Below are 57671 nucleotides of genomic sequence, written 5' to 3'. Positions count from 1 at the left end.
CACGGCTCCGGCGAGGATCGCCTCGGCGCTCGCTCCGGCATTCCGCGCGGCGGTGAGCACGGTGGGCAGGTCCGTGCCGGCCAGAGAGACCTCGACGAGGCGGCTCGCCCCGTCATCGAGGCTGACCGGAGGCAGGGGGACGAGATCCTTGGCGAGCACCGACCCGGGCTCGGCGATGACCTCGGCGAGTTTCCCGGTCTTGGCCACGCGGCCGTCGGCCAGCAGCGTCACGGAGTCGCAGATCTCGCGGATGACGGACATCTCGTGAGTGATGATGAGGACGGTGATGCCCAGTCGGTCACGCAGCGAGCGGATGAGACCGAGGATCTGCTCCGTCGTCGTCGAATCCAGCGCCGAGGTGGGCTCATCGCACAGCAGCACCTTCGGCTCGGCAGCCAGGGCGCGGGCGATGCCGACGCGCTGTTTCTGCCCGCCCGAGAGCTGAGAGGGATAGTTGTCGACGCGGTCGCCGAGGCCGACGAAATCGAGGAGTTCACGGGCCTTGGCCAGACGGTCGGCCTTCGGCACGCCAGCGATCTTGAGCGGGTGGGCGACGTTCTTCAGCGCCGTGCTCGAGTCGAGGAGGTTGACGTGCTGGAAGACCATGCCTATGCTGCGGCGCGCCTCGCGCAGACCGGCACCGGACTGGTTCGTGAGGTCGACGCCGTCGATCGACACCGTCCCGGAGGTGGGGGACTCGAGCCCGGTCAGGCAGCGGATGAGGGTGGACTTGCCGGCGCCGGAGCGGCCGACGATGCCGTGGATCTCCGCGGCAGGGACCGAGAGGTCGATCTCCTCCAGGGCGACGGTGCCTCCGAACACCTTTCGCAGTGCGCGCAGTTCGATCACAGGCGCCTCCTCGTGTGGTTGGTCAGTGCCGCGCACGGTGGTGGACGGCAGGAATTGGGGATGGGCCGGTCTACGGTCCAGTAGGGCCGACGATTCAGGATGACAAGCAATCAGATGATCCTCACAGGCGGATGTCATAAATCGACGTATAACCGGGCGATCGTGACTGAGAACATACTCGCCGAGGCGGCCACGTGGCGTAGGGCCCCGCCCACGGGATGAGGTGAGGCGGCCACGTGGCGTGGGAGCCACGATCGCGGGACGAGGTGCGGCGGCCACGTGGCGCAGGGGCCCCGCCCACGGGACGAGGTGAGGCGGCCATGCGGCCATGCAGCAGCGCGTTCGGAGGAGACGGTATCCGTCTTGTCGGTTCATGCCCAGGGAAAGGTGCATTGCTATTTCCCGGTCCGTAACCCGCAGTCCACGTCGGAGGCGTAGACCGGTGGAATCGACAGATCTGCGCACCGGGCCGGGCTTGCCGGTGCTCACGCGACGATGGGATGGGCATGTCCGAAGTATCGAGCAGGATCGCGGCGATCGTTCCCTGCCACAACGAGGAGATCACCGTCGCCAAGGTCGTCGGCGACCTCAAGGCCGCCGTCCCCGGCATCACGGTCTACGTCTACGACAACTGCTCGAGCGATCGCACCTCGCAGCGTGCCGCCGAGGCGGGAGCCATCGTCCGCAGGGAGAACGTGCCGGGCAAGGGCAACGTCGTCCGCCGCGCCTGCGCCGACATCGACGCCGACATCTACGTGATGATCGACGGCGACGACACCTACGAGGCGGCTCACCTGCCGGAGATGATCGACACCCTGATCTCCGGCCCGTACGACCATGTTCTCGGGGTGCGCCAGGACAATCAGGAGACCACGTCGTACCGTCCCGGCCACGAGGCCGGGAACCAGATGTTCAACCGGATGACCGGGTGGCTCTTCGGATCCGAGGTCTCCGACATGCTCTCGGGCTACCGCGTGTTCTCTCGCCGCTTCGTCAAATCGTTCCCGGCGATCAGTCGCCGGTTCGAGATCGAAACCGAGCTGACCGTGCACACGATGTCCCTGCGCCTGCCCATCACCGAGGTGGCCGTGGACTTCCGCGACCGACCCGACGGAAGCGAGTCGAAGCTTTCGACCTTCAAGTACGGGTTCCGCATCCTCGGTCTGATCTCTGCGCTCGTGAGGCACGAACGACCCCGCCTGTTCTACGGCAGCCTCACCGTGTTGCTCGCGGCCCTGTCGCTGGTCTTCGGCCTGCCCGTGATCTGGGAGTTCTGGCAGACCGGTCTCGTGCCCCGGTTCCCGACCGCGATCCTCGCCGCTGCGCTCATGGGACTGGCGTTCCTGCTCGGCAGTGTCGGCCTGACCTTGGACGGTCTGCGCCGAGCCAGGCGGGAAACCGCGCGTTTGGCCTATCTCAGCCTGCCCGCCGTCTGTGACTCGGCAACGGGCACCTCCTGGGTCGACTCCGTCCAGAAGCCGAACGGTGCGATGGCAGACAGCGGATTCGACTCGCTCCTGACGGACTCTGCGCGCGCAGACGACCGGACACGAACCCGAGTGAGGACCGAGCTCGCCTCAAGAGCCGTTCTGCACTCCGCGAATGGTTCGAATGGTTGAGGACACCTCTGGCATGGGACCTGCTGCTGGCTGCCCTCACCGGCGTCTGGTCGTTCGTCTTCATCCGTCTGTTTGCTCCCGGCCGGATGAACGTCGACATCGCCGATCAGTACCAGCAGGCGACCGGGACGATCCCGTTCACGGACTGGCACGCGCCGGTGATGAGCGTCGTCTGGGGCCTGCCCATCACCGTCACCGGCCGACCGGGCAGTCTACTCGTCCTCCAAGTGGTGATGCTCGCCGCCGCGGCTCTCATCATCGGGGTCATCATCAATCGCCGAGGTGCACCGCGGTGGATCTCCCTGCTGGGCCCCGTCACCATGGCGACGCCTTGGGTGCTTTCGCAGCTGACGACTCTGTGGAAGGACACACAGATGGCGGTGGCATTGGCGCTGGCCGTGGCGCTGCTGGCCGTCACCCGGATGGTGCCGAGGACCTGGGTGCTGTGGCTGCCGGCGCTGGTCCTGCTCGTCTACGCTCTCGGAGTGCGTAAGAACGCCGTCTTCGCTCTGGTCCCGATCGCCGTCTATGGGGCGTTCTGCCTGCGCGGACGGCTGCGGAGCGTCATGCGCGGCGGCCCTCGCGGCCGTGGGGGCGGCCGACTGCGCGGCGGACTGCGCGGCGGGCTGCGCACGGCCGTGGACCGAGCGCCGAGGTGGTGCTTCGCCGGCCTGTCCGTGCTCGTCATCTGCGTGGTCGGGTTCGGCAGCGTTGCCACCGAGAAGCTCATCGAGTCGCGCGTCGACGTCGAGCACAATGGTCAGATCTCGCAGATCTTCCTCGACGATGTGATGTTCTCTGTGCCGGAATCTCGACTGCAGTCGTCTGACGCACCGAGAGAGCTCAAAGACCACATCAGTTCGGCCCGGGACACATGCCTCGACAAGGGCGTGATCTGGGATGCGTATTGGAACTGCTACGGCCGAGGGGACACCGGACGGGCATTCAGCCCAGTGGAGTATCAGGACGATCTCAAGCACCTCTGGCTGAACGAAGTGATCACCCACCCGGTCAGCTACCTCGAGTATCGATCGGCAGTGTTCTCGTATTACTTCTTCTCCTCGAAACTCGAATACTGGGAAGCGGACTGGGACGGCGACGCCGAGAAGGTCGGCTACGAGGCGGGCAGCGTCAAAGCCGATTTCATCTTCCGCCCGTATGTCGAGGACTTCGCGTTGGGAACGTTCCCGATGCTCTTCAAGCCCTGGTTCTGGACCCTCGTCGCCGCTGTGCTGGTGGGGCTGGCCGTTCGCGCACTTCGGCGGGACGAGACAGTGCCCGGAATTAGATCGGCGACGGCATCGGGAATCGCATCGGGACCCTCCGTGAGCCCTTCAGCGGGGTCGAAACTGAGCCACACGCCGACGTTCTGGCCCGAGGTCACGGTCCTGGCCACCTCGGCGCTGTGCTACATCGTCGGGTATTTCCCGATCGTTCCGGCCAATCATTTCCGATACACATACTGGCCGGCGCTGGCCGTCACCGTCGCGTTCGTCCTCTGGCTCGCCCAGCTCCGCATCCAGCGAGTCCGAAACATCGGGCCATAGACTGAGTGCAGTTATGAAAGAGTCATTCTCGGTCCGTCTCCGGCGCCTGGCGGTGGAAGCCTTCAAGTTCCTCACCGTCGGCGGGCTCGGCTATATCGTCGACGTCGGCCTGTCGAACCTGCTGGCCTACGGACTCGGGCCGATCCCGGCCCTCCTCGAGGGCAGCCCGATCAAGTCGAAGATCGTCTCGACGATCCTCGCGATGGTCGTCGTGTGGCTCGGCAACAGGCTCTGGACCTACGGGGACCGGACCACGAGCTCGAACATGCGCGGCGTCGTCCTGTTCGTCGCGGTCAACCTCGCCGGCATGATCATCACCGTCATCCCGCTCGGCGTGACCTGGTATCTGCTCGATATGCGCGACCAGCTCACCTACAACATCTCGACGAACGTCATCGGCATCGGACTGGCGATGGTCTTCCGCTTCTACGCCTACCGCACGTGGGTGTTCAAGGACGAAAACCCCGATACCGAGGTGGTCGTGCCCATGGAGGAATCGAGCCGAGTCCCCGACGACCGCGGCTGAGCCGATTCCTCCTGTGGCACCTCTGAAATTCAGGTCACTATCGGATAGTTTTTGGGGGTCAGAAGTATCCGGTAGTGACCTATTCTCGGACCCGACTATCCGATAGAGACCAATTCTCGGGGAGCCGAGCGTCGGCGGTGGAGGTTTCTGCCGCGGCCGGCAGTCAGCGGGTGCGACGCAGCTTGCGGTAGGCGCTGACGACCGGGGCCGGGGTGATGGTGCGCAGCTCGGCACGGAGCAGCATCCGCTTCTGCTTGAGCAGTGCGGCCCGCCGATTCGGCAGCTGACCGGTCTGCGCGCGGGTCGCCAGCAGCCCGAGGTCGCGGCGCAGCTGTCCATCGACAGGGTGGAAGTAGTTCTCGGTCAGCCATTCCGGGTCAGGGAATCCGATTGACCCGGCAGCGACATCGGCCAATGTGCCGGTGGCGCCGGAGCCTTCGAAGACCTCATTGAGCAGTCCGGCATCGAAGCCGAAGTCCGAGATGAGCAGGGTCGGAACGCCCCGGTCGATGGATTCGAGTGCGGCCGTCGACGACACTGTGACCAGGGCCGAGTCGTCGGTGAGGAAGTCGCTGAGGGGACCGTAGCCCAACTCGATGCGTGCCGCACCGGGGACTTCGCGGGTGCGGAAGTCGTCGAGGATCTCGAAGTAGGAATGCTGCTCGTGATGGGTCTCGAACTCACCGGGTCGCGAGCGCATCTTGATCACTGCCGTCGACTCCGGGTGCCGGTCGGCGAAGTCGGCCACGGCGGCGATGATCGCCTCGCGGTCGGCACGCTCGGTCGGGACCTTCGCCTGCGGAGCGAAGACGAGGGTGCGCGGGAGCGCAGGAGTGCCGGTCTGCGGGCCACCGACCGGGGATGGCGGGGATGCCGGGGAGGGCGGGGAGCCGACCGATGGTGGGGCCGCCTCGGCGGTGGGGGATGCGGTCAGGTGCGGGATGCCCTCCGAGCGCAGCATCGGCAGGCGCGCCAACAGCACCTCGCAGGGCACCTGTGACCGCGCGCTCGCCTCGGTGTAGGCGGTCACCTCGGCGGAGGAATGGGCGATGAACGCATCCATCAGCCGACGATAATTCATCCCTTTGCCGCTGGCGGGCAGGCCCATTCCGGGCAGCCCCGAGACCAACGCCGGCCTGTCGGTGCGGGTATGCGCAGTGAGGAAGACCTGGGCGACGATCGGGCCGGTGGCAGCGCCGAGGACGATGTCGGGGGAGTGGTCGGCGATGACGCGGGCAAGGTCGGACCGGGCGATGACGGGCACCTCGCGGTGTTCCCAGTCGGTGCCGGCGACGGCGCTGGCGATCTGCTCGTCGGTCGGCAGGATCGGATTGTCGACGAGGAACACGCGCCCCTCGACATCCGGCAGGGACGACAGCAGCTGGGTCGCCCACTTGAGGTAGGACTCGCTGTCGGAGATCGAGAGAATGCGGATCGGGGCGAGCCCGGCCGATCGCCGAGGCGGCAACACCGGCCCGTCCGGGTGGGTCGACTGCGACGACTGACCGTCCGCGCGGGTGCGCTCGGTCAGATGCGAAGGCCGCGGCGGGACGTCGGAGAGCGACGGCGGAAAGATCGGCCCACTGTAGTGGGGGTCGCCTGATTCAGGAATCGTCATCTGCCTTGACCGACTGGGCGTTGAGGGACTGTCGCAGACTATCGGGTGAGGCTCCGGTCCACCACTTCGCGGGGATCTCGGTGACATCGATCGTCACGTCCGGATTGAGCACGGCCAGGGACACCGCCGCGGTCGACGGCAGGCTGCGGATCGTCGAATTCGGCGGCAGATTGATCAGGCGCAGCTCGATCGGCAGACCGAGGTTCTTGATCCGCACCCGCTCATCCTGGGCGAGGTCGGTGAGGAACTCCTCGGTCTCACGTCGATGCGGGTAATACGTGATCGATCCGTGAGCGTCGATGATCTCATCGACCCAGGCCCGGTAGGCGAAGGCGTCGATGAGTCCGTCGGCGGCCAGGGACGAACCGATGACCGGGTTGTCGCGCGGGTGGCTGCCGCCGGTGGGCAGGGTCTGGAGGTGTTCGAACCGGTGGCGGGTGATCTCGCCGCCGGATTTGAGGAACGCCTTGCGCAGCGATTTGGCCACCGGCAGGGCGGTGTGCCAGCGCAGTTTGCCCACCGTCGCCAGGCCTCGCAGCCGGTCGGCGACGTGCGCGGCCATGACCGTGCGTGAGGCCTTGAGCTTCTGCCGGGGCCGCACGAGGGGACCGCGCTTGGCCGTGAGGATCTCGATCGCCGAATACGTGGCCAGACCGTCGTCGAGGATGACGACCTCGGGCATGCGACGCTCGAGATACGCCAGCGCCAAGGCTCTGTGCACCTGACCGGAGCAGGCATCGCCGAGGTAGATCCGGTCGAAGGCCGTCTTGCGCAGCAGCCCCGGCTTCGCTCCGTCACGGTCGAGGCGGACATTCTTCGGCAGCCAGGCCGGGTCGAAGGCGTCGAGGAAGGACGTCATCCCCTTCGCGCTCGCCCGAGCCCGAATGAGCATCTCCTCCGTCGGCTCATGTGATTCGAGCGCCGAAAGGAACTGCAGTGGGGATTCGACGAAAGCGACGGCGCTCCGGCGCTTCTTCTTCGGTGTCACCGCTGTTGGATCCGTTTCATGATGCGTTGTTGTTTTCTTGCCACCGCTTTGATCACGAGCGTTCCCGATCGTTTGATTATCCGCTTCGGAGCAAACGCCTTCGACGTGCTGCCCGGCAGAGCGAGCGCGGTGAGGCGTCGGCGTTTGAAATAGCGACTGAATCGGTCAGCTGACTCGCCGCGGCCTGTGCTGACCTCGAAGACCTCTGTGAGGAAGTCTGTTGCCGCGTCACGCAGATCGTGCGACAGCGTCGGTGCCATGCAGTAGGTGACGGCTGCGAGCAGACGCCCCAGCTGCGGATGCGCGTCGGTCTTGTCCGGGGCGCTGCCGTCGCAGATCTCGGAGATGATCGTCAATGGGATGCGATTGCTGTTCTGATAAGGAGCGATGGCTTCGAGCAGCAGATCCGTACCCACAGCCAGGGCGGGCACCTGATAGATCTGGCGAGCAGTCATCAGTGCGGTGGAGAACCCGCCGACGATGAGGTCGGGAGCCAGCCGATCGATGATGACCTCGGCCATGACGGGCAGGTCGAACAGCTGCAGTGTGATGCCGAGTCGTTGTGCCGCCTCGAACAGCGGTCCCGTCTGCGACGGCGGAGCGGCCGGGTGGGGTTTGAACACCACGACCTCCATGCCGCGGGCGGCAGCGGCCTCGATCATGTCGATGTGCAGCTGCGTCTCCTCCTCGGAGGTGATGAGTCCCAGCGCCGACAGATACTGGCCGACGACCAGTGCCCACGGACGAGTACCCGACGGCTCGGTGCTGAGAATCTCTCCCAGCTCCGCATCGAGAGTTTCGGCCGAATGCTCACCGAGCTCGCGCACCACACCGGTGAATGACTCGACACCCAGCGGGCGGTGGGCGATGCCGAATTCGCGGAGCAGCTTCGGCGAGATTCCCGGCACCAGCGGCAGATAATGCAGCACGGACATGCGCTGACCGTTCGTCAGCGGAATCTGGTTGCGGGTCGGACCGAAGCTCATCAGCCCGTCGGCATGCACCCTGATCGTCGCCCGGGAGAACACTCGGCCGAGTGCAATGGCCGGGTTGACCTGGGGTGATTCGAGCACGAGTTCGATCTCGTCGGTGTCGCCGAGACCCCAGCGGCCGCGCAGATACGATTCCACAACGGGCAGATCCGCATGATCGGGTCGCCACGACGACGGATGGACGTGCAGAGGCGCGAGCGCTTCGTTGAGGTCGACGACCCGATCGAAACGGGCGATCAACGAGGCGGCTCCCGGCGAGTCGACGAATGACTCCGAGAGCTCCATGACGACGGCATTGTTGCTGACCAGAAGGATCCGCTCGGTCGGTGCCGGTGCGTCCTCGGGCGCGAGCCCTTCGGTTCCCATCAGCGTCGGAGCCGCCGGCCGGTCGTAGTCACCGCCGTCGATGCCGGCTGCCAGGCAGACGAGCTCGAACAGGGTCGAAGCGAGGAAGATCTGTTTCACTTCACCATCTCCAGCACTAACGAGGGTGCGTCATTGAGGTAGCTGCTGACGTTGAGCTGTCGTCCCTGTTTCTGCAGAACGAATTCCTCACGCAGATACTCTGGCGGAATCTTCGCCGAAATCGTTCGTGCACCCCTTCGCAACTGGTTTCGCAGGGACGCCGGCGACGCCGCGAAACGATTGATCTGATGGTCGAGGATTGCCAACCAGTTGCGGATCGCCTTCGGCCACAGTCGGTCGGCGTCCGGCTCGGCAGCGACGAGATCGAAGATCTGTCCGAATGCGCGGATGAAATCCAGCTGTCGAATGTCGACGATGCGCGACAGAGAGCCCGCCATCCCTCTTCGATAGAGGATCCCTGGAGCATCGACGACGGCGAAGGACTCGGCCTGCAGGTGCAGTCGCCAGATCCAGGACCGGTCTTCGGCAGTCATGAAGTTCTCCGGGAAATGGAGGATCCCCTGTTCGAGCACCCTGCGGTGGAAGATGCCGGCCCAGGCGAACGGATAGTCGACCATCGTCGATTCGTAGACGGGCAGGATCCCCACCTTGGGGTCCAACGCCACATCACGGACCGACATCGGCGCGAGTTTGCGCACCCGTTTGGTCCCCTCCACAGTCGTATGGTCGCAGCGGATGAAATCGACTCCGAGCCTGTGCGCCGCCGCCAGCATCGAAAACAGATGCCCCGGAGCCAGCCAATCGTCCCCATCGAGGAAGATGATGTGTTCGCCCCGAGCAGATGCCAGACCCTTGTTCCGGGCATTGGCGAGTCCCGTTGCCTCGGGGTTGGTGAGCACCTCGAAATGAGGGAACCACGTGCTGAATTCCTCCAGCAGCTCTGGCGTCTCATCGCTCGATCCGTCATTGACGAAGATCAGCTGAGTGCGGTCCCACACGGGGCCCTGCTGCCGCAGTGAGCGGAACAGTGTGCTCAGGTAGGGGGCACCATCTTTCGCGGGGATGATGATGCTCAAGTCGAAATCGGTCACGGTGCTTCTCCGGAAGGTGCGGTCACGGTCGGGTCACCCGACCGTCGGTGGGGCGGACAGGGAAGAGCCACCTCGGCGGGGGAAGAACCTCGCCGAGGTGGCTTCGCCGATTGCTCAGGCCGTGACCTTGCGCAGCGAATCGATCTTCGACTCCTCGCCCGGCATGACGCGCTTGACTCCGTCGCCGAACGCGGATTCGAGGACGCGGACGCCCTTGACGAGGGAGGCGAATTCGCGTGGTTCCATCGATGCGGACTGGTCGGATCCCCACATCGAGGAGTCCAGGGTGATGTGACGTTCGATGGTCACGGCGCCCAGAGCGGCGGCAGCGAACGAGATCTCGAGGCCGAGCTCGTGCCCGGAGTAGCCGACGGGAACTCCGTAGCGTTCGCGCATGGCCGGGATCGCCGTGAGGTTGACCTCTTCGGGAGGCAGTGGGTACGTGGAGGTGGCGTGCATGAGAACGAGCTTGTCACGGTCGAAGACCTCGACGGCCTTGTCCAGAGTCTCCCAGTCGGACATGCCCGAGGAGCACAGGACGGGCTTGCCGGTGGCGGCGATCGCGCGCAGCAGTTCGAAGTCCGTCAGCGAGGCCGAGGCGACCTTACAGGTCAGGGCATCGAATTCGGTCTCGAGGAAGTCGACGGAGTCGGTGTCCCACGGGGAGGCGAACCACTGGAGTCCGACTTCCTTGGCATAGCGGTCGATCTCGGTGTACTCGTCGATGCCGAACTCGACGCGGTGCTTGTAGTCGATGTAGGTCATCTCGCCCCACGGGGTCGAGCGCATCTTCGACTTCTGGTGTTCGGGGACGGCCACCTCGGGGTTGCGCTTCTGGAACTTCACTGCCTGCGCACCGGCGGTGACGGCGACATCCATGAGCTGCTTGGCGATGTCGACGTCGCCGTTGTGGTTGATGCCGATCTCACCGATCATGTACACGGGCTGGTTCGGGCCGACGAGGTGCTCTCCGATGGCCACGCGGGCGAGTTGATCAGTCATGAAACCTGCTTTCGGTTGGCACGCGAATTCTCCGCGCGGTGGGTGAACTGCGGCTGCTGCCGCAGTGAGGTCAGGGTCGGATTCGGAAGGGGGTCGGCCGCCTCGGCGGGGATGGGAATGAGGTCGCAGACCTCACGCACCGCACCCCGTCCGCCCGGTCGGTCGAGGATGACGCGGGCGGCGGCGAGGACCCGTGGATGAGCGTCGGCGACGGCGACGGGCCAGCCGACGACGTCGAAGGCCTCGAGGTCGTTGATGTCGTTGCCGACGTAGGCCACGCGAGCCGGGTCGAGGTCGTTGGCGGTGATCCACGCGGCGAGGACGCCGGCCTTGTCGTCGATGCCCTGGGCGACGTCGACGCGCAGCTTCTCCGCTCGGCGGGTGACGACCGGGTTGCGTTCCTTCGACAGGATCATCACGGGCACCCCGGACTTCACGAGGCGGGAGACGCCCATGCCGTCGCCGCGGTGGACGCGAACCTGTTCGTTTCCGTCCTCGTCGACATAGGCGCCGTCGTCGGTGTGGACGCCGTCGAAGTCGGTGACCAGAGCGTCGACGTCGATGACCTGGGCGGTCTCCTGAGTCGAGGCGATGGCGCGGACGAGGGTGAGGTCGGACATGTCGTCGATCTCGCGGGCGTGTTCGGGCGGGACCTCCTCGATGCCGATGCGGCCGAAGAAGCGGTGCTCGTGTTCGATGAGGCCGGAGGTGCGCATGACGTAGAACGCGCCGGTTTCGTTGAAGTGCTTGGCACGGTCCTGGCGGCGCGGACGGAAGCTGGCCTCGTGTCCGACGGCCACGGCCCGGGTGTCGTCGTCGAGGCGCCAGAGGAAGGAGTGGTCTTCGACGGCGGAGAAGACGACATCGGCGTGGTCGTCACGGACCGTGCGCACTGCGTTCTCGATCGAGGCGGAGTCGATGAACGGCGAGGTGCACTGCATGAACACGGTGATGTCGAAGTCCTCGTCGAGGGTCGACAGGGTGTGGATGAGCGCGGATTCGCTGGTGGCGGTGTCGCCGGCGATCTCGGCGGGACGGTGGGCCACCTCGGCGCCGGCGCGCAGGGCTTCGGCGGCGATTCCGTCGTGGTCGGTCGAGACGATCACGCGATCGATGCTCGGGCTGGCCTGGGCGGCGTTGATGGCGCGGGCGAGCAGCGAGATTCCGGCGACCTTCTGCAGGTTCTTCAGCGGAATGCCCTTGGACCCTCCGCGCGCGGGGATGATGGCGACTGTGCGGTGGGGAGTGGGGGAGGTGGTGGCTACCGGTGGGGTGGTGCTTTCTGCCGTCTGGTTCGCGGCCACGGTGGTGCGCGCAGCCGGCTTCATTTCTGACTGAAACTCGGCTGCGTTGGGCTCGTAGGTCGTCGAATGGTCATTCACAATAATCTGACGCTAACGACGGGGTGTTACCTCAAGGTGAACACGCCATGTCGCCGAGGCGACCCTGCGATGGCGAACCTGTGACGGATGTGCCGGCGGGCCGCGGGCGGTGGGTGCTGAGCGGACAGAGCCGGTGGGCGCCTCATCGACTTTTGTGCAGGTGCGCGAAAAGGTCTCATCGACTTTTGGACGGATAATCCGGTTCGAACATGAGTATCTGATCAAAAGTCGATGACGAGTGGAACAAAAGTCGATGACGCTCGGGACAAAAGCCGCTGACGCTCGGCGCGCAGCTGTCAGCGGCGTGGTGTGGCTGCGCCAGTGCGGGGGGCGCAGGTGCGCGCCGACGTCAGCGACTCAGCGCCAGGTGATGTTCCACATACGGTTGTTCCAGGCCGAGAACGGGATGACCTCGCCGGTGTAGATGGGCCAGAAGTAGGCGAATGCGAGGATCGCCGCGACGAGGAACAGGCCGACGCTCAGCCGCCTGGCAAACAGAGCCGCGGAGATCCGTGCGAATCGCTGCTTCGCCGCGGACCCTGCCGGCGTTCGGTCGGCCGCCGACGCCGCGGGCGCCGACGGCGTTCGGTCGGCCGCCGACGCCGCGGGCGCCGACGGCGTTCGGTCGGCCGCCGCCGATGCCGACGCCGACGGCCCACGGCCAGCAGGCGGCGGATCGCCTCGGTGCTCGGCCGCGTGCCCGGTCACGTTCGCTTGCCCGCCCCCGGGCGCTCGACCATGAGCGGGCGCTCGACCATTCACAGGCACCCGGCCCCACACCAGAGTCAGACAGTAGGTCACGGCCAACACGACGAAGGGCACCATGACGATGGTGTAGAAGGTGAAGATCGTCCGCTCCTGGTAGGCGAACCACGGCAGCCAGGTCGCGGCGAGGCCGGCGAGGATGACGGCCGGGCGGACGTCGCGGCGGATGATCCACACGACGAGGCAGACGAGCACAGCCAACGCGGCCAAGCCCCAGACCACAGGGTTGCCCACCGAGGTGATCGCCGACGAGCACTTCGCGACCGTGCACCCCATATCGCCCTTGTCGTAGGACTCGTAGTAGAACGACGTCGGCCGCCACTGCACGATCCAACCCCACGGGTTCGACATGTACGGATGTTCCGAGTCCAGCCCGACGTGGAACGAGTACGCCGTGTAGTGGTAGTGCGCCAACGACGGCAGCCAGTCCAACCACTTCGGCAGCGCACTCCACCAGCCGAAATTCTCCGCAGCCCACTGCCTGTCCCACGCGTCATCCGACCGGATCCACCCCGTCCAGCACGCCACATAGGTCACGAGCGCGATCGGCACGAGCTTGCAGAACGACGGGATGCTGTCGCGGATGAGCATCCCCAGCCACGGATGCACAACCCCGGCCCGAGACCGCGAATGCACATCCCACAGCACGAGCAGAATCCCGAACACCGCCAGCGCATACAGACCCGACCACTTCACTCCCGTAGCCAGGCCGAGGCTGATCCCTGCCGCGAAGATCCAGGGACGCGCGCCGAGGCGGGGCCCGAAGTTGATCACGTCCCTTGACCTGGTCCGACGCCGACGCCGACGTCGGGCGGCTGCGGTGGGCGGGGCCGCCTCGGTGACGGGGGCGGCGGAGATCGACTCACTGAGTTCGGGCGGGAAGGTTCGGGGAACCTTTGATGGGGAGGATGAGGTGGAGACGGCCGCCTCGGCGGTGGTCGGTGGGGGAGTGGCGGCCGCCTCGGCGAGGGGATCTGGATTCTGCTGTGGGAGGGCCGGTGCGAAGCTGTCGATCTCCGCGGTGCGCTGGGTCCAGCTGGCCAGGCGCTTCGTCACCTGCTCGCGGTCGAGGAGGATGAAGAAGAAGGCGAGGAGGACGAAGGCCATGAGCACGATGTCGAGCAGGCTCGTGCGGGAGTGGACGAAGTGCTCGCCGTCGATGGCGAGCAGGCCGGCCGCGACGCAGGCGAAGAATGCCGAACGGAAGAGCTTCCACGCGATGACGCCGAGGAAGAAGATCGTCAGGGTGCCGATGATCGCCACGGTGAAGCGCCAGCCGAATGAATCGTCGGCGCCGAAGACGTCGATGCCCCACCCGATGAGCCATTTGCCCAGGGGTGGGTGGACGACGTATTCGGGGGTGGGCTCGATGACGCTGGGGTCGCCGGCGTTGAAGGAATCGTCGGCGTTCTCGGGCCAGGAGCGTTCGTAGCCGAAGTTGAAGACCGAGTAGCCGTCCTTGACGTAGTAGGTCTCGTCGAAGATCAGGCGGTGCGGGAAGTCGAGGCGGAAGAAGCGCAGGGCCGCACCGATTCCGGTGATGACGAGCAGGGCGGGCCACATCCACAGCGGTGCGCGGGTGGCCCACATGCCGGCGTGGAAGGTTTCGCGGCGCATCGCAGCGGCGCCGGCACGCACCTTTTCGCGTTTCCTCGCCAGGCGCTCGCGGGCGATGCGCCGGGTGGGGGCCGGGGAGTCTGCGGTGTGTGTCATCGGAGTCCAGTTTAGAGATCTCGGCGGGCGGGGTTCTCATGCGACCCGCAGGAACGGCAGCGGTTGTTGACGGGCAGTCGGGCCGGGCATGAGGTTCGGCACCTTGAGCAGGATTCTTGGGCATTCGCCACTGCGCATCACTAGAGTAGTGGGAGACAGCCGGAGTCAGAGCGAATGGTGCACAACGTGTCGAACAACCCCAACTACCGCCCGAGCGACCCTCCCCAGGTCGGCTCGCAGCAGTTCAACAACAACTACGGATCCCAGCCGCAGTACGGTCAGGGACAGTCCGGTCAGTATGGATCCGGCGCGGGCCAGTACGGTTCGGGGCAGGCTGGATATAGTCAGCCGAGGGCCTACGGTCAATCGGGAACAAATAACCAGCTGGCTGGTTATAGCCAGCCCAACTCATACAATGGCTACGTTCAACAGGGCGGTTACAGCCAGCCGGTGACGTATGGTGCACCGCCGGTGATGGTTCGGTCCGCGTCGAATGGAATGGCCGTGTGGTCAATGTGGATGGGAATCATCGGTGTCGTCGGCGAATTAATCTGTATTCTGCTGGCTGTACTGACTTCTATCCTTCCTCTCATCGCGTTCATCTTCGTCGTATTGGCGATGATCATCGGGGTTGCCCCGATTCTTGCCGTAATTTTTGGACACATAGGGTTGTCTCAGATTAAACGCACGGGCCAAGAAGGCCGCGGACAGGGCATTGCCGGACTTGTGATCGGCTATGTGACTATCGGGCTCGCACTGGTGGTGCCTCTCGTCATCGTCGGAATCTTCGGAGTCAGCTTCTTCGCCATTTTAGGTGCGGTTGCGGGCAGCTGACCGGGTCGCCGTCAAGGGCGGAACTGTTGACCTTGACGTCGGGGGTGTTCTGCAACGCGTGGTGCAGGACTGCAACACGATTCGGCCACCGCGCTCGCCGCACGTGGGTAGCGTTGATCTCAGACATCGGGCCAACCGTTGAAGACGGCCCGGAACAGACCTGACGATCAACGACAGCCAGCGGAACGGAACGGACATGAACACTCGCGTACTGCCCCTCGGGAACACCTGCACCGGATCGAACGGTTCGGTCCACGCCCCCGTCGCGGTCCATTCGCCCGCACCGGTCCATTCGCCCGCACCGGTTCACTCGCCCGCACCGGTCCACGCGCCTGCCTTGGTTCAGGCGCCGGTGACCTACGGAAATCGGGCTCCGGTCGTCGTCTACCAACAGGTGGCGCCGACGAACTCCTCGTCGATCGTCGCGCTGGTGCTCGGCCTCATCTCGATCATCTCCACGTTCTTCCTCCTCGGCATCGTCGGCATCATCTTCGGCCATATAGCCCGCTCGCAGATCAAAGCTCGCGGTGAACGCGGCAACGGAATGGCCGTCGCCGGGCTGTGGTTGAGCTACCTGAGCGTGCTCTTCTGGGTTGCGTTCTGGCTGATCTACTTCGGCGTCATCGCCCTCATGATCGGCGCGGCGATCACCGCCGGAGGAGGAACCGTCAGCTGATGCCGCAACCCTTCGGGGGAGCCCGCCCCGGCAAGGCAGAACCGGCACCCCATCCCACGGCCCGCATCCCCAACTGTGATTGACCTGTAACCGCCCCACCTTTTGCCGCCACCGACGACTCTGTACCGTTGAAGGCAACCACAAGGAGACTTCGCTATGAGCAGCCAGAACAACTGGAACAATCCGGACATGTACTACCAGCAGCCCCAGTCGAACGCGGGCAGCTCATACAGTGCCCAGTCGTACAGCCAGAACAACGCCTACGCGGCCAATGCGCAGTACGCCGGCGGTCCCGGTTATGTGTACCAGCAGCTTCCGCCGACGAACGTGCTGGCTATCGTCGGCATGTGCGCCTCGATCTTCGGTGTCATCTCGTCGGTCTTCATCGGCGGCATCGCCGGCATCATCATGGGCCACATCGCCCGCAAGCAGATCAAGGAACGCGGTGAGCGCGGCGACGGCATGGCGATCGCGGCTCTGTGGGTCGGCTACATCGGCACCATCCTCTGGATCCTCTTCTGGGTCTTCATGATCCTCCTCTACCTCGGGATGTTCGCGCTGATCTTCGCTGCTGAAGGGGCTTCGTGACCGAGGATTCCTCGAATCCGAACTCTGAGTTCACCTCAGACGCGGATCCGGCCTCAGACGAGGACCCCACGGAGGCGGCCGGCCACGGAGCCGACGACAACCTCGCCGAGGCGGCGCCGTCCGACGACATCGACCTGACCGATGACGCGGGGCCAAGATTCGGTCCGAACCTCACCGGCGGCCGACTGATCCTGGTCGGGACTCCGATCGGCAACCTCGGCGATGCGAGCCCGCGGATGCGGGAGGCCATCGAAACTGCCGATGTCATCGCCGCCGAGGACACGCGTCGGTTCCTATCGCTCGCGCAGCGGCTCAACCTCACGCACACGAAGCGTGTCATCAGCGTCTTCGACCACAACGAGGGCCACCGCGCCCCCGAACTCGTCGACATCATCGCCGCTGGTGAGACCGTTGTTCTGCTCTCCGACGCGGGAATGCCCGCCGTATCCGACCCCGGCTACCGCGTGGTCAGGGCCTGCGCCGAGGCAGGACTTCCGATCACCTCGACACCGGGGCCGTCCGCGGTGCTCATGGCACTCGCGGTCTCGGGACTGCCGAGCGATCGGTTCAGCTTCGAAGGGTTCCTGCCGCGCAAGTCCGGGCAGCGCAAGACCCTGCTGACCGAGCTCAAGGCCGAGAAGCGGACGGTGGTCTTCTTCGAAAGTCCGCACCGCATCGCCGATGCGATGGACGACTTCGCCGAGATCATCGGCGCCGACCGGCCCATGGCCATCAGCCGTGAGCTGACGAAGACCTACGAGGAGACTCTGCGCGGAACCGTCGGTTCACTGCGCGATCGGGCCGCTGGAGGACTGCGCGGGGAGCTGACCCTTGTGCTCGCCGGCGCCACCGAGGTCGAAACGGCTCCGGAGGACCACCTCGGCGAGGTCAGCGCACTGGTCGACTCCGGAGTACGTGCCAAGGATGCGGCCGGGCAGGTGGCGAAGAAGTTCGGCCTGTCCAAGCGCGATGTCTACGAGGCCTGGCTCCACCGCGAGTGACGTGGGCGAGCGTGGCCGTGACTTGAACGTTTTCCGTTGTGGATTGCTGCGGCACACCTAGAGTCAGAAAGCACGGTTTCAAACAGGTGCTTTTCGACTCAAACCGGGCCGTCAGCGTCAATAGCCACCGATTCCGACGGTGAGGGGCAGTGGAACAGCGTTGCGACTCGTGCTCAGCGTGCTGTTGATCCGACCTTCACTGAGCCACCCTGCGCATGTGGACGTTCGGGTCGTATCCACAGTCTTCGAATCGGGTCTTGTCGCCGCTGACAGCATGTCGACATGGTGGCGACATGAAGAGCAATGTCGTTTACTTTCAGGACCTGCGGAACGTCGGAATCTCAACGACGGATATCAGAGGAGCGTTGGACTGCTGCCTGAAGAAGCTGTCTCGAGGCGTGTATTCGGTGATCCGACGGTGCAATGTCAGCTCACACCAGCGGTTCTCCGTTTTCGCGACGGACATCGCCTGGCTTGAGCAACACGAAGCGGGCCTGACCAGAGAACCTGATCAGGCGCGCAGGTATGAAGAACATCTGAAACGCCTGCAGATCATCCACTATCCGCACTTTCGCCCGGATGACATCGTATGCGGAGTCTCAGCTGCGCGATTACACCGGATCGGGATGTTCAACGAGCCGGATCAGCCAGTGTCGGTGTTCCATCCGGCGGCGAGCACGCGGACCAGTGAACTGGTGCGTCGGCGCAGGACGATCGCGGCGGAAGACATCTGCACTGTTGCCGGGCTGCGGGTGACGACCCCGGTTCGCACTGCGCTGGACCTTCGAAGCGAACTCGGAAACGCTGCCGGATTCGCAGCGATGGAACAAGTGCTCCGTCGCCGTATGCTCGGCGGCGACGAGGACCTCATTTTCAGACTCGGGTATCCGCCCACTCTGCTCGGCGATGTTCCCCAAATGCAGATCGACCTCTTTCTGGAGCCGATCATACGTCTGGCCAAAGGAAAGAAGGTTGCGTCCACGCTGGCAAGGCTTGCGTCGCCCCTTTCCGAAAGCTACGCGGAAAGCCGAGCGGCGTTCAATCTGCATCTGCTCGGACTGAGTGACTTTGCCCAACAGATCGAAATCCTCGACGGGGGTCGTCTGCTGACGAGACTCGATTTCCTTCTCCGTGAGGACCAGGTAGCTCTCTATGTGGACGGATCTCAGAAATATGTCGATGGAGGCTTCGACCTCATGAACAAGGAGAGCCGGCAGCACAATCGTCTGCTGGCGATGGGTTACAAAGTAGTGCGCTTCAAGTTCAATGAGGTCCAGTCGCCGAAGCAGTTCGGTGAGAAACTGTTCCACCAGGCTCCTGAGCTCCGTGGGCGGTGCCGCAATAGGCTTGTTCGCTGACTCCGTCTCTCGGTGTCTCCTCCTCCCGTCGTACGGAGCCGCGCAGTGCTGTCAGCGGAGTCGAGAGCGGCGGCTACACGGTTTGAGGCGCACAGCACGTGTTCAAACAGGGGCTATTCGACTCAAACGGTGCTTTCGCGGTCGAAGGTCCCGCACCCGCCCATGCGCGCCCGCCGCACCGCGTCCCTTAGACTGAGTTCCCTATGGGTTACTACTTGACGACAGCGATTGCCTACCCCAACGGGGCCATTCACATCGGGCATGCCTATGAGTACATTGCGGCCGACACGATCGCCCGGTTCAAGCGACTGGACAATCATGATGTCTTCTTCTGCACCGGCACGGACGAGCACGGACTGAAGATGCTGCAGGCGGCGAACAAGCTCGGTATCACCCCCAAGCAACTCGCTGACGACAACGCGAAGAACTTCCGCGACACCCAACTCGCCCTCGGCTCGACCTTCGACCGTTTCATCCGCACCACCGACGACGACCACTACACTGCGTCGCAGGCCATCTGGCGCAAGCTCGAAGAGGCCGGCGACATCTACCTCGACACGTACTCCGGCTGGTACTCCGTGCGCGACGAGGCCTTCTACACCGACGACGAAACCGAAGTCGTCGACGGCGTCCGCCTGTCCAAGGAAACCCGCACCGAGGTGACCTGGACCGAAGAGGAGTCCTACTTCTTCCGCCTCTCGAAGTACCAGGACAAGCTGCTCGAGCTGTATAAGAACCACCCCGAGTTCATCGGCCCGGACTCCCGCCGCAACGAGATCGCCTCGTTCGTCTCCTCCGGGCTCAAGGACCTCTCCGTCTCCCGCACCACCTTCGACTGGGGCGTGCCGGTGCCCGGCAACGACAAGCACGTGATGTACGTGTGGATCGACGCCCTGACGAACTACATCACCGCCGCCGGTTTCCCGGACGACGACGAGAAGTTCGCGAAGTGGTGGCCCGCAGACGTCCACATCATCGGCAAGGACATCATCCGCTTCCACTCGGTCTACTGGCCCGCGTTCCTCATGAGCGCCGGCATCGAGCTGCCGGGGCGCGTCCACGCCCACGGCTTCCTCTTCAACTCCGGTGAGAAGATGTCGAAGTCCGTCGGCAACGTCGTCGACCCCCTCGACCTCGTCGACGCCTTCGGCCTGGACACCCTGCGCTTCTTCCTCTTCCGTGAGTTCTCCTACGGCCACGACGGTTCGTACACGAAGGACTCGATCATCACCCGGAAGAACTCCGACCTCGCCAACGAATACGGCAACCTCGCCCAGCGTTCGCTGTCGATGATCCAGAAGAACTGCGACGCCCAGGTGCCGCAGCCAGGCGAACTCAGCGAGGCAGATGAAAAGCTCCTCGCCCTCGCCCGGGCCGTACCGGAGACCGCCCGACGTCACGTCGACACCCAGGCTCTCCACCTCTACGTCGAGGCCTGCTGGAAGGTGCTGTCCGAGGCCAACCGCTACTTCTCCGCGCAGGAGCCGTGGAAGCTGAAGAAGACCGAGCCTGATCGCATGGCCACCGTGCTGTGGGTGACGATCGAGGTCGTGCGCATCATCTCCATCCTCATCCAGCCGGTCATGCCCGATTCTGCGGGCAAGATCCTCGACCTCCTCGGTGTGCCCGAAGGCGTCGGTGAGGCCGGTGCGAAGGTCCTGCCGACCGCCGTCGATTCCGGATCCGGCGCCGAGGCGATGGGAGCCGTATCCGCGGGTGCGGGCATCGGTGTCGCCGCCGGTGCCGCCTACGCTTCGGCCGCCCTGGCGCCGAATGTCGCCGAGGCCGCTGCCGATGGCATCGCCGCCGCCGAGGCGGATCCCCGGTCGTTCGCGGCCGTCGGGTTCCCGCTCGAGCCGGGCACACCCCTGCCGAAGCCCGAACCCGTGTTCCCGAAGTTCGTGGAGGAGACCGAATAATGGCCTCGCGCGCCGCCGGAACCTATCCACCGGTGCCCGAACCGCTCGCTCATCCCATCGTCGACACCCACACCCACCTCGACATCTGCACGGGTGTGCGGCTGCCGTTGGGCGCCGGCGAACCCGAACCCGAGGTGACCCCGGAGACGGACGAAGAGTTCCCGACGCTGGATTTCTTCCATGACACCGCCGCCGAGGCTGGGGTCCGTCGCATCGTCCAGATCGGCTGCGACCTGCCGGCAGCCCGGTGGACGACAGCGCTCGTGGCGTCCCAATTCTCAGCCACCCCCGCCGAGGCGGTCACGCAGGTGGGTTCCCCCGCCGAGGCGGCCGACCCCCGTACAGTGCCCGCCCCTCCTGCTGAGGGGCGGACGTGGATGATCGGCGGAGCCGCCCTGCACCCCAACGAGGCACCGCGGCTGGCCGAACATGGCCTGCTAGACGACGCGCTCACCGAGATCGAATCGCTCGTGTCCTCGCACGAGCGCATGCGTGTGGTGGGGGAGACCGGTCTCGACTACTTCCGCACAGCTGAGGAGGGCGTCGCCGAACAGCAGCGCTCCTTCCGTGCCCATATCGAGATCGCCAAGCGCACGGGACGTGCACTGCAGATCCACGACCGGGAGGCACACGCCGATGTGCTGCGCATCCTCAAGGAGGAAGGCGCCCCCGAGGTCACGATCTTCCACTGCTACTCCGGTGACGAGGCAATGGCCCGCGAATGCGCCGCGGAAGGCTACTACATGTCCTTCGCCGGCAACCTCACGTTCAAGAACGCCGACGAACTGCGGCGGGCCGCGGCGGCTGCTCCACTGGAGCTGCTGCTGACGGAGACCGACGCACCCTTCCTCACCCCGCACCCGCACCGGGGGAAGCCGGGCGGTCCCTACCTCACGGCGATCACGGCGCGGAAACTCGCCGAGGTGCGCGGAATGAGCGAAGAGGATCTGTGCGCTGCCGTGTGGAGCAACGCCGAGCGGGCCCTCGGCAGCTGGGACTGAGCCGGACCCGGGGGAAGCGGGGACTGGACCTCGGCGCGCGAGGGGTCGGGACTGGGACCCAACCCGCGGCAAGCGTGAATCGGCACCCGGCCGGATGGCGCACAGCCGCACCTGGGCCGGACTCCGCCCCGTCGTTCTGTGAGCGAGGTAACGGGACGTGGTGCCGCCTCGGCGAGGAAATATCACGATCGGGAATGCCCCGGAACCACGGGGAACTCCAGGTCAGACACGCCCTCAGGAAACTCACACCGTTACATTTCCGTGATATTTTGCGAACCGTGTAACGAATCGGTTACAGTGAACGGGTCGATAAACTCTGCTCAGGGATATTTTTGTGATTGATTTTCTGAAGAACCGCAAGGTTCAGATCGCTGCACAGGCGGTCGTGATCACCGGACTCGTCGGTGGCACGGGCGCAGTTGTGACCATGAACAAGCCTGTGACCTTGGAGGTCAACGGGCAGGCCGAGGAGATCCGGACCTTCGGTGGAACGGTCGGGGACATCCTCGACAGCCATGAGATCGATGTCGGTAAGCGCGACCAGGTCAAGCCCGGTGTGGGCACCGAGGTCGACCGTGACATGACGATCACCGTCAACACGGCGAAGAAGGTGGCGCTGTCCGTCGATGGCAAGGAATCCGACGAATGGACCAATGCGAACACCGTGGGTCAGGCTCTGGCCGACCTCGGCGTCGACGCGAAGGGCGCCGACCTCAACGCGAAGGCCGGCCAGCGGCTGAAGGACGAGGGCAACGATATCGAGGTGACCACGTCGAAGAACCTCACCGTCGTCGCCGACGGCAAGGACCACAAGGTCTCGGCCGCGGTGGGCACCGCCAAGGAGGCGCTTAAGGACACGGGCGTCAAGCTGGATGAGGACGACTTCCTGTCCGTGCCGATGTCCGCCGAGGTCTCCGACGGCCAGGTGCTCACCGTCAACCGCGTGAAGAACGACACCGTCAAAGACAAGCAGACCATCAAGGCCAAGGTCGAGACCAAGAAATCCGACTCCCTGTATGAGGGTGAGACCAAGGTCGAGACCGAAGGCAAGGACGGCGAGAAGCAGGTCACCTACAAGGTCAAGACGATCAACGGCGAAGAGGTCAAGAAAGAGAAGAAGGACGAGAAGGTCCTCTCCGAACCCAAGGCCAAGGTCGTCATCCAGGGCACCAAGAAGAAGGAAGAACCGGCGGACACCGGCGGCTCCGACTCTGGTGACTCCGGCGATTCCGGTTCGGGCGACTCCGGCGATTCCGGTTCGGGCGACTCGAGCACCGGCGGCGACTCGAGCACCGGCGGCGACTCGAGCACCGGCGGCGACTCGAGCACCGGCGGCGGCTCCGGCTCCGGAGGCGGCGACATGAGCACCGCAGAGATCAAGGCCATGCTCGGTGGACCCGGATCCAAGTGGTACCAGGTCGCCAAGTGCGAATCGAACTTCAACCCTCGTGCGGTGAACCAGTCGAACCGCGCGCACTTCGGTCTGTTCCAGTTCAAGCTCGCCACCTGGCAGTCCATGGGCGGCAGCGGCAACCCGATCGATGCCAGCCCGCGGGAGCAGTTCGAGCGCGCCAAGAAGCTCCAGGCCGCAGCCGGCTGGGGACAGTGGGCCTGCGCCTGATCTGAGATCGGAGCCGGGGTGCCGACTGGGCACCTGACGGCATTGAACTCTGGCCGCCATTGACAACAGATATCGACAACTGAGCTGAGGCGGTCAGCAAGGAGCGTGGGCCCCGAGGGAGAATCCTCGGGGCCCACGCTCTTTCGTGCCCGTCGGGGCAGGGTAGAGGTGCGAGTTGCGGACGATCCGTGTTGGAAAGGCCCGCGCATTCCCGCACGGATCGACCGGAACTCGACACCGGTGCCAACGGAAGTCCACACCGGTGCCACCCCCCGCGCAGCCCCCGAACTGAACTTTCGCCCAGAGTATGACGAATTGCTGGCACTCAAGTTGACCGAGTGCTAAGAGCGTTCTAGAGTCAGAATTAGCACTAGCACTCATTGAGTGCCAGTTTCATGAGACGGTCGAATCGCTCGGCACCCGCGACGACGAGAGGTTCATGGCAGCAGCCGCCGTCTGACTCGATGAAATAGAACCCAGCGAAGGGAGAGGGCCCGATATGTCGGTCTCCATCAAGCCACTCGAAGATCGGATTGTCATCCGTCAGGTCGAAGCAGAACAGACTACCGCCAGTGGTCTGGTCATTCCCGAAACCGCCAAGGAGAAGCCTCAGGAAGGCGAAGTTGTCGCAGTGGGCCCGGGCCGCGTTGCTGACAACGGCAACCGCGTGCCGGTCGACGTCGCCGTCGGCGACAAGGTCATCTACTCCAAGTTCGGAGGCACCGAAGTCAAGTACGCAGGCGAAGAGTTCCTCGTGCTCTCGGCTCGCGACGTGCTCGCCGTCATCGGCTGAATCCCCTGAACAACCACTTCACTGACAGGAGGACGAATGCCTAAATCATTGGAATTCAACGACGAAGCCCGTCGTGCACTCGAAAAGGGTGTCAACACCCTGGCCGACACCGTCAAGGTGACGCTGGGACCCAAGGGCCGCAACGTCGTGCTCGACAAGAAGTGGGGCGCTCCCACGATCACGAACGATGGTGTGACCATCGCCCGTGAGGTCGAGGTCGACGATGCGTACGAGAACCTCGGCGCACAGCTGGCCAAGGAAGTCGCCACCAAGACCAACGACATCGCCGGCGACGGAACCACCACCGCGACCGTTCTCGCTCAGGCCTTCGTCAACGAAGGACTGCGCAACGTTGCCGCAGGTGCCGCACCCGGACAGCTCAAGCGCGGCATCGAGACTGCCGTCGAGGCCGTCTCGCAGCAGCTGGGCACGATCGCCCGCGACGTCGCCGACTCCTCGGAGATCGCACACGTCGCCGGTCTGTCGGCTCAGTCGCCCGAGATCGGCAAGCTCATCGCCGATGCCTTCGACAAGGTCGGCAAGGACGGCGTCATCACGATCGACGAATCGCAGGCCGCGTCCGTCGAACTCGAGATCACCGAAGGAATGCAGTTCGACAAGGGCTTCCTGTCGCCGCACTTCGTGACCGATGCCGATCGCCAGGAGGCTGTGCTCTCCGACGCGCTCATCCTCATCAACCAGGGCAAGATCTCCAACATCCAGGAGCTCCTGCCCGTCCTCGAGAAGGTGCAGCAGGCCGGCAAGCCGCTGTTCATCATCGCCGAGGACATCGAGGGTGAAGCTCTGTCGACCCTGGTCGTCAACAAGCTGCGGGGTATCATCAACGTCGCCGCCGTCAAGGCTCCCGGCTTCGGTGACCGTCGAAAGGCCATCCTCGAGGACCTCGCCGTCCTCACCGGTGGCCAGGTCGTCACCCCGGACATGGGCATGAAGCTCGACCAGGTCACCCTGGAAGAGCTCGGCAACGCCCGCACCATCACCGTCACCAAGGACAACACCACCATCATCGATGGTGCTGGTTCCGACGATGCTGTTGCCGGTCGTGTCGCTCAGATCCGCGCCGAGGTCGAGAACACCGATTCCGACTGGGACCGCGAGAAGCTGCAGGAGCGCTTGGCCAAGCTCTCCGGCGGAGTCGCTGTCATCAAGGTCGGCGCCGCCACCGAGGTGGAGCTCAAGGAGCGCAAGCACCGCGTCGAAGACGCCGTGTCCGCTACTCGTGCCGCCATCGAAGAGGGCGTCGTCGCCGGCGGTGGATCGGCTCTGATCCACGCTGCGAAGGTCCTCGACGGCAACGACCTGGGACTGTCCGGTGACGCGCTCACCGGTGTCGAGATCGTCAAGCGCGGAGTCGTCCAGCCGCTGCGCTGGATCGCCGCCAACGCCGGCCAGGACGGCTACGTCGTCGTCGCCAAGGTGACCGACCTCGAGTCCGGCCAGGGCTACAACGCCGCCATCGGTGACTACGGCGACCTGATCGGCGCCGGAATCATCGACCCCGTCAAGGTCACCCGTTCGGCGCTGCGCAACGCCGCTTCGATCGCCGCCTTGGTTCTCACCACCGAGACCCTGGTCGTCGAGAAGAAGGACGAGGAGGACGAGGACTGAGCCATTCGCTCGGACTGAGTCATCTCTGACCACGACAGTGGCCCGGAACATCACGTTCCGGGCCACTGTCGCATTCACTCTCGCACGCATCGGCGTATGCACCCTCGCCGAGGCGGCCGCCGCTTTTTCGACGCATTCTGAGTGGCTGTGTCCGAGCCTGACCTCGGCGTCGGCTTGAACGCGAACGTATTCACCTCGGAGACAGGCGCTGTTCACGAGCGAACGCATCGCTGTCGTTACAGTGATCGGAACATTCGATTGAACTTCTGCACTCCGTGAAGTGAACAAGGGACCCATGAAGAGAATTACGATGATCGGCGATGTCGGGTGGAGCCAGTTCTACCACCTCGGCGATGAGGCGATGACGGAACTGGCCATCGATGAGCTTCGTGCCCGAGCGGATATCGCCATCACGCTTATCGCCGGTGAACCCCAGCACGCGAGCGAAATGTACGGCGTCGACGCTGTCAGACGCATCGGGTTCAGGCGCGACCGACGTCCCAATACCTCTCGGATGAAGAAGATCCTCGACTACGTTGCCGGAGATCGGAATGCGCTGAAGGCAGATGACCCGGCGATCGACGTCGTCGATGCAGTCCGGAATTCCGCGGCCGTCCTCATCGCGGGCGGTGGCAACCTCAACTCGATGTTCGCCCATCACATCTACGAGCGTGCGACCCTGGCGAAGATCGCCCGTGCCCTCGGCAAACCGTATGCGTTGACCAACCAGACTCTCGGCCCGCTCATCTACGACGAGGATCGGGACATCGTCCACGACCTCCTCGCCGAGGCGGAGTTCGTCGGAACCCGCGAAAGCTACACGACCCAGCTCGTCGACGATCTCGGACGAGGTTCCGCGACGGTGCGCCGTCAGGTCGACGACGCGTTCTCATTGACAGCCCGCGACGAGGACCGGTCTGCCGTGTCGGATCTGACCGAGCGTCCATTCATCCTGGCCAGCTTCGCCGAGAAGGCCTCGACCCCGATGCTCAGTGATGACGAATACCATGCGCGACTGGCGGAACTCACTCGTCGGCTCGCCGAGGTTACCGGGCTGCGGGTGCTGCTTGTGCCGCACGGAGGGGCGCTGCCCCCGGCACCGGAGACGAGAGACCAGCTCACCGACCCGAAGATCGCTCAGGCCAGCGGGCATGCCGAGGTCGTTCCCACGCGGATGCTCACCGCACGAGAGCTCATCGCTCTGACGGAGCAGGCCCAACTGGTCGTCGGCACCCGTTACCACGCGGCGATCTTCGCCGGAGCCGCGGGCATTCCCTCCGTCTCATTGGCACCCAATCTCTATTCGTCCATCCGCATGAGGGGAGCTGCGGAGAACGTCGGCATGGAGGACTACGTGCTGCCGCTCGATTCGGTCGACGACATCGTGTCGACTGCCGTCGGAGCGGTGGGAAACCGAGACGAGCTCACGGGCCGACTGAGTGCACAGTCGCAGAAGCGCCGCGCTGAGCATCAGCAGTGGTGGGACTTCGTCGTCGCGAAGACGCTGGGCGACAGCCCCGGAGCGGCGGAGACCGAAGCACCCGGCTTCTTCCACGCCGAAGCGATCGACAGCCCATACGTCGACGCCATCGGCGTAGTCCGCGAACGTCTCAACGCCGTCCAGAACTACGGGCTGGTGATGGCGCTCAAGGACCGGAAGGCGGCACGGGCGAACGAAGAGGTGCAGGCGGTGAAGTCGCAGTTGCAGCGCCTACGCGCCGAACGCGACGAGGCCCGCCGACGTGATGAGCGGCGCGAGTCCGAACCTGCTGTCCGAGCAGTCCGGCGCGTGGAGAGCACAGGTCGCCGAACCACGGAGTTCGCCCGTCGCGCATATCGCCGGCTGCGTGCCGCTCGCAGGTAGGGTCTCAGCTTCGATCTCGAAGGTGGGAGAGCCAGAAGGTACGCTCCGTAGGCGGGCCGAAGCGGATCTTGCCCTCCCACAGCTCGCTCACACCTACTGGCCAGTCGCTTTTCATGTTTCTGAGCGCTGATCCTCGTTAGTCTGGAAATGACAGCGTGCACCGACGCATGAGGAATCTATGACCACCGGCCCGACGATGCCCATCGCCCGACTTCGCGACGTTTCGAAGGTCTTCGATCCGAAAGGGGCAGCGGTCACGGCTCTCAGCGGGGTCAGCCTCGACATCGCACCGGCCAAGCTGACCGCGGTGATGGGGCCCTCGGGATCCGGGAAGTCAACACTCATGCACGTCCTCGCCGGACTCGATCGTCCCACCTCGGGCACGGTCCACCTCGGCGAACAGGAGATCACGAAGCTGCGCGACGACGACCTCACCGCCCTGCGCCGCCGCCGGATCGGATTCGTCTTCCAAGCGTTCAACCTCGTGCCCACGCTCACCGTCAAAGAGAACATCCGCCTGCCCTTCGAACTCGACGACCGTCGGCCGGGTGCCGACGAGCGTGCCTGGATCACCACGATCGTTCACCGCCTGGGGTTGGAGGACCGGCTCAAACACCGACCCAACGAGCTCTCCGGCGGCCAGCAGCAGCGCACCGCCATCGCCCGGGCACTCGCGACCCGCCCGGACATCCTCTTCGCCGACGAACCGACCGGCAATCTTGATGCGAAGTCCGGTCGCGAGGTCATGGCGATCATGGTCGAGGCCGTCCGTGACTTCGGCCAGTCGATCGTGCTCGTCACCCACGACCCGATCGTCGCCGCCCATGCCGACCGCGTCATCTTCATCGCCGACGGCACCCCGGTGACCGAGCTGAACGACGCCATCACCGCCGAGGCGATCGCCTCGACCATGCTCGGCATCGACGAACGCGACGACACTGCGGTGAGCCGATGAACCCGCTGCGCGAAATCCGGACCAACCCGCGGCAGTTCTTCCCCAGCGTCCTCGTCGTTTTCATCGCCGCCCTCTTCGGCACCGCAATCATGCAGGGCATCGCGATCCTGACCGCGTGGCTGTCGTCAGAGAAGATCATCGCCGAGTCCGAGACAGCGCAGAACTTCCTCTCGATGATCGGTGTCACCTTCTTCCTCATCGCCCTCTTCGTCTCCGCGATCGTCATCGCGAATACGTTCTCGATCATCATCGCCGGTCGCAGCCGCCAGCTGGCCCTGCTGCGCCTCATCGGGGCGTCGTCGAAACGGCTGCGCAGGGCCGCCTCGGCGGAGGGACTGATCATCTCCGTCCCCGCCGCGGTGCTCGCCTTCGCGGCATCGACCGGGCTGGCGAAAGCGGCCCAGAATTATCTGGGCAGCGCCATCACCGAGGAGGTCGCCCTCCTCACCCCGACCATGGCCGTTCCCGCCCTCGCCACGATCATCGTGACTTGGGCTTCGGCGTACCTGGGGGCGCGCCGCATCACCGGGATCTCGCCGATCGAGGCGACCTCGCAGGCGGTGGAGGTCCGGCCCGAGGATGCCCGGGCCTCATTGGGCGGACTCACGGCCTCGCTGATTCTGCTGTCGATGGGGCTGACGTTCCTCGTCAACGCCGTGATCGGGGCTGCCGACCATCGGATCAGCCTGATCAGCGTGGTGCTCACCGCATTGGGGTCGAGCCTGACCTTCCTCGGTGTCATCATCGGCCATCCGTGGATCCTGCCGCCCCTGCAGGCGGCGATCGGCTGGCTGTGCGGGCGCACCGCGGTGTCCCGGTTGGCCGCCTCGACGATCGCCCGCCATCCCACCCGGAATGCCCGCACGGTCATCGGACTCGTCATCGGCATCACGCTCATCGTCATGTTCGCTACCGCCATGACGACCTTCCGCGATCAGCTGCTGCGGTACGCGCGGTCGCTCGGCGAGGAAGGGTGGGGCGGCCTCGAGGACGCGCTGGCCACCGTCATCGACAAGTCGATGCTGTTCGCGCTGACCCTCATCCTCTTCTCCGTGATCATCGCCATCATCGGCGTCGCGAACACACTCATGCTCTCCGTGCGTCAGCGCACTCAGGAGATCGGGCTGCTCATGGCGCTCGGCCAGACCCCGAAGCGCGTGCGTCGGATGATCACCGCCGAAGGCCTGCAGCTGAGCCTGACCGCCTGCGCGGTCGCCGTCCCGCTGGGCATCGTCTTCGGGTGGGTCGGCGCACTGACCCTGCTCTCGCCCCTGCTCGGCCTCTTCGCACCGAGCGTGCCCTGGGCGGTTGTCATCGCGGTCATCGCCGTCATCGTCTGCACCCTCATCGCCGTATTCGTCGCCAGCCGCGAACCCGCCCGCGCGGCCACCTCGATCAGTCCCGTCGAGGCACTCGAAGCCGTGTGAGGTAGGCGCCGGGAAGGACGCCTCACCGAGGCTGTGCCCGGAGTCGGGATCGCCCTGCCGACCGCCGGACTGCGGCTGTTCATGCAGACACAGACGGACGGGCCTCAGTCGGCGGCCACCTCGCTGCGCAGCTTGTGCTTGAGCAGCTTGCCTGAGGGGTTGCGCGGCAGTTCATCGACGGTCAGTACTTCGCGCGGCAGCTTGTAGCGGGCGAGCTTGTCGGCCAGGTGGTCGCGCAGCTCTTCGACACCGAAGTCCTCACCATCGGTGGTCGTGATGAAGGCGACGACCTGCTCGCCCCACTGCGGATCCGGCTTCGCCACCACCGCGACGTCGGCGACCCGTTCGTGGGTGATGATAACCTCCTCGACCTCGAGGGAGAATACATTCTCGCCGCCGACGATGATGACGTCCTTCGAGCGGTCGACGATATAGAGATACCCGTCCTCGTCGAGCCGTGCGAGATCACCGGTCTTGTACCACTCGCCCTCGAAGGCCGCCTCGGTGGCTTGGGGATTGCCGAGGTATTCGCGCATCCGGGTGTCACCGGCGAACCAGATCTCGCCGGTCTGACCGGGACCTGCCTCGGCACCGTCGGCCGTGACCACGCGCATGGCGTTGCCGACCATGGCATGCCTGCCGACGGATCCGGCCTTGCGGAGCTGGTCCTCAGGTCCGAGAAGGCAGCCGGTCGGCCCCATCTCGGACATGCCGAAGAGGTTGTAGAACTGGTTCGTCCCATAGGCCTCGATGAGCATGGCCGCCGTCGCGCGGTCGATCGGAGCGCCGCCGTAGTTCCACCGGCGAATGGACGAGAAGTCGTAGTCGGAGAAATCGAAGCCGAGCTTCTTCGCGGTCATGATCGGCGCGACATAGGCGACAGTGGGTCCGAAGAACGTCGTGATCTGCTCCGCTGCGATGATCTGCATCGACTCCACCGGGTGATACGCCCGCTGGAGGACGACGGTCCCACCCATCTGGATCGTCGGGATGAGGGCGATATTCAGCGGCGCCGAATGCCAGATCGGCATGCAGATGAGGTACCGGTCGTCGCTGCGGTAGCCCATATTGAGGTTGATGAGAGTGCCGACTTGGAAGATGTTGCGGTGCGAATGCACGCATCCCTTCGGTGAGCTCGTTGTGCCCGAGGTGTAGAGGATCTGCGCGACCTGCTCGTCGGTGAAGTCGCCGGGTTCGGCCTCTGCGGCGGCATCGAGCTGCACGTCGAAGCTGCCCGGGGTGTTGGGCTCGGTCTCCAGCCAGGTGATGTCCGGTGCCCCGGCCCGCGCGATCTCGGCGAGTTCGGTGCTGACGATGCCGAGCCTCGCTCCCGAGTGCTCGATCGTGTATTCGACCTCCGGAGCTTGGAACTTGTGATTGACCGGCACGACGGTCGCGCCGAGGTACCACGCACCGAAGGCGGCGAAGACGAACCCCGGGACGTTGAAGGTCATAATGGCCACGACATCGCCGGAGCCGACGCCGTTGTCGGCGAGCACCTGGGTTGCCTTGAGTGCTCGGTGCCGCAGCTCGGCGTAGGTGAAGCGCTGGTCCTCAAAGACCAGAGCCTCCTTGTCCGGGTGCCGCAGAACGGTGGTATCGAGCATGGTTCCGAGCTTCATTGCTTCTCCCTGTGACGAGTGCCATACTGAAAACAATTGAACCACGATTCATTTCTTTGGGGAAGTGAGCTCTTCGACGATCCGAGGTGAGGATGGCGTACCGCGCAACCCAGCGCACCCGGGCCAATGCCGAGGCGCGTCGGGCCGGCATCGAACGCGCCACTCGACATGTCATTGCCCGCGGAGGGTTCGCCTCGGCGAGTGTGGCCGCGGTCGCCGCCGAGGCCGACTGCAGCGCCGGATCGATCTACACGTACTTCAGCAGCCGTGATGAGCTGCTGCGGCTGGTCTTCGCCCAGGCCGCCGGCCACGAACTCGACGTCATCGCCGGCACCGTCGACGAAGCATCCACCGCCGCCGAGGTCGCGGAATCGACCGTCGAAGTCTTCGTCCGCCGCGCCGTGGCCGGCCGCAGGCTCGCCCACGCCCTGCTGCTCGAAGAGGTTCCCGAGCCTGTGCAGAGCGAACGTCTGCGGCTGCGCCGCGGATACGTCGCCGCCATCGGGGCAGCCCTTGACCGGGTGGGCGGCACGACGATCCCCGCCGAGGTGGTCGCCCGGTCGATCGTCGGAAGCGTCGGAGAGAACCTCGTCGACATCCTCGATCCGGCCACCCCGAATCCGAGCTCCGCAGAGATCGAGTCCCTCATCAAGGCACTGACCACCTACACCAGATCCGCATTAGGAGAACCATGACCACGACGCCCGACACCGCGTCAACGAAAGCGAACCCTGCAGCCGCACGCTCGGCAGACCCCGGGTCGGACCCCACCACCCCGCGGACGACGCATACGGTGTTCAACCAGGCGCCGCCTCGGCGAGATATCAACGAGTTCTCGCTGAATACGGCCCTGAAAGACGCGCTCGCCCACTATTCGCCGGGTGCCTCGCACGATGAGCTCGAGCGCATCGGGGCGCTCGTCGGCAGCGCCGATTTCATCAACGACGCACGCTTGGTCAACGTCCACGGGCCGGTGCTGCGGACCCACGACGACTGGGGCAATCGCGTCGACGAGATCGAATTCCACCCGGCTTACCACCGGATCATCGGCGATGCACTCGATGCGGAAGCCCACTCCTACGCCTGGACGCACCCCGGGCCGGGGGCGAACGTCGAACGCGCCGTGCGATTCATGCTCTTCTCCCAGATCGAACCCGGCCACGCCTGCCCGGTGTCGATGACGCACGCGGTCGTGCCGTCCCTGCTCGTCGACTCCGCTCTCGCCGATTTCTGGGTGCCGCGTGCCACCGCCGCCGGGTACGATCCGCGGAGGGTCGACCCGGCGACGAAGTCCGCAGTGACCTTCGGCATGGCGATGACGGAGAAACAGGGCGGATCGGACATCCGCGCGAACACCACCACTGCGGTCCCGGTCGGCGACCACTACCTCATCACCGGCCACAAATGGTTCTGTTCGGCTCCGCAGTCCGATGCCTTCCTCGTCATCGCCCAACTTGATGAGGGACCGAGCTGCTTCGTCGTGCCCCGAGTGCTGCCCGGCGGTGACCTCAACTCGGTGCGGATCCAGCGGCTCAAGGACAAGCTGGGGAACAGATCCAATGCCTCCTCGGAAGTCGAGTTCGACGCCACCCAGGGGTGGCTGCTGGGGCAGCCGGGCAGGGGAGTGCGCACGATCATCGAGATGGTCGCCCAGACCCGGCTCGACTGCGTCCTCGGCTCGGCCGCGGGGATGCGCCAAAGTGTGGCCGAGGCGGCCTGGCACGCCCGTGGGCGCGCGGCCTTCGGCACCAAGCTCATCGACCAGCCGCTCATGCGCGCGGTCATCGCCGACCTCCAGCTCGAAACCGAAGCGGCCACCTACACGGCGCTGCATCTTGCCGCCGCCTATGACGACGACAGCGCCGAGGCGGCCGACTTCCGGCGCCTTGCCACGGCTGTCGGGAAGTACTGGATCTGCAAACGCGGGCCCGAGCACGCGTACGAAGCACTCGAGTGCCTCGGCGGCAACGGCTACACCGAAGCGTTCCCCCTGGCCCGCCGCTACCGGGAGCAGCCGGTGATGGCGGTGTGGGAAGGATCCGGAAACGTCATCGTCCTCGACGTGCTGCGTGCCTTGGCCCGTGAACCGCGAAGTGCCAAGTCGTTCCTCGGCTTCCTCGAGACCGGATTGGGCCAGCACACGGACTTCGATGCAGCCTACGAATCGCTGGCGCGGTCGCTGCAGTCAGCGGTGCAGGATCTGGATTCCGGGGATGCGGCGGCGCGGGCGGCGCTGCAGGGGCGAGGCCGAGTTCTCGTGGAGAAGATGGCGCTGCTCATGCAGGTGGCGATCCTCTTCGAATCCGCGCCATTTGAGGTGGCATCGAGTTTTGCGGCGGCCCGCCTCGGTGCCGATCGGGGCCGCGAATACGGTGCCCTGCCCGACGGCGTCGACATCGACTTCCTCGTCGCCCGGGCGTGAGCGGGATGCCCTGTCGCTGAAAGCACAGTCTGAGTTGAACAGCACATGTTTGAAACTGGGCTATTCAACTCAAACTGTGCCGCGACGCGGGGCCTCCGGCGCGCAGCCGAGTGCGGTGGGGGCAGGGTGCAGCGGGGCGGTTGTTCAGCTGCGGCGGTGCGCGGAGACGCAGCGGCGGCGGTCGACGCGCATGACCCTCCCGCCGTAGCGCAGGCGACGCTGAACGCAGTCCGGCGGTCCGTCGAAATCCGGTCGCGGTGTGCGGGAGACGACAGCCGGCTTCTGTTCGAGATTGAACGAATCGGCTTCCCACTCCGAAGTGCGACGTGCCCCGAACTCGGATCTGTCGATGAACGCCCGGAACTCTGCGACCAGTCGCTCCTGCATGTCGTAGAGGCTCTCCTCGTTTCCGGGGAAGTCGAGGAGGACTTCAATGGCCTCCCCGGCGACGACGATCCGCGCAATGAGCCGACGCTCATCCTCGGTGTCTCGGAGCATCGCGATGCTGTCCCATTCGTAGTTCGCGAACATTCCGAGAACGATCGGGGTGACGACCTTCTCGCAGAGGACATCCTGCGTGAGTTCGATGCGGTCCATGTGTCCCACCATAGGTGCTCGGCCGGCGGGAATTCGAAGGCGTCTCGGAGTTTTGCGGAAACCGCGGCCGATCTGCGGTATCCGGCAGATTCTGTGCGGTTCCAGAGCTTCCGCGCCGGTGCTTTCGCGACCGTGCTTCCGCGACGGTGCTTTCGCGACCGTGCTTCCGCGACGGTGCTTTCGCGACCGTGCCTCCGTGCCAGTGCTTTCGCGACCGTGCTTTCGCGCGAAAGCTTCCGCGACCGCGCCGATGGTGGCGCCGCATCGGCTGGGGACGAAGGCGGCACCGCATAGACTTGGCCCCATGCCCCGCAGTCCGCTTCCGCCCCGAGAGGGAATCTCGGCGACCGCTCTGCGGGCCCCCGGTGGCAAGGCCACCCATGCGAAGAACCACCTGCCCGTTCCCGACTCGATCGGCGACTGGCTGGAGACCGAATTCCCCGAGGCGGCCCCCGAGTCCCGACAGGCGCTGCTGACCGATGGGGACATGTGCGACGAGGCGGGGCGCCCGGTGACCTGGGACGATCCGGTCATTCCCGGCGGGTTCTACTTCTTCCATCGCCCGGTCCCGGCCGAAGAGCGGATCCCCTTCGACGTCGGGATCGTGTTCGAGGACGAGGATCTGATCGTCGTCGACAAACCTCATTTCCTCGCCAGCACTCCGAACGGGCGCTTCGTGCGCGAATGCGTCGTCACCCGGGTGCGTGTCGATCTCGACCAGCCCGACCTCGTCGCCATCCACCGACTCGACCGGATCACCGCCGGTCTGCTGGTTCTGTCGAAACGGCCCGAGACGCGCGGCCGCTACCAGCGTCTGTTCCAAGACCGCAGGGTTCACAAGACCTACCGAGCTCTGGCGCCGGCCCCGCCGCCGGAGCTCGAATTCCCGATTGTCCGGGAATCGCGCCTGGTCAAGCCTGTCGGCGGACGCCAGGTGCTCGAAGTCGCAGGGGAGCCGAACGCGGTCAGTCGGATCCGACTCGTGCGCACGATCGGAGCACAGGGACTCAGCCCCAGCGGGACTCGAGTGGATACGGATGCAGTTGGGCCGCCTCGGCGAGGGGGAGGTGACCATGCACCGTCCGAATGGGCGGGAGACGAGGACGAAGGTCCGCCTCGGGGAGGGATTGCCGAGTACGAACTTGCGCCGGTCACGGGCAAGACCCACCAGCTGCGGGTGCACATGAACGGGCTCGGGCTGCCCATCCTCGGTGATCCGGTCTATCCGGTCGATCTCGCCCCGGATCCGTACGACTTCACGTCACCACTGCAGCTGTTGGCCGCGGAGATCGCATTCGACGATCCGCTGACGGGGTGCCCGCGCCATTTCAGCTCGCATCTGAGCCTCGACCCGGGTGCGGTCGCTGCGTCCTGAGCGGTCGGCTCAGGCAGAGTCGGCGGCGAAGTTCGCCCATGGTCGGCGGGGACACGGTAGCCTGGTGGTATGAGTCCACATTCCCCCGGCTGCACGTCAGAGGCGATCGTCGCCCTTGTCCGCACCCGCATCACCAGTGGTGAATACCCGGCGGGAAGCCCGGTCCGCGATGGTGCCTTGGCCAAGGAGTTCAACGTTTCGCGCAACACCGCCCGCGAATCGCTGAGCCTGCTGCGCCACGCCGGGCTGCTCACCCAGGAGCCCAACCGGGGTTTCTTCGTCTCCACCTTCGGCATCGACGAGCTCAAGGACCTCTACCGTGCCCGCCGAGTCTTCGAGATCCGCGCCGTCCAGGAATCGCAGGATGCCACCGACGAGGCGATGGCCGCCGTCGAAGCCTCCGTGGTCCGGGCCGAAACCGCACCGAAGAACGAAACCTGGGCCGATGCGCAGGAACACTCGGCATCGTTCCACCGCGCGATCGTCGGCCTCCTCGGTTCACCGCTTCTCGACGAGTTCTACCTCAACCTCATGGCTCGGCTGTCGACGACGTTCTCGCGCTCGCCCGAACCCGGCAAATACCATTCGCACTGGGCGAATCCGCACCGGGATATCCTCGAGAAGATGAAGTCCGGGGACCGGCAGGGCGCCGAAGGGCTGCTGCGCATCCACCTCGACGACTCCGAAGCCTCGACCCTCGACCTCGCACGGTCCGTGGGGGAGGGGCGGTAGAGCTTCGGTGAGGATGGGGCGGCGGCCACCTGCTTCGGTGAGGGCTTGACGATGAGCCGCCTCGGTGAAGGTTTCCCGCACGAATCCGACAGCTTTTCCTGTGTAGCCAGTCTCACAGTGCTCGGTACTTGAACCCATAGCCGTCGGCTGTCGCGCTCCGATAGCATTGAGCCACCGTATCTTCGCGTCGAAAGGCTGTCTTCATGGGAAACCCTGAGCAGGAATCACAGGCCGCAAACGATCCGTTCTCGCTGACGGGACTCACGTATGACGATGTCCTCCTCCTGCCAGGCGACACCGATGTCATCCCTTCCGAAGCCTCCACGGCCTCCCGGCTGACCAAGGAGATCGAACTCAACATTCCGCTCGTCTCCGCGGCGATGGACACCGTGACCGAATCCCGGATGGCGATCGCCATGGCCCGCATCGGCGGACTGGGCATCATCCACCGCAACCTCTCCGCCGAGGATCAGGCGAACCAGGTCGATTACGTCAAGCGCTCCGAATCGGGCATGATCAACGACCCGCTGACGATCACCGCGGACAAGACGCTGGAAGAGCTCGACGAGATCTGCGGCAAGTACCGCATCTCCGGACTGCCCGTCGTTGACGAGAACAATGTGCTCGTCGGCATCGTGACCAACCGCGACCTGCGCTTCGTCACCCGCAGCGAATTCCCCACGCGCACCGTCGCCGAGACGATGACGAAGATGCCGCTGGTCACCGCCCCCGTCGGCGTGGCCGCCGAGAAGGCCTTCGAGCTGCTCGCCGAACACAAGGTCGAGAAGCTGCCCCTCGTCGATGACAATAACGTCATCCAGGGCCTCATCACCGTCAAGGACTTCGTCAAGACCGAGGAATACCCGCTGGCGACTAAGGACGACGAGGGTCGCCTGCGTGTCGGTGCCGCCGTCGGATTCTACGGCGACGCCTACGAGCGTGCAGGACTGCTCGCCGAGGCGGGAGCCGACGTCCTCGTCGTCGACACCGCCAACGGTCACGCCCGCGGAGTCACCGACATGATCAAGAAGGTCAAGTCCGATCCGGCGTTCTCCGGCGTGCAGATCATCGGCGGAAACGTCGCCACGAAGGAAGGCGCGCAGGCGCTCGTCGAGGCCGGAGTCGACGCCGTCAAGGTCGGCGTGGGACCCGGATCGATCTGCACCACCCGCGTCGTCGCCGGTGTCGGCGTCCCGCAGGTCACCGCCGTCCACCTCGCCGCTCAGGCCGCCCGAGCCGCCGGCGTCCCGGTCATCGCCGACGGCGGACTCCAGTACTCCGGTGACATCGGCAAGGCGCTGGTCGCCGGTGCCGACACCGTCATGCTCGGATCCCTGCTGGCCGGGTGCAACGAGTCGCCGGGCGAACTCATCTTCGTCAACGGCAAGCAGTACAAGGCCTACCGTGGCATGGGCTCGCTGGGCGCGATGGCTCCGCGCAAGGGCAAGTCGTATTCGAAGGACCGCTACTTCCAGGCCGATATCGCCACCGACACCGACCTCATCCCCGAGGGCATCGAAGGTCGTGTCGCCTATCGCGGTCACCTCAAGCAGGTCGCCCACCAGCTCACCGGAGGTCTGCGCCAGACGATGTTCTACGTCGGCGCCCGCACCGTCGACGAGCTCAAGGCCAAGGGCAAGTTCGTCCGTCTGACCACGGCTGGGTTGAAGGAAAGTCACCCGCACGATATCCAGATGACCGTCGAGGCCCCGAACTACGTCGTGAAGTGAGGTAGGCAGGACCTCTGGCAGAGGGGACTCTGGTCGATGAGAAGCCGCAGTTTCCGCGTTTGCGCGGAGGCTGCGGCTTTTTCGTGCGTCTGCGAATGCGCGGGGGTTGCGGCTTTTTCGTGCGTTCGCGAGTGCGCGGCATTTCTAGGTCAGCTTCGGATACTGTCTGACCGAAAGTAGGTCAGCATCGGATACTTTTCCGGCGACAGAAGTATCCGATGGTGACCTAAGTTTGCTCAAGCGGAGGGGCGAAGGTGGAGTTCCGGACGATCCGTGCGGGATTCTGTGCTGAGACCCCGCACGGGGCGTCCGGAACTCAGCGAGCGTGGTGCCTCGCACTTGCCGTTCCTCTCTCCTTGCGCAGAGCTTCGGGTCGAGGCGCAGGCTCTTCTCCTTGCGCAGAGCAGCGGGTCGAGGCACAGACTCTCGTAGACTGACTAAATGTCGTTGAGCCGCAGCTTCCGAGTGCTGTGGGGAGCCAATGCACTCTCGAATCTCGCGGATGGCCTGGCCTTTGTCTCGATGCCTCTGCTCGCTGCGTCATTCACCGATGACCCGCGAATCATCGCTGGTTTGGCTACCCTCTATGCGGTCGTCCGCCTCTTCGTCGCATTGCCTATCGGTGTTGTCGTGGATCGACTTGAACGCCGGAAACTGATCGTCGTTGCCAATCTTCTGCGGGGACTCGCGCTGCTGGGATTCGCGCTCTCATTGCAGTTCGGGCTGTCGTCACTTGTCGCGCTCTACCTTGCCATGGCGGTGGTGGCCGCTTTGGAGAGCACTGCGGACAACGCTGCCGTCGCAATCCTGCCGTCGCTGGTCGACCGTGGAAGATTGGAGGCAGCAAATGGAAGAATCGCCGCTGCGCAACTCGTCGCCGATGAATTCGTAGGACCTCCGTTAGGAGGACTTCTCATTGCGGTCGCAGCGTCAGCGCCGGTCTTCGCAATGGGAGGACTGTGGTCAGCAGCGGGTCTGATCGCTTTGGCTCTGCCCGCCCGCCGGGCCCGACGCGAACACGACCTGTCGTCACAGCAGCGGATCGCCGGGAGCTTCCCCTCGCCCATGGAGATGTACCGCGAATCCATGGACGGCCTTGCGTGGCTGGCTCGTCACAAACTCGTCGGTGGGCTTGCTCTGATCGGTGCCCTAGCCAGTATCGGATACATGCTGGCGTTTTCGATCCTCGTGCTGATCGCCCGAGACCGGCTCGGACTCGGTGAGACAGCCTATGGTTTCCTCCTCGCGTTCTCCGCACTCGGCGGTCTCCTCGCAACCTTTGCAGCACCCGCACTGCGACGCCGACTGGGCGCGAAATGGACCATCGCCGCGAGTCTTCTGCTCGGAGCGCTATCGCTGGGTGGGCTCACATTCACAACAGACCCGCTGATCGCAGGAGCCTTATTGGCCGTCTACATCTTCCACGCGGTCGTATGGAACATCTGCTCGACTTCGCTCCGCCAGAGGCTCGTGCCCGATTCGCTGCTGGGAAAGGTCGGCGGCGCGACTCGCGTCATGGGGCTGTCCGGACTTGCCATCGGCTCCTTGGCGGGAGGCCTTCTGGGCACAATCAGCCTGATGATTCCTGTGGCCACAGCCTCTGGAGTCTTCGTGATCTGCACGGTCCTGGCGGCGGTGCTGATCGACGACGAATCGTTCTGTGAGGATTGATCCAGGCGCCCAACGAGCGGCAGATCTAGGTCAGCATCGGATACTTTCCGGCGACAAAAGTATCCGATAGCGACCCATATTTGCTGAGGCGAAGCGGTAAAGGCTGAGTTCCGGACGATTTGTGCGGAATTATGCCTCGGGACTCCGCACGGGGCGTCCGGAACTCGGGAGCCGGATCCGCCATGAACGTCTCACGATGTTGGACAACACACCTGCATGTGACGAAGGCCACTCAGCGCTTTTCTGCCCGATGCGCCCGTAGTGCGAACAGCCTCCTTGCCGCATGAGACCTGGGCGCGGGCACGGTCTTGCCCGACGGATGCGCGACGCCCGTAGTTGTCGGATCGGCGAAGACTCTCTTCGCCAACCCGGAAAGTTAGGGTAGGTTTCCCTAATGCGAGCCGCGCTTCGCGGTGCGCATCATCGAAGGAGGAAACCTCACAGTGACGACTTCTCTGCTCTATGACACCGAAGCGACACCCACCTCAGCACCCCTTCAGACCCCCGAAATCCCCCACCCGGATGCCGTTGGCACCGTCAGCGCGAGTCGATGCCGCTCGGCACGACGAGCTCCTCAAGCGACCGGATGCGGCCCAAGCCGAGATGGGAACCGGGCGAAACATGGGGCCGGGATGGATCAACGTGAGCGCAGAGTCTGTCCGTGATGACGAACAGTTGGCGTTCTGGATCAAGACCGCCATGGACTTCAACCGGGCAGTGACGAGCCTGCCGGACTGATCCCGGGGACCGTTGACGCGGCCGCTATCTGCCGACCGCTCACCTCAGCGACACTGCAGCGAGCTATGCGGCGCGCGGTCGGTGCGGACTTGAGCGGTCGATGCGATGCGACCGAGCCGATGTGTGCGGTCGGCGCTGAGTTGAGCGGTGGGTGAGGCGCCGAAGTCCGAACACCGCGATCGCCGAGGTGGGGCTTCGCAGCGGAGCCCCACCTCGGCGAGTGCGTTCATCCTTCACCTCAGCGGTTAGTATCATTCCAACGGTTGCCTGCGCGTCGCTGCGCAGAGTCACGAATCGGTCCTCAGACTCAAAGGTGCGCACATGGCGAAGCAGAACGATCGGCCGACCCTGGCCACGGTCGCTGCCCGCGCCGGTGTGAGCATCAAGACGGCCTCCCGCGTCCTCAACGGCGAAAAGCACGTTGCCGCCTCGACCGCGGAGAAGGTCGAAACCGCCGCAGAAGAACTCGGATTCCGACTCAATTCCACAGCCCGGCGCTTGCGTGCCGGAGGCCGCTCACCCTATATCGGCGTGGTCCTCTCCGATGCCGGGGACGCCTTTCAGGCTCGTGCCTTCGCCGCCGTGGAAGCCGAACTCGCAGCCGTCGACCTGCGCCCTGTAGTGACCGTCGTCGGTGACGATCCCGACCGGGAGGAAGCCTTCCTCGACGAATGCCTCGCCAACGATCTGACCGGGATCATCGTCATCCGCGCCCACCCCGAGGCGGCCGAGACCTACGCACGAGCCGCCTCGGCGCCAGGCACCAGAATCGTCTCCCTGGACCCGGCGGTCGACAGTCCCGGCATCGGCATCGTCGCAGGTGATGACCGTGAAGCGGGACGCCTCGCGGCCGAGCAGCTGCTCGCACACGGACACATGGCACTCGGCGTCATCGGAGATCAATCGCCCAGCCTCATCACCACCCGCCGCCTGCAGGGAATCCAGGATGCCGTCGCCGGCCGTCGCGGTGTCGGCTGGCGCGCGTATATGCGCGAAGACGCCCACGACGAAGCCAGCGCAAAGAACGTCGTCGCCGCCTGGCTCGGCTCCCGCAGCGCCCCCGGTGCCCTCATCACCCTCTCGGCCACGCTCACGCAGGGCGCCATCGATGCCTGCCGCCGCCTCGGCGAATGGCCGGCCCTGGTGGGCATCGACGATTTCCCCACGGCCGAACTCCTCGACGTCACCGTCGTCGATCGCAACGTCGAGTCCTTTGCCGCCGAGGCGGTCCGCAGGCTCCGGGCCGGTGCGGAACCCAGCGGTGCGGGGGTGGAACCCAGCGCTGCCGGGGCCGGCGGGGGCCGCCTCGGTGAGGGAAACGGCCCGATCGCGGCGGAGACGATGGGGCATTGTCGTGTCGACGACAGCGTGCCCGATTTCGACAACGCGCTGTGCGTCATCGCTCGTGGCAGCGGTGAAGAGCCGCCGGACACCCGCTGAAAACTTTTGTCGAAACAGTTGACAGCAGACGGCGTTGAGCGAATCATATTCAACAGCCTGACAACGTTGTCAGATTGATTGAAAGGTTCACAATGAGGCACAACCTTAAGTCCCACAAGAAGCTGGCGCTCTTCGGCGCCTCGGTCGCGATCGGTGCTCTTGCACTCAGCGGCTGCGGCAATCAGAAAGGGCAGGGAAACGACGAGGCGGACAGCGGATCCGGCGGCGACGGAGACGTCACGATCGCACTGCTGCTGCCCGAGTCGAAGACCACCAGATACGAGTCGCTCGACAAACCGAACTTCGAGAAGTACCTCAAAGAGGCCAATCCGGATGCGAAGGTCGAATACCGCAACGCCAATCAGGATGCGACCCAGCAGCAACAGCAGTTCGAAGCCGCAGTGACCGAAGGTGTCGATGCCATCGTGCTCGACCCAGTCGATGCCTCAGCGGTGGCATCGGCGCTGTCGAAGGCAGAAGCGAAGAAGATCCCGGTCATCTCCTACGACCGTTTCTTCGAGGGCGCGGACTACTACACCTCGTTCGATAACAAGAAGATCGGCAACCTCCAAGGCCAGGCCGTGCTCGACGGGCTCAAGGAGGCCGGAGTCGACCCGAAATCGGGCCCGGTGTGGATGGTCAACGGTGACCCGAAAGACCCGAACGCCGCGGACTTCAAGGCCGGTGCCGAAGAGACTCTCAAAGGTGCCGGCGTCGATATCGCCGCCAGCCATGACACCCTCGACTGGAACCCCGACGACGCCCGCCAGTGGGTCGAAGGCCAGCTGCAGGGCGACGGTGAGAAGCCGATCGCCATCTACGCGGCCAACGACGGCACCGCCGGCGGCGTCATCGCCGCGACGAAGAAGGCCAAGGTCGAAACCGTGGTGACCGGCCAGGACGCTGAGGTCGACGGTCTGCAGAACATCCTCAAGGGTGATCAGTTCGCCACGATCTACAAGTCGATCCCACCGCAGGCGGAGTTCGCCGCCAAGGCCGCTGTGGCTCTGGCTGCGGGCGAGGACGTCGAAGCGAGCACGACCTACAAAGACACCCCGACGGACTTCGTCGAGGCCAAGGTCGTGACCAAGGACAACATCAAGGACATCGTCGGCGACCAGATCAAGGCCTCTGATATCTGCACGAGCAAGGTGGAGAAGCTCTGTGCCGATGCCGGCGTGAAGTGAGCACGTGCGCGCTCACGATCTGATGCGACCGACCTCGAGCCGGCGACCATCACCGGTCGCCGGCTGCCGGGGTCAACGACTGCGACAAGTAGGAACAGATGACACCAGAGACACCTGACCAGGCATCTGCGGCGACGCGGACGCCGGGCAGCGACAGCGAGCCGGTGCTCGAACTGCGCGGAATCAACAAGCGATTCGGTGCCGTTCAGGCACTGACCGACATCAATCTCAGCGTCGGCCGCGGCGAGGTCGTCGGCCTTGTCGGCGACAACGGCGCCGGCAAATCGACGCTGATCAAGGTCATCGCCGGAGTCCATGCCGCCGATGAGGGCGAGCTCATCATGAACGGAACGGCGCAGAGGTTCTCCTCCCCGAAGGACGCGCAGAGGGCCGGAGTGGCCACCGTGTTCCAAGACTTGGCCCTGTGCGAGAACCTCGACGTCGTCGCCAACCTCTTCCTCGGACATGAGAAGACCCGCGGCGGAGTGCTCGACGAGGTGTCCATGGAGGCCAAATCCTGGGAGCTGCTGCGCAGTCTGTCAGCGAAGATCCCGAGCGTGCGAGTGCCGATCGCGGCCCTGTCCGGCGGTCAGCGTCAGACCGTCGCGATCGCTCGCTCGCTGCTGGGCGAACCCTCCCTGGTCATGCTCGACGAGCCGACGGCGGCGCTCGGTGTCGCCCAGACGGCCGAGGTGCTCAACCTCATCGAACGGCTGAAGGAACGTGACCTCGGGGTGCTGCTCGTCAGCCACAATATGGCTGACGTGCAGGCTGTGTGCGAGCGGGTGCACGTGCTGCGCTTGGGCAAGGACGCCGGTGACTTCCCTGGCGACGAACGCACGGACGTGCTCGTGGCCGCGATCACCGGGGCCAGCGACAACGTCGTGACCAAGCGTGCGGCACGGAGGGGTGAGCGTCGATGACCCGCAATTCCTTCATCACCGACGAACGGATCTCTCACGAAGGCGTCGTCGGAACGTTCCTGCGACGGGTCAAAGAGGGCCAGCTCGGATCGTTCCCGGTCATCTTCGCCCTCATCGTCATCGTCATCGTCTTCCAGACGGCCGACTCGAACTTCATCTCTCCGGCCAACCTCGTCAACCTCTCCACCCAGGTCGCATTCCTCGCGATACTTGCCCTGGGCATCAACCTCATCCTGCTCCTCGGCGAGATCGACCTCTCCCTGGCGCAGTTGGGCGGATTGGCCGCCTCGCTGCTCGGTGTTCTGGTGGTGAGGCAAGGTGTGCCGCCGGCCCTGGCGCTGGTCATCATGCTGCTGCTCGGCCTGGTCGTCGGTGCGATCCAGGGCTGGTTCTTCGCCGTCGTCGGCATCCCGGCGTTCGTGGTGACCCTGGCCGGCTTGCTCGCGTTCACCGGCCTGACGCTGACAACCCTGGGTACGCAGAAGAACCTGTCGATGTCGGACACCTTCGCCTTCGACTTCGCGAGCTTCTATTTCCCGGCGATCTGGGCCTATGTCTTCGGTGCGATCGCGATCATCGGATTCGGCGTCGGCATCATCTATTCGAAGTTGCGCCGCCACCGGGAGGGTCTCAGCGCTCCGAGCTGGACTTCGGTGATCGTGAGGATCGTCCTGCTGGCCGCGATCGTGTTCGGCTTCCTCATCCTCGTCAATCAGGACTTCGGTCTGGCGATGCCGTTCTTCCTCATGATCGTCATCGCGATCATCATCGACCTCGTGCTGCGCAAGACCCGTTATGGTCGTTCGATCTACGCCGTCGGCGGCAAGGTCGAAGCCGCCCGGCGTGCCGGCATCCGCGTGACCTGGGTGCGCATCAGCGTGTTCATGGCTGCCGGAGTGCTGGCCGCTCTGTTCGGATTCATCAAGACCGGAGTGACGACGAACGCGGGATCGACGCTGGTGAGCACGCAGGACCTGCTCAACGCGATCGCTGCGGCCGTCATCGGCGGCACCTCGCTGTTCGGTGGTCGCGGAACTGCCTGGGCGGCAGTGCTCGGCGCACTGGTCGTCGGCGCGATCAACAACGGTCTCTACCTCATCGGCTTCAACTCCGATGCACAGCAGATCATCACCGCGCTCGTCTTGCTCACCGCCGTCGTCATCGATGCGCTCAGCCGCCGAGGCCAGAGGTACGTCGGGCGCGGGTAGTGCCGGGTCGGCGGCACAGGGGCGTCCGCTCAGCGCTGAGCGCTCAAGTTGTCGTCGACCTCTCGGTTCCGCAAGAGCTCCCTCTGCCGACCGCTCGCCTGAGCGTCGAGCGCGCAATGCATTGCTTGATACAGCGACGTCAAGTCGAGCGGTCGGCACTGAGCATCCAAGGAGTCGCCGTGCCTCAGCCGGGCTGATACAGTCGAAGCCAATGACATGGGGTGCCTCACGAGGATCCGTTCGCACCAAGACGCTGCGCACGGAGGACACCGAGGCTGAGAGAACACCCATCGAACCTGATCTGGGCCATACTAGCGAAGGGATCGTCATGGTTGACTTCGACCTGCGTTCTGCGAATGCGCGACTGCGCGCAAGCAATCCACTCATCCAATGCATCACGAACACCGTCGTGCAGCAGTTCAGCGCGAACGTGCTCCTGGCTGTCGGCGCCTCCCCGGCGATGCTCGACCACGAAGCCGACGCCGGACAGTTCGCCGGAATCGCCAGCGGAGTCCTCGTCAACTTCGGCACCGCTTCGAACCATCAGCTGCTCGCCGCCGATGCCGCCATCGACGTCGCCAACGCCGCCGGCAAACCCTGGGTCCTCGACCCCGTGAGCGTCGGCGCCGTCGACTTCCGCACCTCCCGCATCCGCCGCGCCGCCGCCGATCACCCCACAACTATCCGCGGCAATGCCTCCGAGGTCGCGGCTCTCGCCGGAGTCGGACTCGGCGGTCGTGGAGTCGACTCCACCGATGAAGTCGATGCCGTCCTCCCCGCCGCCGCAAAGCTGGCCAGGGAAACCGGTGCGATCGTCGCCGTGTCCGGACCCACCGATGCCGTCGTCGCCCATATCGACGGCACCGTCCACGTCGCCCGCATCACCGGCGGACATGAGTTCATGCCGCTGGTCATCGGCACCGGGTGCTCTCTCGGTGCCGTCACCGTCGCCTACCTGGCTGCCGCCCGGGCAGGACTGGCCGACCCCGACGCCGATGCCTCGGCCGTCAACGCCACGGACGGGTCCGCGAACGGTGGGGCCGCCTCGGCGAGGTTCGAAGCCGTCGTCGCCGCCCACGCGCACTTCGCGGTCGCCGGTGAACTCGCCGCCGATGGTGCGAAGGGGCCGGGAAGCTACTCGGTGAACTTCCTCGACGCGCTCCACGCCGTCGACGGCGACCGACTCGCAGAGACGAGAATCAGCCTCGACACGCTCACCTCAGGCAGCGGTGCCGCCGGCGAAGGCGTCGAAGCATGACCGCCGGATCCGCCCACATCGCTGACAACCCGAACGGCGCCGCCGCTAACGGCGCCGCCGCGACCGATGGAGCCGCCGCGACCGACCGCGCTGCCGCGACCGACCGCTTCGCCGGAATCGACACTCGCCTCTACCTCGTCACCGACTCCGCGCAATGCGAAGCCGCCGGTCGCAGCGTCGCCGAGACCGTGCAGGCCGCCGTCGCCGGGGGAGTGGGCATCGTCCAGGTCCGCGACAAGGACATCGACGACGCAGGGTTCTACTCGCTCACCCGCCAGGTCATCGCCGCCGTCGACGCCGCCACCCGCGGCACCGACCGCACGGTTCCCGTCGTCCTCAACGACCGCGTCGAGGTGGCCCGCCGCCTCATCGACGAAGGCGAGACCGTGCACATCCACGTCGGCCAAACCGATGCCACCGTCGCCGAGGTGCGCGCCGCCCTGGGTGCGGCACCGCTCATCGGTCTCTCGGCCGCCAACAGCGACGAATTCGCCGCCGCCCGCAACTCCGGAGTCGTCGACCTCGTCGGCATCGGACCGGTCTATGACACCTCCACGAAAGCCGACGCCCCCGACGGCATCGGACCGGACCGCCTCGGCGAGCTGGCGGCAGAAGCCGGAATCCCCGCCGTCGCCATCGGCGGTATCACCGCCTACCGTGCCCCCGACCTGCACGGACGTGGACTGATCGGAATCTGCGTGGTCTCGGCGATCTGCCTGGCCGAGGATCCGAAGTCGGCGGCCGAAGAGCTGCTGGCCGCTTTCACCGGGAGCGACCAGTGACGACCCGCCCGCCGATCACCTTGTCCATCGCCGGCACCGACCCCTCAGGCGGCGCCGGGATTCACGCCGACCTCAAGACCTTCACCGCGCGGAAGACCATGGGCACGACCGTCATCACCGCCCTCGTCGCGCAGAACACGCACGGGGTGTCGCGCGTCTATCCGATCGACGTCGATTTCGTCGCCGATCAGTTCGAGTCCGTGCTCGGCGACCTGCCCGTCGATGCGACGAAATCGGGGATGCTCGGCAGCCGTGACCTCGTCGAACTCGTCGTCGCCCGCGCCGCCGAAGGCCGGCTCGGCTTCTTCACCGTCGACCCGGTGATGATCGCGACCTCCGGCCATCGCCTCCTCGAGGCCGATGCCGTCGACGCCGTGCGCACCCACCTGCTGCCCGTCGCCGACCTCATCACCCCCAACCTCCCCGAGGCGGCCCTGCTCATCAGCGATGACGAACCCGAAGCGCAGACGACCGAAGCCATGCGTGACCAGGCCGGGCGCCTGCTCGAGCGCGGGCCCGGAGCGGTCCTGCTCAAGGGCGGACACGGTAGCGATGACGAGGTCATCGACATCCTCGCCACGAGCGACGGTCAGGTCCGGGAGTTCACCCACCCCCGCGTGACGACGATGAACACGCACGGAACAGGGTGCACTCTCTCGGCTGCGATCACCGCCGAGGTGGCCGTCCTCGGCCGTGAACGCGCAGCTGCCGCCGGGGGACCTGCCGATCCGGCGGCCCCGACCGGGAAAGATCGGTCACGCGCGGCGATCGGGTCCGACCTCCTCGGCGAGGCTGTCGGCAATGCCCTCGATTTTCTCGCTCGCGCCCTGAACTCGGCTGCGGACTGGCAGCTGAGTCTGGATCCGGAGGGCGCCCACGGACCCGTCGACCACCAGGTCGACATCGTCCGCGATCGACCCGCCTGAGGTATCCATCCCGCCTGACCACCACCTCACCGGAAGCGCCAACTCACTCGAACCGCCACGTCATACGAATCACCACGTCACACGAGCACAAAGGAGTTCCCATGACCGTCACCTTTACCGCCGGCCCACTGACCACCCAGCTGTGGGACCGCGTTCGCCCCATCGTCGAGCAGATCGAAGCCCTGCCGTTCCTCGCCCAGCTCGCCGACGGCAGCCTCGGTCCGAAGGCGTTCGCCAATTACATCTCGCAGGACAGTCTCTATCTCAACGGGTATGCGAAGGCCATGTCGTTCCTGGCCGCGAAGACCGTCGACCGTGACGAATCCCGATTCTGGGCAGGCTCCGCCGCCGAGGCGATCACCGTCGAAGAGGAGATGCACGCAGAGCTGCTCGCCGACGCCCGACTCGCCTCGGCGCTGGAGGAGCTCACCGCGGAAGGCTCCCGTTTCAAGGCCTCCCCGACGACGCTGGGTTACGTGTCCTTCCTCGTCGCCAACGCCGCCAGCCGATCCTACGGCGAAGGCGTGGCCTCAGTGCTGCCCTGCTTCTGGGTGTACGCCCACATGGGCAAGGTGCTGATCGACCAGGCCGGTCAGATGTCCGATGACCACCCCTACCGCACCTGGGTGCAGACCTACGACTCACCGGAATTCGACGAATCGACCCGCCACGCTGTGCACATCCTCGAACAGGAACTCGCGAAGGCCCCGAGCGAGGAATCCGCCCGCATGCGAGCCGCCTTCGAACAGGCCTGCGTATACGAACTCCACTTCTGGGCGTCGGCCCACGCGATGCAGAACTGGGACGTCTCCGTGTTCTTGCCCCAAGAAGTCACCGTCTGACCCCGGGGAGCATCGGATCTCCCTCGCCGAGGCGGCCCTGACCTCTGGTCGGTCACCCCGGTGGGAGGGCGGGAGCGTTCCCACCCCTGCGGTCGGGATGGACCGCAGAGTCACCTCGGCGGGGTGGCCGTCGCCGACGACGCGGTCACCTCGGCGGGGTGAGTCTGCGGTAGAAGCGCCAGACGGCGAGTCCTGTGGCGACGAGGAAGACAGCCGTCGGCACGACGGTCAGCCATTCCGGCATCGTCGCCGAACGTGCTGTCTCCGCGATGATGACGAGGATGGCTGCGATGAGCAGTGCGGTGAGTCCGGCGGTGATGCGCAGGAGTTCCATGAGGCAGTCGACGAGGTAGGTCTTGTCGCCTCGCTCGATCCAATACTCCTTGTGTGGGGCATTGATGAGCGAGATCGGCAGCTTGGCAATCAACGGCCGGATCGACATGAGGGTGGGCAGGCCGAGCCCCACGGGCACGAAGATCCCCAGAAGTCCGGCCTTCGACGTCCAGTCATCGGGCTGACCACCGGAATCGAAATGGGTGGCCACGGTGTCCGGGGCCTGCACCCAGAACCAGACGCAGAACCCGAGGAAGACGAGGATCGAGAGACACACAAAGATGAGCGCGGCGGTTCCATTCGGTGGGTTCCGATGCGGTTGAGAAGGGGAAGGCATGTTGTCACTCTAACAACAGCTGTGCGCAACTGGCCTGCGGCGATCGTCCGGCAGGTTCGCTCCGACTGAGGCAACGGAGGTTCGCTCTGACTGAGGTGACGGAGGTTCGCCCCGACTGAGGAGGCAGAACCTCAGGCGCGGGATGCGCCCGAGGGATCCTCCGGGTAGGGAGTGAGCGGTCCGAAGGATCCGAGCACATGCCAACCGCGGCGCAGGGCGGTCCAGAGGAGCACATGATCGACCTCGATGAGGGGCACTCGGTCATGCTTCGGGCAGGCGTATCGTCCGATGACGAAGACGATCGTCGCGAACATCACTGCGATCATGAACAGAATCAATAGATCCATGGCGGCCCCCTCACACCCTGAGACGAATGCGTCTCTTTCAGTCTCGCCCCAAAGTACCGAGAAAGATAGGGGTATCCCACCTGGTGAGCGCGAAGGTGATCAAAAGCACGCCGGAGTGAGACGAAGCTCGCTTCAGCGGCCCCGAAAAGCCTCAGGCGAAGCTCGTGGCCAAGCTCCCGGCGGCGGCGATGACGGACTGCGCGGCAGCGCGTCCCTGCTCGCCGGTGATCGAGGACGGGAAGGTGAAGCGCACACTCGTCTGCGCGACCTCGGCGGCAATCCCCAATGCCGTGAGCACATGCGAGGGCTCGTCGGAGCCGACCGCGCAGGCCGAACCACTCGACGCCGTCACCCCGCGGCGTTCGAGCTCGAGCAGCACCGCCTCTCCGGAGGTGTGCGAGAAGCAGAACGACGCATGGTTCGGAGTCCGAGTCTCCCGACCGTCAGACCCGGCCGTGCCCGCCGCGCCTGTGAGGAACGCCCCGGGCACGCTGTCGACAACAGCGGCGATGAACTCATCGCGGACGGCCCGGACACGATCGGCGGCCTCACGCCGCTCCGCCTCGGCGAGTTCGAGGGCCGTGGCGAACGCGACGGCCAGGGCCACGTTCTCCGTGCCCGAACGGCGTCCGGACTCCTGCCCGCCGCCGTGGATGAGCGGTTCGACGGGGACGCGGGCGCGGATCGCGGCGACCCCGATGCCCTTCGGCGCACCGACCTTGTGCCCGGCCAAACTGAGCGCATCGACGCCCAACCCGGTCAGCGGCAGCCAGCCGGCCGCCTGCACCGCATCCGTGTGGAAGAGGGCGCCGGCGTCATGGGCGATGCCGGCCAAGCTCGGAATGTCGGCGACGGTGCCGATCTCATTGTTCGCATAGCCCACGGTCACGAGCACGGTGTCGGGGCGCACGGCCGCGGCCAGCGCCTGTTCGGTCATGGTCCCGTCGGAGGTCGGGGCCACCTCGGTGACGGTGAATCCGTGGACGCGGGCCAGGAACTCGACCGAGGCGAGCACCGCTTCGTGTTCGATGGGGGAGGTGACGATATGTCGCCGAGGCGGCACCGCGGTCCCGGCCCGACGCTGGGTCTGAGCCCGACCCTGGGTTTGGTGCCCGAGAGCCATGCCGATGATCGCGAGATTGTCCGCCTCGGTGCCGCCGCTGGTGAATGTGATGTCCGTGGCGCGCATTCCGAGCACCTTCGCTACCCGAGCCCGGGCGTCGGTGAGAGCGTCGGCGGGGCCGCGACCGAACTCGTGATGGCTCGACGGATTGCCGAACGCGCCGGCCAGATACGGCCACGCGGCTTCGAGGGCCTCCCGGCGTACGGGGGCCGCGGCCGCGGTGTCGAGGTAGAGGCGCCCGGTCATCTCAGGCCTCGAGGGTCAGGTCGAGACCGAGATCGATCGCACGGACACTGTGGGTCAGCGCGCCCGATGAGATGACGTCGACGCCGGTGGCAGCGATCTCCGGGATCGTCTCCAGGGTGACATTGCCGCTGGCCTCGACGACGGCACGACCATCGATGAGTGCGACGCCGTCGCGCAGCTGGGCCGGGGTGAAGTTGTCGAGCATGATGACATCGGCGCCGCCGTCGAGCACCGCGGGCACCTGGTCGAGCCGGTCGACCTCGGCCTCGATCGTCGTCGTATGCGGCAGACGGGCACGGGCGGTGCGGATCGCCTCGGCGACGCTGAATCCGGCACCGGTGAGAATGGCGAGGTGATTGTCCTTGGCCATGACCGCGTCGGAGAGTCCGAAACGGTGATTGTGCCCGCCGCCGCAGACCACGGCGTGCTTCTCGAACGCCCGCAGGCCCGGAGTGGTCTTGCGGGTGTCGACGATGCGTGCCCGCCCCGCGGCGGCCTCGACAAAGGCGTGAGTCTGAGTGGCGATTCCGCTCATCCGCTGGCAGAAGTTCAATGCGATCCGCTCGGCCTGCAGCACCGCCCGGGCGGGACCGGTGACCGTGGCAAGCACCTGACCCGCGGTGAAAGAGTCACCATCGGCGGCGGCGAGCTCGACCGTGATGTTCGGGTCGACGAGGGTGAAGGCGCGGGCGAAGACCTCGATCCCGGCGAGCACTCCGTCTTCGCGGGCACGCAGATCGGCCCTCGCCGAGGCGGTGGCAGGGATGAAGACCTCGCCGGTGATATCGCCCCAGGGCGCGTCTTCGTCGAGGGCTGTGCGCAGTGCGGAATCGATGGTTGAAGCGGTCAGCATGCGGGGGCCTCCTGAAGCAGAGCGGTGGGCGGAGTGGCGGTGGACGGTGCGGTCGTCGACGAGGTGAGTGTCGTGTCGGTGCGGGTATGCGCGCCGAGGCTGTGCTCGCGGCCCAAGGCATGCCGAGCCATGTGCCAGGCGATGAGGGCGAGATTCGCGGTCTCGAGTGCCTCGATTCGGGCCGCAGCCGGGGCGGTGGGGTGATCATCGGCGTTGCGGGCACCGTCGGTGGAGGTGCCGGCAATGCGGGCGCTGTTGGTGGTGGTGCCGGCTTTGCGGGCGCTGTTGGTGGTGGTGCCGGCTTTGCGGGCACCGTCGTTGAGGCGGTCGAGCAGGGTCCGCAGGCCCGCGGCCGTGCGCTCCACACCCAGATGAGCCCAGGTCAGGCCCTGCAACTCGGTTCGTGTCAGTGCCGTCTGGTGGAATGAACGGAACTGGGGGAGTGGGAGGTCATGACTCACTGGATTCGAATCCTCGACGGCGAGGTCTGCACGGTGTGCGGAGAGGCCGGCTGCGGATGTGTCGGCCGGCAGTGCGTCGATCGCCGCGGCGGCGCGGGCGGCGAAGACCGCGCCCTCGAGCAGAGAGTTCGAGGCCAGCCGATTGGCGCCGTGGACTCCGGTGCACGCGACCTCGCCGACAGCGAAGAGTCCCTCGATGCTCGTGCGACCGTCGCGATCCGTGGCCACCCCGCCCATGAAGTAGTGGGCGGCGGGAGTGACGGGAATGAGATCCCGGGACAGATCAAGTCCTTGAGAGGCCAGACCGGCGGTGATGCTCGGGAACTTGGCCTTCACATCCGGGACGGCCCGCGCATCGAGGAAGCACGGACGTCCGTCCTGCTCCGCCTGGCGCCGGTGCAGGGCGAGAGCGACGACATCACGGGAGGCGAGCTCGGCACGATCGTCGACATCAGCCATGAACCGGCGGCCCCGCTCATCGAGGAGGAGAGCGCCGGCACCGCGGACGGCCTCGGAGATGAGGAAGCCGGGGCCGACAAGGGCGGTGGGATGGAACTGGAAGAACTCGAGATCGGCGACCTCGGCACCGGCACGGATGGCGGCGGCCAAACCGTCTCCGGTAGCAGCTGCAGGGTTCGTCGTGTGTGCGAAGAGCTGTCCAGCACCGCCGGTGGCCAGCACGATCGCATCGGCAGCCCGGGTCTCGACGCTGCCGTCGCGGAGCACGGTGATCCCGGTGGCTGTGGCGACTTCGGTGGCTCGACCCGGCCGGCGATCGTCGTCGCTGGTGAGGATGTCGACGAGCATCGTGTCCTCGAGCAGGGTGACTCGTCCTGCGGCGACCTCGGTGCGCAGCTTCTGCGCCAGTGCGGTGCTGATCGCCTGTCCGGTCGCATCGCCTCCGGAATGGAAGATGCGCGGGTATGAATGCGCCCCCTCCATTCCCCTGGCCCAGACTCCGGCCGGGTCGGTGTCGAAGTCCACCCCAGCCTCGGCGAGGGAGACGATCGCGTCCGAACCGGCTTCGCAGAGGGTGTGCACGGCTTCCGGATCACAGTGTCCGGCACCTGCGGTGAGCGTATCGGCGACATGAGCGTCGACCGTGTCGTCGGGGCCGATGACACCGGCGATGCCGCCCTGCGCCCACTCGGTGTTCGACTCGCCGAGGCGATCCTTCGTCACGAGCGTGACCGTGTGACGGCCCGACAGGCGCAGTGCCGCGGTCAGCCCCGCGATTCCGGAGCCTGCGACGATGACGCGGCTCATCAGATCCGCGGCTTCGCGGCGAGCATCCGCTCCAGGGACACGCGGGCGGGATCGGCCACCTCGGCGTCGACGGAGATCTGGTTGACGACCTGTCCGTCGATGAGGGATTCGAGGACCCAAGCGATGTAGCCGGGGTGGATGCGGTACATCGTCGAGCACGGGCAGATGACGGGATCGAGGCAGAAGATCTCATGCTGCGGATGCTCGGCTGCCAGCCGCTGGACGAGGTTGATCTCTGTTCCGATGGCGAACGTGGTCGGTTCGGTCGCCTCGGCGATGGCCTTCGTGATGTACGCGGTCGACCCGGCCTCATCGGCGGCCTCGACGGTCTCACGCGGGCATTCGGGGTGGACGATCACGCGCACGTCCGGATGGTCGGTGCGGGCCTTGGCGATCTGGGCCGGGGTGAAGCGCTTGTGCACGGAGCAGAAGCCCTGCCACAGGATGACGCGGGCCTCACCCAGGGTCTGTTCGTCGTTGTTGCCCAGCGGCCGGGCCGGGTTCCACAGCGGCATCTCGTCCAGACCGATGCCCATGTTCACCGCGGTGTTGCGGCCCAGGTGCTGGTCGGGGAAGAAGAGGACGCGCTGTCCGCGTTCGAAGGCCCATTCCAGGACCACCTCGGCGTTCGAGGAGGTGCACACGATTCCGCCGTTGCGGCCGCAGAAGCCCTTGATCGCGGCCGAGGAATTCATGTAGGTGACGGGGATGACCGGGACGCGACCGTCGGCATCGGGCTCGGTGCCGAAGAGTTCGGTCAGCTGCTCCCAGCAGTCCTCGACCTGGTCGATGCTGGCCATATCGGCCATCGAGCATCCGGCGGCGAGGTTGGGCAGGATGACCGACTGCTCCGGTTTCGACAGCAGATCGGCGGTCTCGGCCATGAAGTGGACACCGCAGAAGACGATGGCTTCGGCCTCCGGATGATTCTGGGCGGCCCGGGCGAGCATGAACGAGTCGCCGATGTAATCGGCATGTTCGACGACCTCGACCCGCTGGTAGTGGTGGCCGAGCATGACGACACGATTGCCGAGGGTGGCCTTGGCGGCGCGGATGCGGGCGTCGAGCTCCTCAGGCGATGCCTGCTTGTATTCGTCGGGAATGTCGCCCTGACGTGGAGCGGCGACCGGGATCGGGTCGGCCATCGAGGAACCGGGACCGTAGCCGGGGCGTTCGTCGACGTCCCACGGTGCATCGAGCAGCTCCGTCGAGCACATGTCGTCGTTCGCGCCCGAGGCAGAGATGTCCTTGAGGGTGAGTTCGATCGAAGCTGTCGTGGTCATCATCGTCCTTCGCTCGGTGGGCGGAACCCGCGCCTCGCACGAGGTGAAACCGCCCGAAATGTTTTGCGCACTTGTGCGTTTATTTGTTTGCGCAGATTTGAGCTTAATCCTGCGGCCGGGCAATATACAACTCGGCGGACGATGGCTCTGCGGTTCGGAAGTCGATGGCTCCGCGCCAGGCGATGCAATAGGCTGTGGTCTGGCTCGCAATCCGAGTCGATGCGCACTGCGGTGGGCGCCCCGTGAGAGTCACCGAGGCTTCGGACCGAAGCGTCGGTCTCGCCCCGCCCGCGCCGGCACCGACGACATCGCATATCCGAAGGATTCTCATGCCCGAAGCGGCACACTCGAACCAGTTCACGTCCTCCTCCGCCACCGACGGGGCCGGCGGCGTGACCCCCGGCAACGCGACAGGCGGCAACGCGACAGCAGGCGGCGGGACCGCCGGCGGCAGTGCCCCGACGGGGGCCGCCTCGGCGGAGCAGCCGGCCCCGTACGGCGGTCCGGTGTCCGCACCGGCAGCGCCGCCTCGGCGGATTCGGACCCTCGACCTCATCAAGGCCAAGGCCGAAGGCCGGCGGTGGGCGATGCTGACCAGCTACGACCAGTACACGGCGGCCCTGTTCGAACAGGCAGGTGTCGAGGCCCTGCTCATCGGCGATTCGGCGGCGAACAACGTCTATGGCCACGCGACCACCCTGCCGGTCACCGTCGACGAACTCATCCCGCTCGCCCGGGCCGTCGCCTCGGCGACGAGCCGGGCACTCATCGTCGCCGACCTTCCGTTCGGCAGCTATGAGGTCTCCGATGAGCAGGCCGTAGCCGCGGCCGTGCGGTTCATGAAGGAAGCCGGAGTCCACGCGGTCAAACTCGAAGGCGGGGCGCGGATGGCCTCGCGGATCAAGGCGATCACGACGGCGGGCATTCCGGTCATGGCGCACATCGGCTTCACCCCGCAGGCCGAGCACAACCTCGGCGGCTACAAGGTCCAGGGCCGCGGCGACGCAGGCGGCGCCCTGCTCGACGATGCCCGCGCCGTGGCCGAAGCCGGAGCCTTCTCCGTGGTCATGGAGATGGTGCCCTCCGGGCTGGCCGGCCAGGTCACCGCCGAGCTGACGATCCCCACCGTCGGGATCGGCGCCGGTGCGGACTGTGATGCCCAGGTCCTCGTATGGCAGGACATGGCAGGCCTGCGCACCGGGAGGGCCCCGCGCTTCGTCAAGCGCTACGCAGACCTGCATTCCGTGCTCACCGAGGCGGTCGGCACCTATGTCGACGAAGTGAAGTCCGGGGTCTTCCCCGAGCCCGAGAGGAGCTTCGACTGATGAAGGTCGGAGGCATTCAGGCGCTGCGTCGGTGGCGGGCCGAACAGTCCGGCCGCGTCGGACTCGTCCCCACGATGGGTGCCCTGCACTCCGGTCATCAGGCGCTCATGACTCGTGCCCGATCCGAATCGGATCTCGTCGTGGCCTCGATCTTCGTCAATCCGCTCCAGTTCGGCGCCGACGAAGACTTCGTCCAGTACCCGCGGCCTATCGAAGCGGATCTGAGGAAGTGCGAAGAGGCCGGCGTCGACTTCGTCTTCGCCCCGGCGCTGGCCGAGATGTACCCGTCCGCACCCGAAGTGCGGGTCGTCGCCGGGCGCATGGGGGCCGTGTTCGAAGGTGCGGCCAGGCCCGGGCACTTCGACGGCGTGCTCACCGTCGTGGCGAAGCTCTTCACCCTCATCGCCCCCGACGTCACGGTATTCGGGCTCAAGGACATTCAGCAGTTCGTCCTGGTCAAACGCATGATCGCCGACCTCAACTTCGATATCGAACTCATCGGCCTGCCCGTCGTCCGGGA

At 65.6% G+C, this 57671-nt stretch carries 48 protein-coding genes and 1 riboswitch (2 of these 49 only partly in view); of the genes, 32 read left to right on the top strand and 16 right to left on the bottom strand.

Annotation, left to right across the window (positions count from 1 at the left end):
• Window positions 1-849, bottom strand: the 5' portion of a protein-coding gene (locus BLIN9172_RS05705) for a methionine ABC transporter ATP-binding protein (RefSeq protein ID WP_101554177.1). It extends 120 nt beyond the left edge of the window; only the first 849 of its 969 coding nucleotides appear in the window; the start codon lies at window positions 847-849; its stop codon lies beyond the left edge, outside the window.
• 506 nt (window positions 850-1355) lie between these two features.
• Between BLIN9172_RS05705 and BLIN9172_RS05700 the strand changes: the two genes are divergently transcribed.
• Genes BLIN9172_RS05700 through BLIN9172_RS05690 form a run of 3 tightly spaced genes read left to right on the top strand, consistent with a single transcriptional unit; the run spans window position 1356 to window position 4541 of the window.
• Complete coding sequence (locus BLIN9172_RS05700; protein ID WP_101554206.1) at window positions 1356-2468, top strand: glycosyltransferase; 1113 nt, start codon at window positions 1356-1358, stop codon at window positions 2466-2468.
• Window positions 2465-4015, top strand: coding sequence for a hypothetical protein (locus BLIN9172_RS05695; RefSeq protein ID WP_101554176.1), 1551 nt, complete (start codon window positions 2465-2467; stop codon window positions 4013-4015). Before BLIN9172_RS05700 ends, BLIN9172_RS05695 begins: the two co-directional genes overlap by 4 nt.
• A gap of 13 nt (window positions 4016-4028) precedes the next feature.
• On the top strand, window positions 4029-4541 hold the full coding sequence (locus BLIN9172_RS05690) for a GtrA family protein (RefSeq protein WP_101554175.1): 513 nt from the start codon (window positions 4029-4031) through the stop codon (window positions 4539-4541).
• 163 nt (window positions 4542-4704) lie between these two features.
• Here BLIN9172_RS05690 and BLIN9172_RS05685 read toward each other — a convergent pair whose 3' ends face one another.
• The 7 genes from BLIN9172_RS05685 to BLIN9172_RS18440 form a co-directional block, all read right to left on the bottom strand.
• The gene (locus tag BLIN9172_RS05685; protein WP_241241453.1) at window positions 4705-6159 is read right to left on the bottom strand and encodes a DUF6716 putative glycosyltransferase; all 1455 of its coding nucleotides are present in this window, start codon (window positions 6157-6159) and stop codon (window positions 4705-4707) included.
• The gene (locus BLIN9172_RS05680) at window positions 6146-7147 is read right to left on the bottom strand and encodes a polysialyltransferase family glycosyltransferase (protein WP_101554174.1); all 1002 of its coding nucleotides are present in this window, start codon (window positions 7145-7147) and stop codon (window positions 6146-6148) included. Before BLIN9172_RS05680 ends, BLIN9172_RS05685 begins: the two co-directional genes overlap by 14 nt.
• A complete protein-coding gene (locus tag BLIN9172_RS05675; RefSeq protein WP_101554173.1) occupies window positions 7144-8604 on the bottom strand; it encodes a polysialyltransferase family glycosyltransferase in 1461 nt (486 codons plus the stop codon). Before BLIN9172_RS05675 ends, BLIN9172_RS05680 begins: the two co-directional genes overlap by 4 nt.
• A complete protein-coding gene (locus tag BLIN9172_RS05670; protein ID WP_101554172.1) occupies window positions 8601-9596 on the bottom strand; it encodes a glycosyltransferase family 2 protein in 996 nt (331 codons plus the stop codon). The genes BLIN9172_RS05675 and BLIN9172_RS05670 overlap by 4 nt, the downstream gene beginning before the upstream one ends.
• A gap of 114 nt (window positions 9597-9710) precedes the next feature.
• Window positions 9711-10598 (bottom strand): N-acetylneuraminate synthase family protein, encoded by an 888-nt coding sequence (locus tag BLIN9172_RS05665; RefSeq protein ID WP_101554171.1) that lies wholly within the window; start codon window positions 10596-10598, stop codon window positions 9711-9713.
• Window positions 10595-11980 (bottom strand): acylneuraminate cytidylyltransferase, encoded by a 1386-nt coding sequence (locus BLIN9172_RS05660; RefSeq protein ID WP_240812009.1) that lies wholly within the window; start codon window positions 11978-11980, stop codon window positions 10595-10597. Before BLIN9172_RS05660 ends, BLIN9172_RS05665 begins: the two co-directional genes overlap by 4 nt.
• Window positions 11981-12337: 357 nt before the next feature.
• A complete protein-coding gene (locus tag BLIN9172_RS18440; protein WP_257904156.1) occupies window positions 12338-14458 on the bottom strand; it encodes a dolichyl-phosphate-mannose--protein mannosyltransferase in 2121 nt (706 codons plus the stop codon).
• A 186-nt stretch (window positions 14459-14644) separates the two neighbouring features.
• Between BLIN9172_RS18440 and BLIN9172_RS05645 the strand changes: the two genes are divergently transcribed.
• From BLIN9172_RS05645 to BLIN9172_RS05585, 13 genes are all read left to right on the top strand, one after another.
• Entirely contained in the window at window positions 14645-15292 is a 648-nt protein-coding gene (locus tag BLIN9172_RS05645; RefSeq protein WP_240518009.1) for a DUF4190 domain-containing protein, read from the top strand.
• A 196-nt stretch (window positions 15293-15488) separates the two neighbouring features.
• Window positions 15489-15968: a DUF4190 domain-containing protein gene (locus BLIN9172_RS05640; RefSeq protein ID WP_101554170.1), complete on the top strand. Its 480-nt coding sequence runs from the start codon at window positions 15489-15491 to the stop codon at window positions 15966-15968.
• A 156-nt stretch (window positions 15969-16124) separates the two neighbouring features.
• Window positions 16125-16556 carry a DUF4190 domain-containing protein gene (locus BLIN9172_RS05635; RefSeq protein WP_101554169.1) on the top strand — a complete coding sequence of 144 codons (432 nt, stop codon included), beginning with the start codon at window positions 16125-16127 and terminating at the stop codon, window positions 16554-16556.
• 128 nt (window positions 16557-16684) lie between these two features.
• A complete protein-coding gene (gene rsmI, locus BLIN9172_RS05630) occupies window positions 16685-17557 on the top strand; it encodes a 16S rRNA (cytidine(1402)-2'-O)-methyltransferase (RefSeq protein WP_101554203.1) in 873 nt (290 codons plus the stop codon).
• A 293-nt stretch (window positions 17558-17850) separates the two neighbouring features.
• Complete coding sequence (locus BLIN9172_RS05625; protein ID WP_101554168.1) at window positions 17851-18915, top strand: type IV toxin-antitoxin system AbiEi family antitoxin; 1065 nt, start codon at window positions 17851-17853, stop codon at window positions 18913-18915.
• A 203-nt stretch (window positions 18916-19118) separates the two neighbouring features.
• Window positions 19119-20834, top strand: a complete 1716-nt coding sequence (gene metG / locus BLIN9172_RS05620) for a methionine--tRNA ligase (RefSeq protein ID WP_101554167.1) — start codon at window positions 19119-19121, stop codon at window positions 20832-20834.
• Complete coding sequence (locus BLIN9172_RS05615) at window positions 20834-21835, top strand: TatD family hydrolase (RefSeq protein WP_101554166.1); 1002 nt, start codon at window positions 20834-20836, stop codon at window positions 21833-21835. The genes metG and BLIN9172_RS05615 overlap by 1 nt, the downstream gene beginning before the upstream one ends.
• Window positions 21836-22169: 334 nt before the next feature.
• Window positions 22170-23456, top strand: coding sequence for a resuscitation-promoting factor (locus tag BLIN9172_RS05610; protein ID WP_101554165.1), 1287 nt, complete (start codon window positions 22170-22172; stop codon window positions 23454-23456).
• Between the two features lie 499 nt (window positions 23457-23955).
• Window positions 23956-24249, top strand: coding sequence for a co-chaperone GroES (gene groES, locus BLIN9172_RS05605; RefSeq protein ID WP_025778277.1), 294 nt, complete (start codon window positions 23956-23958; stop codon window positions 24247-24249).
• 36 nt (window positions 24250-24285) lie between these two features.
• Window positions 24286-25878 (top strand): chaperonin GroEL, encoded by a 1593-nt coding sequence (gene groL / locus BLIN9172_RS05600; protein WP_101554164.1) that lies wholly within the window; start codon window positions 24286-24288, stop codon window positions 25876-25878.
• 295 nt (window positions 25879-26173) lie between these two features.
• Complete coding sequence (locus BLIN9172_RS05595; RefSeq protein ID WP_101554163.1) at window positions 26174-27742, top strand: polysaccharide pyruvyl transferase family protein; 1569 nt, start codon at window positions 26174-26176, stop codon at window positions 27740-27742.
• 178 nt (window positions 27743-27920) lie between these two features.
• Window positions 27921-28697 (top strand): ABC transporter ATP-binding protein, encoded by a 777-nt coding sequence (locus tag BLIN9172_RS05590; RefSeq protein WP_101554162.1) that lies wholly within the window; start codon window positions 27921-27923, stop codon window positions 28695-28697.
• The gene (locus BLIN9172_RS05585; RefSeq protein ID WP_101554161.1) at window positions 28694-30124 is read left to right on the top strand and encodes an ABC transporter permease; all 1431 of its coding nucleotides are present in this window, start codon (window positions 28694-28696) and stop codon (window positions 30122-30124) included. The genes BLIN9172_RS05590 and BLIN9172_RS05585 overlap by 4 nt, the downstream gene beginning before the upstream one ends.
• Window positions 30125-30228: 104 nt before the next feature.
• Here BLIN9172_RS05585 and BLIN9172_RS05580 read toward each other — a convergent pair whose 3' ends face one another.
• Window positions 30229-31746 carry a class I adenylate-forming enzyme family protein gene (locus tag BLIN9172_RS05580; protein ID WP_101554160.1) on the bottom strand — a complete coding sequence of 506 codons (1518 nt, stop codon included), beginning with the start codon at window positions 31744-31746 and terminating at the stop codon, window positions 30229-30231.
• A gap of 92 nt (window positions 31747-31838) precedes the next feature.
• Between BLIN9172_RS05580 and BLIN9172_RS05575 the strand changes: the two genes are divergently transcribed.
• Window positions 31839-32441 carry a TetR family transcriptional regulator gene (locus tag BLIN9172_RS05575; RefSeq protein ID WP_101554159.1) on the top strand — a complete coding sequence of 201 codons (603 nt, stop codon included), beginning with the start codon at window positions 31839-31841 and terminating at the stop codon, window positions 32439-32441.
• Entirely contained in the window at window positions 32438-34168 is a 1731-nt protein-coding gene (locus BLIN9172_RS05570) for an acyl-CoA dehydrogenase family protein (RefSeq protein WP_101554158.1), read from the top strand. Before BLIN9172_RS05575 ends, BLIN9172_RS05570 begins: the two co-directional genes overlap by 4 nt.
• A 144-nt stretch (window positions 34169-34312) precedes the next feature.
• On the opposite strand, the gene BLIN9172_RS05565 is transcribed toward BLIN9172_RS05570, so the two are convergent.
• Complete coding sequence (locus BLIN9172_RS05565) at window positions 34313-34765, bottom strand: hypothetical protein (RefSeq protein ID WP_145997924.1); 453 nt, start codon at window positions 34763-34765, stop codon at window positions 34313-34315.
• Window positions 34766-35069: 304 nt separating this feature from the next.
• Here BLIN9172_RS05565 and BLIN9172_RS05560 point away from each other — a divergent pair, with 304 nt between their 5' ends.
• From BLIN9172_RS05560 to BLIN9172_RS05495, 12 genes are all read left to right on the top strand, one after another.
• Window positions 35070-36140, top strand: a complete 1071-nt coding sequence (locus BLIN9172_RS05560; protein ID WP_101554156.1) for a pseudouridine synthase — start codon at window positions 35070-35072, stop codon at window positions 36138-36140.
• A gap of 69 nt (window positions 36141-36209) precedes the next feature.
• Window positions 36210-36872 carry a GntR family transcriptional regulator gene (locus BLIN9172_RS05555; protein WP_101554155.1) on the top strand — a complete coding sequence of 221 codons (663 nt, stop codon included), beginning with the start codon at window positions 36210-36212 and terminating at the stop codon, window positions 36870-36872.
• 203 nt (window positions 36873-37075) lie between these two features.
• Window positions 37076-38602, top strand: coding sequence for an IMP dehydrogenase (gene guaB / locus BLIN9172_RS05550; RefSeq protein ID WP_101554154.1), 1527 nt, complete (start codon window positions 37076-37078; stop codon window positions 38600-38602).
• Between the two features lie 441 nt (window positions 38603-39043).
• The gene (locus tag BLIN9172_RS05545; RefSeq protein WP_101554153.1) at window positions 39044-40273 is read left to right on the top strand and encodes an MFS transporter; all 1230 of its coding nucleotides are present in this window, start codon (window positions 39044-39046) and stop codon (window positions 40271-40273) included.
• Between the two features lie 1059 nt (window positions 40274-41332).
• The gene (locus BLIN9172_RS05535; protein ID WP_101554152.1) at window positions 41333-42451 is read left to right on the top strand and encodes a LacI family DNA-binding transcriptional regulator; all 1119 of its coding nucleotides are present in this window, start codon (window positions 41333-41335) and stop codon (window positions 42449-42451) included.
• A 92-nt stretch (window positions 42452-42543) separates the two neighbouring features.
• Window positions 42544-43638, top strand: coding sequence for a substrate-binding domain-containing protein (locus BLIN9172_RS05530; RefSeq protein WP_101554151.1), 1095 nt, complete (start codon window positions 42544-42546; stop codon window positions 43636-43638).
• A 98-nt stretch (window positions 43639-43736) separates the two neighbouring features.
• The gene (locus tag BLIN9172_RS05525) at window positions 43737-44561 is read left to right on the top strand and encodes an ATP-binding cassette domain-containing protein (RefSeq protein ID WP_101554150.1); all 825 of its coding nucleotides are present in this window, start codon (window positions 43737-43739) and stop codon (window positions 44559-44561) included.
• Window positions 44558-45769: a sugar ABC transporter permease gene (locus BLIN9172_RS05520; RefSeq protein WP_101554149.1), complete on the top strand. Its 1212-nt coding sequence runs from the start codon at window positions 44558-44560 to the stop codon at window positions 45767-45769. Before BLIN9172_RS05525 ends, BLIN9172_RS05520 begins: the two co-directional genes overlap by 4 nt.
• A 207-nt stretch (window positions 45770-45976) precedes the next feature.
• Window positions 45977-46110: riboswitch (TPP riboswitch) on the top strand.
• On the top strand, window positions 46098-47027 hold the full coding sequence (gene thiM, locus BLIN9172_RS05510; protein WP_101554147.1) for a hydroxyethylthiazole kinase: 930 nt from the start codon (window positions 46098-46100) through the stop codon (window positions 47025-47027). (Overlaps the previous riboswitch by 13 nt.)
• A complete protein-coding gene (gene thiE, locus BLIN9172_RS05505) occupies window positions 47024-47809 on the top strand; it encodes a thiamine phosphate synthase (RefSeq protein ID WP_101554146.1) in 786 nt (261 codons plus the stop codon). The genes thiM and thiE overlap by 4 nt, the downstream gene beginning before the upstream one ends.
• A complete protein-coding gene (thiD, locus tag BLIN9172_RS05500) occupies window positions 47806-48735 on the top strand; it encodes a bifunctional hydroxymethylpyrimidine kinase/phosphomethylpyrimidine kinase (RefSeq protein ID WP_101554145.1) in 930 nt (309 codons plus the stop codon). Before thiE ends, thiD begins: the two co-directional genes overlap by 4 nt.
• 101 nt (window positions 48736-48836) lie before the next feature.
• Window positions 48837-49577: a TenA family protein gene (locus BLIN9172_RS05495; protein WP_101554144.1), complete on the top strand. Its 741-nt coding sequence runs from the start codon at window positions 48837-48839 to the stop codon at window positions 49575-49577.
• A gap of 145 nt (window positions 49578-49722) precedes the next feature.
• On the opposite strand, the gene BLIN9172_RS05490 is transcribed toward BLIN9172_RS05495, so the two are convergent.
• The 6 genes from BLIN9172_RS05490 to nadA all read right to left on the bottom strand — a co-directional run bounded on the left by BLIN9172_RS05490 (window position 49723) and on the right by nadA (window position 55826).
• Window positions 49723-50247: a DUF1648 domain-containing protein gene (locus BLIN9172_RS05490; protein ID WP_101554143.1), complete on the bottom strand. Its 525-nt coding sequence runs from the start codon at window positions 50245-50247 to the stop codon at window positions 49723-49725.
• Between the two features lie 131 nt (window positions 50248-50378).
• A complete protein-coding gene (locus BLIN9172_RS05485; protein WP_127364732.1) occupies window positions 50379-50594 on the bottom strand; it encodes a hypothetical protein in 216 nt (71 codons plus the stop codon).
• Between the two features lie 151 nt (window positions 50595-50745).
• Window positions 50746-51963: a cysteine desulfurase family protein gene (locus tag BLIN9172_RS05480; RefSeq protein ID WP_101554141.1), complete on the bottom strand. Its 1218-nt coding sequence runs from the start codon at window positions 51961-51963 to the stop codon at window positions 50746-50748.
• Window position 51964: 1 nt separating this feature from the next.
• Window positions 51965-52816 (bottom strand): carboxylating nicotinate-nucleotide diphosphorylase, encoded by an 852-nt coding sequence (gene nadC, locus BLIN9172_RS05475; RefSeq protein ID WP_101554140.1) that lies wholly within the window; start codon window positions 52814-52816, stop codon window positions 51965-51967.
• Window positions 52810-54543 carry an L-aspartate oxidase gene (gene nadB, locus BLIN9172_RS05470; RefSeq protein WP_101554139.1) on the bottom strand — a complete coding sequence of 578 codons (1734 nt, stop codon included), beginning with the start codon at window positions 54541-54543 and terminating at the stop codon, window positions 52810-52812. Before nadB ends, nadC begins: the two co-directional genes overlap by 7 nt.
• Window positions 54543-55826, bottom strand: a complete 1284-nt coding sequence (gene nadA, locus BLIN9172_RS05465; protein WP_101554138.1) for a quinolinate synthase NadA — start codon at window positions 55824-55826, stop codon at window positions 54543-54545. Before nadA ends, nadB begins: the two co-directional genes overlap by 1 nt.
• 329 nt (window positions 55827-56155) lie before the next feature.
• On the opposite strand from nadA, the gene panB reads away from it, so the two are divergent.
• Together panB and panC are read left to right on the top strand one after the other, a co-directional pair.
• Entirely contained in the window at window positions 56156-57151 is a 996-nt protein-coding gene (gene panB, locus BLIN9172_RS05460) for a 3-methyl-2-oxobutanoate hydroxymethyltransferase (RefSeq protein ID WP_101554137.1), read from the top strand.
• A protein-coding gene (panC, locus tag BLIN9172_RS05455; protein ID WP_101554136.1) for a pantoate--beta-alanine ligase crosses the window boundary here: on the top strand, window positions 57151-57671 show its 5' portion. It continues 391 nt past the right edge of the window; only the first 521 of its 912 coding nucleotides appear in the window; it begins with the start codon at window positions 57151-57153; the stop codon falls past the right edge of the window. The genes panB and panC overlap by 1 nt, the downstream gene beginning before the upstream one ends.

This window comes from Brevibacterium linens ATCC 9172 (genome assembly GCF_900169165.1).
Taxonomy (GTDB): domain Bacteria; phylum Actinomycetota; class Actinomycetes; order Actinomycetales; family Brevibacteriaceae; genus Brevibacterium; species Brevibacterium linens.
The sequence above is the reverse complement of the archived record's forward strand: the minus strand, read 5'-3'. Positions and strand labels throughout refer to the sequence as shown.

Coding starts and splice junctions, on each gene's coding strand:
- BLIN9172_RS05700 (WP_101554206.1), top strand. CDS start 1,356: ATGTCCGAAGTATCGAGCAGGATCGCGGCGATCGTTCCCTGCCACAAC.
- BLIN9172_RS05690 (WP_101554175.1), top strand. CDS start 4,029: ATGAAAGAGTCATTCTCGGTCCGTCTCCGGCGCCTGGCGGTGGAAGCC.
- BLIN9172_RS05685 (WP_241241453.1), bottom strand. CDS start 6,159: ATGACGATTCCTGAATCAGGCGACCCCCACTACAGTGGGCCGATCTTT.
- BLIN9172_RS05665 (WP_101554171.1), bottom strand. CDS start 10,598: ATGACTGATCAACTCGCCCGCGTGGCCATCGGAGAGCACCTCGTCGGC.
- BLIN9172_RS18440 (WP_257904156.1), bottom strand. CDS start 14,458: ATGACACACACCGCAGACTCCCCGGCCCCCACCCGGCGCATCGCCCGC.
- BLIN9172_RS05640 (WP_101554170.1), top strand. CDS start 15,489: ATGAACACTCGCGTACTGCCCCTCGGGAACACCTGCACCGGATCGAAC.
- BLIN9172_RS05635 (WP_101554169.1), top strand. CDS start 16,125: ATGAGCAGCCAGAACAACTGGAACAATCCGGACATGTACTACCAGCAG.
- BLIN9172_RS05625 (WP_101554168.1), top strand. CDS start 17,851: ATGAAGAGCAATGTCGTTTACTTTCAGGACCTGCGGAACGTCGGAATC.
- metG (WP_101554167.1), top strand. CDS start 19,119: ATGGGTTACTACTTGACGACAGCGATTGCCTACCCCAACGGGGCCATT.
- BLIN9172_RS05615 (WP_101554166.1), top strand. CDS start 20,834: ATGGCCTCGCGCGCCGCCGGAACCTATCCACCGGTGCCCGAACCGCTC.
- groES (WP_025778277.1), top strand. CDS start 23,956: ATGTCGGTCTCCATCAAGCCACTCGAAGATCGGATTGTCATCCGTCAG.
- groL (WP_101554164.1), top strand. CDS start 24,286: ATGCCTAAATCATTGGAATTCAACGACGAAGCCCGTCGTGCACTCGAA.
- BLIN9172_RS05595 (WP_101554163.1), top strand. CDS start 26,174: ATGAAGAGAATTACGATGATCGGCGATGTCGGGTGGAGCCAGTTCTAC.
- BLIN9172_RS05590 (WP_101554162.1), top strand. CDS start 27,921: ATGACCACCGGCCCGACGATGCCCATCGCCCGACTTCGCGACGTTTCG.
- BLIN9172_RS05585 (WP_101554161.1), top strand. CDS start 28,694: ATGAACCCGCTGCGCGAAATCCGGACCAACCCGCGGCAGTTCTTCCCC.
- BLIN9172_RS05580 (WP_101554160.1), bottom strand. CDS start 31,746: ATGAAGCTCGGAACCATGCTCGATACCACCGTTCTGCGGCACCCGGAC.
- BLIN9172_RS05575 (WP_101554159.1), top strand. CDS start 31,839: ATGGCGTACCGCGCAACCCAGCGCACCCGGGCCAATGCCGAGGCGCGT.
- BLIN9172_RS05570 (WP_101554158.1), top strand. CDS start 32,438: ATGACCACGACGCCCGACACCGCGTCAACGAAAGCGAACCCTGCAGCC.
- BLIN9172_RS05565 (WP_145997924.1), bottom strand. CDS start 34,765: ATGGACCGCATCGAACTCACGCAGGATGTCCTCTGCGAGAAGGTCGTC.
- BLIN9172_RS05560 (WP_101554156.1), top strand. CDS start 35,070: ATGCCCCGCAGTCCGCTTCCGCCCCGAGAGGGAATCTCGGCGACCGCT.
- BLIN9172_RS05555 (WP_101554155.1), top strand. CDS start 36,210: ATGAGTCCACATTCCCCCGGCTGCACGTCAGAGGCGATCGTCGCCCTT.
- guaB (WP_101554154.1), top strand. CDS start 37,076: ATGGGAAACCCTGAGCAGGAATCACAGGCCGCAAACGATCCGTTCTCG.
- BLIN9172_RS05545 (WP_101554153.1), top strand. CDS start 39,044: ATGTCGTTGAGCCGCAGCTTCCGAGTGCTGTGGGGAGCCAATGCACTC.
- BLIN9172_RS05535 (WP_101554152.1), top strand. CDS start 41,333: ATGGCGAAGCAGAACGATCGGCCGACCCTGGCCACGGTCGCTGCCCGC.
- BLIN9172_RS05530 (WP_101554151.1), top strand. CDS start 42,544: ATGAGGCACAACCTTAAGTCCCACAAGAAGCTGGCGCTCTTCGGCGCC.
- BLIN9172_RS05525 (WP_101554150.1), top strand. CDS start 43,737: ATGACACCAGAGACACCTGACCAGGCATCTGCGGCGACGCGGACGCCG.
- BLIN9172_RS05520 (WP_101554149.1), top strand. CDS start 44,558: ATGACCCGCAATTCCTTCATCACCGACGAACGGATCTCTCACGAAGGC.
- thiM (WP_101554147.1), top strand. CDS start 46,098: ATGGTTGACTTCGACCTGCGTTCTGCGAATGCGCGACTGCGCGCAAGC.
- thiE (WP_101554146.1), top strand. CDS start 47,024: ATGACCGCCGGATCCGCCCACATCGCTGACAACCCGAACGGCGCCGCC.
- BLIN9172_RS05495 (WP_101554144.1), top strand. CDS start 48,837: ATGACCGTCACCTTTACCGCCGGCCCACTGACCACCCAGCTGTGGGAC.
- BLIN9172_RS05490 (WP_101554143.1), bottom strand. CDS start 50,247: ATGCCTTCCCCTTCTCAACCGCATCGGAACCCACCGAATGGAACCGCC.
- BLIN9172_RS05485 (WP_127364732.1), bottom strand. CDS start 50,594: ATGGATCTATTGATTCTGTTCATGATCGCAGTGATGTTCGCGACGATC.
- BLIN9172_RS05480 (WP_101554141.1), bottom strand. CDS start 51,963: ATGACCGGGCGCCTCTACCTCGACACCGCGGCCGCGGCCCCCGTACGC.
- nadC (WP_101554140.1), bottom strand. CDS start 52,816: ATGCTGACCGCTTCAACCATCGATTCCGCACTGCGCACAGCCCTCGAC.
- nadB (WP_101554139.1), bottom strand. CDS start 54,543: ATGAGCCGCGTCATCGTCGCAGGCTCCGGAATCGCGGGGCTGACCGCG.
- nadA (WP_101554138.1), bottom strand. CDS start 55,826: ATGACCACGACAGCTTCGATCGAACTCACCCTCAAGGACATCTCTGCC.
- panB (WP_101554137.1), top strand. CDS start 56,156: ATGCCCGAAGCGGCACACTCGAACCAGTTCACGTCCTCCTCCGCCACC.